Below are 57273 nucleotides of genomic sequence, written 5' to 3'. Positions count from 1 at the left end.
ACGATGTCGGCATGCTCAAGACGGGGCTCGACGGGCACGGGCCCGGCGGACTCCGCGGCGGCGGCGCTCGGCAGCGGGGCAGCCGCCGCGATGAGCGAGGCCAGCGCGGAAGCGGCGAACGTACGACGACGCATACGAAACACTCCTGTGTCTGTGGCTGTGGCTGTGGCTGTGTTTGTGAATGGACATGCCAGGCCAGAGCACCATGCCGACCGCACCCCGCCGGGGAGACGCTCCCGGAGAGCCGACCGACATCACCGCACCAGCGTCATTCGATTCGCACGCACGTTCGAACAACGTCTAAAGTGGGAGGACAGGAGAGAGGGGAAACGTCCGGAGGGAGGAGAGGTCGGGATGAAGGTCCTGTACATCCACTTCCACGAGCTACCGGGCGAGCCGCAGCTGTACGAGCACCTGCTCGCCCTGCTGTCCGAGTACACGCCCCTCGTCCAGGCCCTGCCGCCGGACGCCGCGCTGGCCGACCTCTCCGGCAGCCTGCGGTACTTCGGTACGGACGCCCCCGCGCTGGCCGAGCGCATCCGGGCCCGCACGGGCGGGCTGTACGGGCTGCGGTCGACGGTCGGGATCGCGGCGAACCCGTTGCTGGCCCGCATGGTCGCCGCCGACGGCCCGCCCTCGGCGGTGCGCACGCTGCCCGACGACGTCGACGCGGTCGCGGCCTTCCTCGCCCGCAAGCCGGCCGCCGCCCTGCACGGGGTGGGGCCCGCGACCGCCCGCACCCTGTCCTCGTACGGTCTGGACAGCGTGGGCCGGATCGCCGCCGCGCCGCTCGGCACCTTGCAGCGCATCCTCGGGATCACGGCGGGGCGCAAGCTGCACGACGCCGCCCGGGGCCTGGACCCGACGCCGGTGGTACCGGCCGCCGCGCCCCGTTCGATGTCCGTGGAGCAGCGCTTCCCCCGGGACGAGTGCGACCGCGACCGGCAGCGGGCGGCGCTGCTCGCGCTGACCGACCGGCTCGGGCTGCGGCTGCGCACCGAGTCCCAGGCGGCCAAGGCGCTCACCCTCACCGTCCGGTACGCCGACCGCTCGACCACGACCCGCACCCGCACGCTGCGCGAACCGACCGCGCACACCCAGGAGTTGACCTCGCTCGCCTACGAACTCCACGACCGGCTGGCCCTCCAGCGCGCCCGGGTGCGCACGGTTTCCCTGCGGGCGGAGGAGCTGATCGCCGCCGAACTGGCCTCCCGCCAGCTCCTGTTCGACCCGGCCGACGAGAAGGCGCGGCGCATCGAGGACGCGGTGGACCGGGCCCGGGTGCGCTTCGGGGCGGGGGCGGTGCGGCCTGCGGGGGCCACACCGGCCGCGGGAACGTCGCCCGATCACGTGCCGGGGCGGGAGACCGGTCAGGCGTCAGGTCGGGACGCCGCCTGACCGTCCGGTCCGGCGCCGGGCATGACCACCACCCGCTTGCCCCGCACCTCACCCCGCTCCAGCGCCCGCAGCGCGTCCGCCGTCTCGGCCAGGGGGTGGGTGCGGTCGACGGCCGGGGTGAGGCGGCCCGCCTCGGCGAGGCCCTTGAGGACGACGAGGTCGCGGCGGTTCTCGCGGCAGATGTACGTCTTCAGGCGCTGTTTCACGAAACGGTCGACGCAGAGCGCGCGGAGCTGCCGGTCGAAGCCGCTGAGCACCCGGCCGGAGGTCTCGCCGCCGCCGATCACGGCGGTTCCGGTCGGGGTGAGGGCCCTGCGGAGGCGGCCGAGGGAGGGATTTCCGGCCAGGTCGAGGATGACGTCGTACGTGTGCTTGCCGTCCGCGAAGTCCTCGCGGGTGTGGTCGATCACGTGGTCGGCGCCGAGCCTGCGGACCAGGTCGGCCTTGGCGGTGCGGCACACTCCGGTGACCTCGGCACCGTACGACCAGGCCAGCTGGACGGCGAAGCTGCCGACACCGCCGGAGGCCCCGGTGATCAGGACGCGCTGCCCGGCCTCGACCCCGCCGTGGTCGCGGAGGCCCTGGAGGGCGGTGAGCCCGGAGACGGGGAGCGCGGCGGCCTGCGCGAAGGTGAGGCCGGTCGGCCGGGGCACCAGTTTCTCGGCCGGGGCGCAGGCGTACTCGGCGAAGGTCCCCTCACCGATGCCGAACACCTCGTCGCCGCGGCTCAGTCCGGTCACCCCGTCGCCGAGCTCTTCGACGACTCCGGCCAACTCCCGCCCCAGGAAAGGCGACTTGGGGGTGCGTATGCCGGTGCCCGCGAGGCGCAGGGGGTAGGGGTGGCCGGTCAGGAAGTGCAGGACGCCCCGGTCGATCCCGGCCGCGTGCACCCGTACGAGCACCTGACCGGCCTGCGGGTGGGGCCGCTCGACCTCCGCGAGCCGCAGCACGTCCGTCGAGCCGTACGCGTACCGGACGATCGCCTTCATGACAGCCGCACCCTTCGTCGGACCCGGCGGCGGACGGGCTCGCGCCGGTCCGGCCCGCAGTGCCCCAAGTATGCTGCGCGGCGACCGGGTTGGACCCGGCCGCGCCCCCTCGGGACGGGGCGTGTGCGCGGGCCGCTCGGCCGCCGCGGGAACGGGCCGGGTGCGGGCTGCTGACAAGTTCGCTACTCGCGAGTAAGGTCGCGCGGACCGACGAACGGAGTCCCCATGCCCCGCACCTTCACCGTCTCCCGCAGCATCCATGTCGAGGCACCGCCGCAGTCCGTGTACGACCAGGTCAGCCGCCCCGCGCGGATGGGCCGGTGGAGTCCGGAGAACCTGGGGGCGACCGTGCCCGACGGCGAGGAGGACGCACCCGCCCGGGTCGGCCTCGTCTTCGCCGGGCACAACAGGCGCGGCGCGTTCCGCTGGACCACCCGCTGCACGGTCACCGAGGCCGAGCCGGGGCGGAGTTTCGCCTTCCGGGTGCATGCGATCGGGCTCAGGAACCCCCGGCTGAGCACCCCCATCGCGACCTGGCGGTACCGGTTCGAGGAGGCCAAGGGCGGCGGGACGAAGGTGACCGAGACCTGGACGGACGACCGCCGGTCCTGGCCCGCCTTCGTCGCGAACGCCTTCGACGTGATCGCGACCGGCGGTCACACCTTCGCCGTCTTCCAGGTCCGCAACATCGACCGGACGCTGAAGAACCTCAAGCGGGAGCTGGAGGCGGCGTAGGCCCTGCCCATGCGCAGGCAAACCGGTTCACGGAATGGCAAAACCGTGGAGGAATGGTCCAGTCCGCCGGGCGTACGCCTGCCTGCGGGCGGTCCTCGCGGTGGACACCCGGCACCGAAATTGGTCTAGTCCTGCATTGGTCCAGGCCATTGACCGGCCCCTGACGGCGGGGCTATTCCCTACTCACTGCCGCCGCACCACAGGGAGGCCGGCAGCCGTCCCCCACACCTTGGACCGCCATGAGAAGCAGACGCTCCGTCCGCGCCCTGTTCACCTCCGCCGTCGTCGCCCTGGCCGCCGCGGGCCTCACCGCCACGGGCCTCGGTACCGCTCAGGCCGCCGAACCCAGCACCGCCGCCCCGCTCCCCGCCCGCGTCTTCGCCCCGTACTTCGAGTCCTGGACCGGCGAGAGCCCCGCCGCGCTGGCCGCCCAGTCCGGGGCCAAGCACCTGACCATGGCGTTCCTCCAGACCGCCACCGCCGGGTCCTGCACCGCCCTCTGGAACGGCAATCCCGCCACCCCGATCGCCGCGTCCTCCTTCGGCAGCGACATCAAGGCCATCCAGGCGGCGGGCGGCGACGTCATCCCCTCCTTCGGCGGCTACACGGCCGACACCACCGGCACCGAAATCGCCGACAGCTGCACCGACGTCAACCAGATCGCGGCGGTCTACGAAAAAGTCATCACCACGTACGACGTCTCCCGCCTCGACATGGACATCGAGGTCGACTCGCTGGACAACGCGGCGGGCGTGGACCGCAGGAACAAGGCCATCAAGATCGTCCAGGACTGGGCGGCGGCGAACGGCCGCCAGGTCCAGTTCTCGTACACGCTCCCCACGACCACCAAGGGCCTCGCCGCGAGCGGCCTCGCCGTCCTGAAGAACGCCGTGACCAACGGCGCGCGGGTCGACGTCGCCAACATCATGACGTTCGACTACTACGACAACGCCACGCACAACATGGCCAACGACACCGAGACCGCCGCCCAGGGCCTGTACAACCAGCTCGCCAAGCTCTACCCGGCCAAGACGCCCGCCCAGCTCTGGGGAATGATCGGCGTCACCGAGATGCCGGGCGTCGACGACTTCGGCCCGGCCGAGACCTTCACCCTGGCCAACGCCACCCAGGTCTACAACTGGGCGGTGGCCAAGGGCATCAACACCCTCTCCTTCTGGGCCCTCCAGCGGGACAACGGCAGTTGCCCCGGCGCGCCCGCCGGTGACAGCTGCTCCTCGATCCCCCAGAACACCTGGGACTTCACGCACATCTTCGCGCCGTTCACCAGCGGTACGACGACCCCCGCCGACGACTTCTCGCTGACCGCGACACCCGCCAACGGGTCGGTGACGGCGGGGAGTTCGACCACGTCGACGGTGAAGACCGCCGTGACGAAGGGGCAGGCCAAGACGGTCGCGCTGAGCGTCAGCGGCGCACCCGCGGGCGTCACCGCCACCCTCAGCCCCGCCTCGGTGACCGCGGGCGGCTCCTCGACGCTGACCGTGAACACCACGGCGGCCACCGTCTCGGGCACGTACACCCTCAACATCACCGGCACCAGCCCGTCGGCCCTGCACTCCACGCCGTACGTCCTGACCGTCACCGGCGGCACTCCCCAGTGCACGGCCGCCCCGTGGGCGAAGGCGACGGTCTACACCGGCGGCCAGCAGGTCTCCCACAAGGGCCACACCTGGAAGGCCAAGTGGTGGACGACCGGCGAGGAGCCGGGGACGACCGGGGAGTGGGGGGTGTGGCAGGACCTCGGGGCGTGCTGAACACGCTGACCCCGTAGGTGAGTTGTCCATCTTGAGCGGCACCCGGCGGGCTCCCACCCCGCCGGGTGCCTTCGGCTGCGGTCAGGCGCCCCAGCGCAGGGCGACCGTGTCACCCACCTGGAGCGGGGTGGCGCGGTCGGCGGCGGTGAAGGCGGAGCCGTCGGTGCTGACCTTCCAGGTCTGGGAGCCGCTGTTGGCCTTGCCGTTGAGGGCGGTGACCGGGCCGGACGCGCCGGTGGCCGGGGTCACGGAGGTCACGCAGCCGGCCGGGGCTGCGGCGGTTCCGGCCGCCGTCAGGAGGTCGCCGAGCGTGGCCGTCGTACCGGACGGGGTGAAGGCGACGGAGCAGACCTTGAGGTTGCCCGTACCGTCGTCGACGCTCAGGGCGAGCTTCGTCGGCGTACCGGCGGTGAAGCCGGAGGCGGCCACCCACTGCGGTGCGCCCGCCGTGACCGGGGTCGGCGGGGCGGCGGTGAAGCCGCCGCCCGCGACGGCGCGCAGGCCGTCGATGGAGGCGTACGCCTGCGGGGCGGTGTCGGTCGGGAGGTACTTGAAGCCGCCGCCCGGGTTGAACTGCTGGGAGATCAGGAAGTCGACCGGGGTCTTGCCGAGCGGGGTGCGGAAGTCGCCGGTCTGCGGGTTGATGCCGCAGGCGTTGAGGCCGGAGACGGCCCAGCCGTTGGAGTCGGTGTTGATGCCGTACAGGGAGTTGAAGGCGCCGCTGTTGTTGACCAGTTTCGCCTTGAGGAAGGCCTTGGCCTGGAGGATGTCCGGGTCGGTGTTCGGTACGCCGGACACGCACAGGGCGGCCATCGAGGCGCCGGTCATGTCGATGTCGCCCGGGGAGTTGAGGGCGGTCGGGTCGCCCTCGGCCTTGCTGAAGGTCCAGCCGCCGTCGTTGTGCTGGTTGGCGCGGATACGGGTGACCAGCGCGTCCGTGAGCGCCTGGGGTATGCGCGCACCGCCCGCCTGGGTCTTCGCGCCGCCGAGGGCGAGGGCGGCGAAGACGGTGCCGTTGTAGAGGCTCGGGGTGCCGAAGTAGCCGGGCTGGGCGGTCTGCCAGTGGGCGTAGACGTCGGCGATCAGGTTGCGGGAGGCGGAGACGCGGGCCGGGTCGATGCCCGCCGCGTACGCGTTGAGGGTGCCGCGCTCGTAGTCGGTGACGACGGGGGTCGCGGACGGCCAGCCGGGGGTGGCGAGGAGGTTGCGGTACACGGTGCGGGCGTTCTTGGTGGCGTCACCGCCGGGGGTGACGTCGACGGCAGCCGTACCGGCGGCGGCGAAGGCGCTGAACGCCCACTCGTTGGAGAGCCCCGATCCCGCGTACGAACCGTCCGCCGCCTGAAGGGACTTGAGGTACCCGACACCGTTGGTCTTGGAGGTCCCGATCTGCGCGGGCGTCGCGGTGGCGGACGCCGACCCCACGGTGAGCACGAACGCGCCGAGGGCGGCGAGGGGGACGACGAGGGCGGTACGTCTGCGGGGCGAAGGCGTACGGGAGGTGCCGGATGCGGTGGCGCGCGGGGCGGTGGAGTGTGACGTACGGGACATGGCCGGGCTCCTGGGGTGGGGGACGCCGGTCGGGCACAGCCTCGTAACGGCGCGCGGAACGGCGCCTCGGGGGCTTCGACCGCCGTCCGGATCGCGTGGTACGGCTTCGGGAAATAGGGCCTGCCGCCTGGGCATTCGGGCTCGGGGCAGGCCTTCCGCCGCCCCACACCGCTGCGCGTCAGCCCCGGATTCGCACCGGGTTCCCCCACGTGGCGGGGCAGGACGTTACACGAACTCCACACGTTTCAAGGAACCTTGACGTGCGCACGGCGGCCGTGCTTCACTCCGGCTGCTATTCGCTCAGCCCAGCAGGGGAAGCCGGTCGAATTCCGGCGCTGACCCGCAACCGTAGATCCGTCGCCCTCGCGCGGCGGATGAGCCGGAATGCCTGCCGCTGAGTCATGAACGAGACGCCGTCGCGGACTACGGCGTGGTTCGACCGGCTTCCCCCTGGCGATTCCGTGCCCGGTGCGGCCGCTTTCGCCACGCATGCACCCGCTCGGCCGACACGAGGGGCCGCAGTGGGGACCGCAGAGCAGCAGAGACGTGAACTCGGGTACAGGCATGCCCTGTTGGGGCATCGGCCCGTGACGGGCTTCCTGTCCGCCGTGCTCGCGGCGCTCGTGTTCGTCGTCGGCGGTGCAGCCTTCGTGACCGGCACGTCGTCACCCGCCGCCGCCGACCCGGTCGAGAAGTGCACGGCCACGACCGGCGCGGTCGTCGTGGTCGACTTCCGGCCCTGGAAGGGCAAGGTCGTCCGGGGCTGCGGGGTGGAACTGACGACGGGTTACGACCTGTTGCACGCGGCCGGGTTCAGCACGGCGGGCACCAAGAAGGACGGGCCCGCCTTCGTCTGCCGCCTCGGCCACGGCACCAACGACGCCGGGAAGCAGTACCCGACCCCCGAGCAGGAGCCGTGCGTCGTCACCCCGCAGGCCACCGGCTACTGGTCGTACTGGCACGCCTCCCAGGGGCAGCAGAAGTGGACGTACAGCCAGTGGGGGGCGATGGCCCGCAAGCCGCAGCCCGGTGACGTCGAGGCGTGGGTGTTCGGCGGCACCGACATCGGCGGCACGAAGGGGCAGCCCTCCTTCACCCCCGACGAGGTCCGGGCGAAGGGCGGCGGGACCACTCCCCCGGACCCCGCCGACCCGCCCGCGCCGACCGTTCCGCCCGGCGCGGTGGACCCGGCGAAGGCCGTGACGTGGCTGAAGAGCAGGCTCACCGACGGCGAACGGGTCGTCGAGGAGGGGGCGACGGACCCGAACCCGTGGTTCACGACCGAGATCGCCCTCGCGCTGGCCGCGGTCGACGCCAAGTCGGCGGACCTCGCCAAGGTCACCGCGTTCCTGGTCAAGAACGCCGACGGGTACGCGTATCCGGCGGGCAAGGACCAGGCCCCCGAGACGAACGCCGCCGCCCGCCTCGCGCTCCTCGCGACCGCCACCGGCGGCGACCCGCGCGCCTTCGCCGGGCACGACCTCGCCGGTGACCTGGTGAAACATCTCTGCACAGCGGGTCCGGACTCCGGCACCCCGACGCCCGGCTGCTCCGCCAGGGGCGACTTCCCGAACGCCGGGTACAGCGACGGGCAGGCGCTCGGCGTGCTCGCCGTGCGGCGTGCCGGGCTCACCCCGCCCGCCGACGCGGTGAAGCGGCTCCTGGACGTCCAGTGCGACAACGGCGGCTTCACCAGCGTCCTGATCCTCCCCGGCCAGAACTGCGAGCCGGAGCCGTGGACCACCGGGCAGGTGGTGCTGGCGCTGCACGCGGTCGGCGGCCAGGACCAGGCGCTGGCCAAGGCCCGGTCGTACCTGAAGAAGACCCAGCTGCGCGACGGCGGCTTCCCGGCCGGTACCGGCATGACCGAGGGCAGCCCGTTCTCGACGGTGGTCGCGGCGCAGGCGCTGCGCGCGCTCGGCGACACGGCGTACGCGGACGCGGCGCTGGCCTGGGTGTCGCGGCAGCAACTCACCGACGGGGGGCTGGGGTTCGACGGCGGCACCACCTCCGAGATCTACCCGACCGTGCACGCGGTGTTCGCGGCGCGGGGCACGAGCCTGGAGACGCTGCCCGAGAAGGCCGCCCCGCCGGTGGTCGTACCGCCGGTCGACCCGCCGGCGGGCGAGGGCCCGGACCTGAAGAAGGGCGTGGGCTATCTGACCGCTCCGGCGAACCTGGTGCGCGGCGCGTACTACGCCGCGGACCCGGTCAGCGGGCGGGCCGACTTCGGGCTGACCATCGACGGCGCGTACGCACTCGCCGCGACCGGCCTGGACAACGCGAAGCTGCGCGGGATCGTGGACTTCCTGGACCGGGGCGGCAAGGACGCGGCGGGCCGAACGGTCCACGACTGGACGGCTGTTGGTACGAAGTACGCGGGCGGCGGTTCGATCGGCAAGACGGCGCTGCTCGCCCAGTCGGTGGGCCGCGACCCGCGGGCCTTCGGCGGGCAGGACCTGATCGCGGCGCTGGGCAAGGCGGTGTGCGCGGGGCCGAGCAAGGCACCGGACGCCGGTTGCGCGGCCAAGGGGGCCTACTCGTACGCCCCCTCCGTCTTCTCGCAGTCGCTGGGCATCATGGCGCAGCTGCGGGCGGGCGAGAAGGCGGCGGCACGGGAGCCGATCGCGTACCTGGCGAGCCTCCAGCACGCGTCGGGGGCGTGGCCGAGCCTGGTTCCGGCGACGGGCGACTCGGACGTGGACTCGACGGCGATGGCCGCGATGGCACTGGACCTGGTGGGTGACGCACCGTCAAAGTCCGCTGTCAACAAGGCACTTGGGTGGATCGCCGGGCAGCAGCTCGCAGACGGTGGCTTCCCGGGCGCGGCGGGCAACTCGGTGAACTCGGCGGCACTGGCGGTGCAGGGGCTGTCCCTGGACGCGCCGAAGTACGCGGCGCAGATCGCGAAGGCGCGGAAGTTCCTGGCGGGGCAGCAGAACGCGGACGGCGGGTTCAACGTGGCGAAGGAGGGCCAGAAGGGTTCGGACCTGAGGGCATCCACGCAGGCGGTGGGCGGCACGACCGGCATCTCCTTCGCCCGGCTGGAGCGGGACCTGACGGGCACGAAGCCGCAGCCGCCGGGGCAGACGAACGGCGGGACGTCCACGGGAACGTCGGCGGGCCCGACGGGCGGAGTCACGACCGGTGGTACGGCCTCCACCGGCGGCACCGGCGGCACCGACTCCACCGGCGGCGACTCCGCAGGCACCGCCACGGGCGGCATCGTCACCCCCGGCGAGGCATCCGGCGAGACCGGCGGCATCGTGGACACCAGCGCCGGTACGGACACGGGCTCGCCCGGCGCGGCGGACGCGGGGACCGGCACCACGACCGGCACGACCACCACCGGCACGACCGCCGCCACCACGACCGGCGGCATCGTGACCGCGGGCGCCCTGGCCGGAACCGGAACCACCGGCGGCCCCCTCGCCTCCACCGGCGCGCAGATCACCGGCGTCGCGGCCGCAGCGGCCCTCCTGGTCGCGGTCGGCTGGGCCGTCACCGCCACCGCCCGCAGACGCCGTACGGCAGCGATCGGCGCACCCTCGGCCGACCCGGCCCCGGCCGCATCGACCCTGACCGGAGGCGACCAGTGAGTACCGCCCGAACCGCCCGAAGGACGACCCGCGTGCTCACGCGCCTCACCGGCATCCTGGCGAACGTGAGGCGCTCCCGCCGCACACCCGGCACCACCACACGCACCGTGCCCCCCACCCGCACCTCCCGCGCGCCCGGCACCACCACACGCACCGCGACATCCACCCGCACCTCCCGCGCGCCCGGCACCACCACACGCACCGTGACACCCACCCGCACCCCCAGCACGCCCGGCACCACCACACGCCCCGCGACACCCACCCGCTCCCCCCGCATGCCCGGCACCACCGATGGAGTCCACACCACCCCTCACACCTCCCGCACCACAACCACCACCCGCACCCCCCTCGCCGTGACCACCACCCGCACCCTCTCCGCCCTCGCCCTCACCCTCGCCGCCCTCCTCTCCACCGCCGCCCCCGCGCACGCCCTCCCCCAGCCCATGAGCCAGTGCACCACCTCCTCCGGAGCCGTCCTCGCCGTGGACTTCAGCCGGTGGGGCGGGCCGATCTACCGGTCCTGCGGCACCACCCCGACCACCGGCTACGAACTGCTCAACCAGGGCGGCTGGGCCACCACCGGCACCGGGCACGACGGCCCCGCGTTCATCTGCCGCATCGGCTACAGCGGGTACCGGGGCGGCAAGCAGTTCCCGCCCCCGGAGCAGGACGACTGCGTGCTGACACCGCCCGCCTCCGCCTACTGGTCGTACTGGCACGCCAACCCGGGCCAGAACACCTGGGAGTACAGCCAGCTCGGCGCCATGCTCTACAAGCCGCGCCCCGGCAGCGTCGACCTGTGGATCTTCGGCGGCACCAACATCGAGGGCACCCAGGGCCGCCCCAAGGTCACCCCCGACCAGCTCCGCGCCAAGAACACCCGCCCCACCAGCAACAGGCCCGTCCCGAAGGACACCCGCACCGCCAAACCCCTGCCGCCGAACGTGAACACCGGCCCGGCCCCGGTGAATCCCCCGGCCGACTACACCCCGCCGCCCGCCGCCGCTCCCCCGGTACGCCGTGCGGCCCCGAATCCCGTACAGGAACAGCCCAACCAGCCGTCCCCATCGCCGAGTTCGCCGCCCGCGACCTCGGCGGTACCCACCCCCTCCACCCCGTCAGCCACCGTCGCACCCACCCCGACCCCCTCCGCAGCGGGCCTCGTCAAGGCCTCCGGGCCGAAGATCGCCGACGCGCCTCCGGCCGCCGAGGCCGCGTACGACGTGGGCTCCTACCTGCCCGCCGTCGGCACCGGCGCGCTGGTGCTGCTGATCGCGGGCGGCGCGGTGTTCACCGCCAAGCGCCGCCGCCGTACGTCCGAGTCGGGGTAGCACGGTGTCACGCACCCTCCCCGACGTGCGGGTCCAGGCCCCGGCCCCGCGCGACACCGGCGGCCGCCGCCTCCCCCGCACGCTGCACCCCGTCGCCTGGTGGATCTGGGCGCTCGCCCTGGCCACCGCGGTGAGCCGCACCAACAACCCGCTGCTGCTCTTCCTCGTCCTCGCGGTCCTCGGGTACGTCGTCACCGCGCGCCGCACCGAGGCCCCCTGGGCGCGCGGCTTCACGTACTACCTCTACCTCGCGCTCACGGTCGTGGCGATCCGGGTCGTCTTCCGGGCGGTCTTCGCGACCGGCATCACCCCGCGCGACCACTTCCTCTTCTCGCTGCCCCGCATCCCGACCCCCGACTGGTACGCGGGCATCAAGCTGGGCGGCCCGGTCTCGTTGGAGGCGCTCCTCTCGGCCGCCACGGACGGGCTGCGGCTGGCCTGCATGCTGTGCTGCATCGGCGCGGCGAACACCCTCGCCAACCCGAAGCGGGCGCTGCGCATCCTGCCGGGCGCGTTGTACGAGCTGGGGGCGGCGGTGACGGTGTCGCTGAGCGTGGCGCCCCAACTGGTGCAGAGCGTCCAGCGGGTGCACCGGGCGCGGCGGCTGCGGGCCGGCCGCACCAAGGGGCTGCGGGCATTGCGCGGCATCGTCGTGCCGGTCCTGGAGGACGCCCTCGAACGCTCTCTGCGGCTCGCCTCCGCCATGGACTCGCGCGGCTACGGCCGCGCGGGCACCGCGACCCGCCGCTCGCGCCGCCTGACCGGCGCGCTGATGCTGCTGGGCATGTGCGGCCTGTGCGCCGGGGCGTACGGACTCCTCGACGCGACCGCGCCGAAGCTGCTGGGTCTCCCGGCCATGGGCGCGGGCGCACTGCTGTGCTTCGCCGGGCTGCGCCTCGGCGGCCGCCGGGTCACCCGGACGACGTACCGCCCCGACCCCTGGCGCTTCCCGGAGTGGGCGGTGGCGGGCTGCGGAGTCCTCTCGGCCCTGCTCCTGTTCGGCAAGGCCGGATTCAATGCGGCCGAGCTCAACCCCTCTATCTATCCGCTGAGTTGGCCGACGCTTCCGCTCGTCCCCACCCTTGCCGTTCTGCTCGCGGGAGCCGCGGGCTTCCTGTCACCGCCGCCGTACCCCCGGGAGACCCCGTGATCACCTTCGACGAGGTCACCGTCCAGTACGACGACGCGGCCGCACCCACCCTGCGTGACGTGGACCTGCACATCGAGGAGGGTGAGTTGTGCCTGGTCGTCGGGCACACCGGCGTCGGCAAGTCCACTCTGCTCGGCGCCGTCAACGGTCTTGTCCCGCACTTCACCGGCGGCACCCTCTTCGGCCGTGTCGTCGTCGACGGCCGCGACACCGCCGACCATCCGCCCCGTGAGCTGGCCGACGTGGTGGGGGTGGTCGGCCAGGACCCGGTCGACGGCTTCGTCACGGACACGGTAGAGGAGGAACTCGCTTATGCAATGGAGCAGTTGGCGGTGCCTCCGGCCACCATGCGCAAGCGCGTCGAGGAGACCCTCGACCTCCTGGGTCTGGCCGACCTCCGCCACCGCGCGCTGCACGAACTCTCGGGCGGTCAGCAGCAGCGGGTGGCGATCGGTTCCGTACTCACCGCACATCCGCGCGTCCTGGTCCTCGACGAGCCGACCTCCGCGCTCGATCCCACGGCGGCCGAGGAGGTGCTCGCCGCGGTGACCCGCCTGGTCCACGACCTCGGCGTCACGGTCCTGCTCGCCGAACACCGCCTGGAGCGCGTCGTCCAGTACGCGGACCGGGTGCTGCACCTGCCCGGCGACGGCCGCGTCGTGTCCGGCTCCCCCGCCGAGATCTTCCGTACGTCGTCCATCGCGCCCCCGATCGTGGAGCTGGGCCGGGCCGCGGGCTGGTCCCCGCTGCCCCTGTCCGTACGGGACGCCCGCCGGGCGGCGGCCCCCCTGCGCGAGCGGCTCGCGCGCACGACGCCTCCGCCGGTGCGCAGCACGCCGTGGTCCGAAGGGACCGAACTCCTCAACGCCCGTTCCGTGACGGTCACTTACTCCGGTGTGCCCGCCGTCCGCGAGGTCGACCTGACCCTGCGCGGTGGCGAGGTCACCGCACTCATGGGCCGCAACGGCTCCGGCAAGTCCTCCCTGCTGTGGGCCTTGCAGGGGTCCGGGCCCCGCGCGTCGGGGTCGGTCCGGGTGAACGCGCCGCACCTCGACAAGCCGCGCGATCCGGGGGACCTCAAGGCGGCGGAGGCCCGCAGGCTGGTCGGCCTGGTCCCGCAGACCCCCGCCGACCTCCTCTACCTGGAGACGGTGAAGCAGGAACTCGCCCAGGCCGACCTGGAGTCGCACGGCTCCGGCCCCCGGGGCCCTGCCGCCCGCACCCTCCTGGACCGCCTCGCCCCCGGCATCCCGGACGGCATCCACCCGCGCGACCTCTCCGAGGGCCAGAAACTGGCCCTCGTCCTGGCGATCCAGCTCTCGGCGGCTCCCATGGTCCTCCTGCTGGACGAGCCGACCCGGGGCCTGGACTACCGCGCCAAGTCCGAACTCGTCCGCATCGTCGACGACTTGGCGGCCGAGGGCCGGTCCGTGGTGATCTCGACGCACGACGTGGAGTTCGTGGCACGGGCGGCGGACCGGGTGGTGGTGATGGCGCAGGGCGACGTGGTGGCGGACGGCCCGACGACCGAAGTGATCGTGTCCTCGCCGGTGTTCGCCCCGCAGACGGCGAAGATCCTCGCCCCGCTGCCCTTTCTGACGGTCAATCAGGTCACGACGGCGCTGCTCGCAGAGGAGGCCACCCCATGACCCACCCCACACCCCTCCCCGCGCTCCGTGCCACCGCCATCCGCATCTCCCCCCGCGCCGGGGTCGTCATCGCGATGGCCGCGTTCCTCGGCGTCGTGGCGTTCTTCTGGCCCTTCCTGGTGGCGCCGGGGAAGTTCGGCTCCAACTACGCGCCGCCGCTGATCTTCGGCGTACTGCTGGTGATCGTGCTGTGCGTGGTGCTGTCCGAGATCGCCGAGGGCGGCATCAACTCCAAGGCCCTCGCCATGCTGGGCGTCCTCTCCGCGGTCAACGCCGCGTTGCGCCCGCTGGGTGCGGGCACGGCGGGCATCGAGACCGTCTTCTTCCTCCTCGTCCTGGCGGGCCGGGTGTACGGTCCGGGGTTCGGCTTCACCCTGGGCTGCACCTCGCTGTTCGCGTCCGCGCTGATCACGGGCGGAGTGGGCCCATGGATGCCGTACCAGATGTTCGGCTGCGCCTTCGTCGGGATGCTGGCCGGGCTGCTGCCGAGGGCGACCGGCCGCCGCGAGGTGGTGATGCTGGCGGTGTACGGCTCCCTCTCCGGCTACCTCTTCGGCTTCCTGCTCAACCTCTCCTTCTGGCCGTTCTCGCTCGACCCGAACAGCTCGATCGCGTACCTCCCCGGACTGCCCTTCACCGAGCAGTTCCAGCGCTATCTGGCCTTCGACCTGGCCACCTCGCTCGGCTGGGACACCGGCCGGGCCGTCACCAACCTGGTCTGCGTCCTGCTCGCGGGCCCGGCGATCCTCACCACCTTCCGCCGGGCCGCCCGCAAGGCCCGTTTCCAGGCCCCGGTCCGCTTCCGCACGCCGATCCCGCCTACGGATGCGGCAGTTCCAGCACCGAACCCGCGTGAAGCGTGAGCCGTACGGGACGGAAGTCGACGGCGTCGACAGGCAGCGCCCCCGTGCCGGACGACCGGGCGTAGCGCGGGTGCGCGCCGCCGCTGACCTGGAGCCGTATCCGGTGCCCGGCGCCGAAGCGGTACGCCGTCGAGCTCATGGCCACCTCCACGGACGCCGGAGCGTCCCCTTCCGTACGTACGGCCGCGATCCCGTCGCACACGTTCACGGAACGCCCCGTCGCGTCGACGTCGCACAGCCGCGCGAAGAGGTCGGCGAACCCGGTGTCGGTGGAGACGCGGACCCGCACGGAGACCGCGCCGAGCACGTCGACGGCCTCGGTCAGCACCGGCCCGTCGAAGGTGAGGACGTCGTCGCGGGCTTCGAGGGCCTTCTGGTCCCGGGCTCCCCCGGCGGGCGAGAGCAGGGCCCCGCCCACGGACGGGGTCGGGTCACTGGGGTCGTAGCGGAAGGAGGCCAGGGGTTCGTCGGCCGTGGGGGCCTCCCCCAGCAGCCGCCCGCGCGCAGCGGGGAACCACGAGCCGATCCGCGCTCCCTCCCCCGTCCACTCGTCCAGGTCCAGCCACTCCCCGTCACCTCCACGGTGTACACGCACCGCGCTGGGGCGCAGAGTTGACGGATCGTCACAGAGGTGGGCGCGCAGCCAGGCGAGCGTTTCGGTGAAGACGTCCGTCCACCCCTGCTGGAGCGCGGAGGTGTGGGTCCACGGACCGACGAGCAGCGCGGCGTCGCAGCCCGCCTTCCGCAGCCGGGCGTACTGCGCGATGGTCTGGTCGGCGAAGACGTCGTGCCAGCCCGCGACGAGGCTGGTCGGTACGGTGGTCCGCTCGGCGACCTCGGCGAGGTCGGCCCCGCTCCAGTACGGGTCGGCGGGGTCGGGGTGGGTCATCGCGTCGTCCAGCCAGGGGATCGGGCCGAGGGTGGGTTCGTAGGACCGCCGGAGAGGGCGGGCGGAGACGATGCGGCGGATGTGGCGCTGAAGGCGCAGGGTGGCCCGCAGGAAGGGCACGACTCCCCGGTGCTGGTTCTCCACGCCCATGCTCGACGCCAAGGGGCTCTCCAGGTGGAGGATGCCGTCGGTGTGGAAGAAGGCGTTGGGGTCGTGGAGGCCCACCTGGATGGCCATGGCCTTGAGCTCGGGCGGCGGGTCGAGGGCCAGGGCCCACTGGACGTACCCGAGGTAGCTGGTGCCGAGGGTGCCCAACACACCGTTGAACCACGGCTGTTGACGGAGCCAGCCGACGGTGGCCTGCGCGTCCCCCGGCTCGTTGTGCCAGTAGTGGAAGGTGCCGCCGGACCCGCCCGTCCCCCGGCAGCTCTGGATGACGACGTGGAAGCCCTGCTCGGCGAAGAGCACGCCGAACAGCGGCGACCAGGGAATTCCCCGCCCGTACGGCGAGCGCACGAGCAGGGTCGGGAACTCGCCGTCGCCCCGGGGGAAGTAGTGGTCCGTCACCAGGGACACGCCGTCGCCGACCGGGACGGCGAGCCCCGCCTCGAACCCGACCTCGTACCTGGCCTCAGGCAGGTCGCGCCAGGTGGCACGCATCAGCCGCGAGGCCAAAGGCACCTTCCCACCCGTGGCGCTCTCCCTCTTCTCACGCGTCAAACCCATGGAACATCCCCTCCAACTATTTTCCGTACGTTGTACGAGAATAGCGGATGCTTGGATGGACCCCACCGCGCACCCCACCGCCCGCACCCCAGGAACCGAGGACCCATGCCCCGCGCCGACAAGCCGACCCCGCCCCCGGTGGACCCGGAACAGCTCTGGCTGGGCACCGGTGCGAACCGCTCCGGCAGGGGCCGCAAACCCGCCTTCACCAGGGAGGCCATCACCGCCGCCGCCGTGTCGCTCGCGGACGCCGAGGGCCTGGAGGCGGTCACCATGCGCCGGGTCGCGGCCGAGGTCGGCGCGGGCGTGATGTCGCTCTACAGCTACGCGCCGGACAAGGAGACCCTGGTCGAGCTGATGGTCGACCACGTCACCGCCGAACTGGTCCCGCCCCCGGCCCCGACCGGCGCGTGGCGCGCGGACCTCAAGGCCGTCGCCCGCCTCCAGCGCGCCCACATGCTCCGCCACCGCTGGCTCCCGGCGGCCCTGACCTCCCGCCGCTCGCTCGGCCCGAACGCCCTCGCCTTCCTGGAGCACGTCCTGGCGGCGCTGCGCCCGACGGGCCTGGACGGCGGGGCCAGGCTGGAGGTCTTCAGCCAGCTCACGGGCTTCGTCTCGACGTACGTCGCCAGCGAGGTGACCCGGATGAACGCCGCCGACGACCCGGCGCGCGCGGCGGCGGAGATCCGCTACCTGACGGCGGTGGCGTCCGACGGCGCACACCCGGAACTGGCGGAGGCACTGGCCGCCCCGGCGCGTTCGCTGTCGCCGGACGCGATGTTCGTACGGTTCCTGGACCGGCTGGTGGACGGGCTGGACACGCACTGACCGATGAGTTCCCGGGGTGCGGGGGGTCCTACTGCCCAGAGACAGTGATGACAGCGACGCCGACGGCCCGTGGAGGAACCGTGAGCGACAACGACGTATGGCCCCTGGTGCACGCCGAGCGCGCGGCGCTCGTCCTGGACCTCGACCGGCTCGACGACGCACAGTGGCAGCAGCCGTCGCTCTGCGCGGACTGGACCGTGCACGACGTGGCCGCCCACCTGGTGGACACCTGGCAGACGACCCGGCTCGGCTTCGTCGCCGCCATGGTGCGCGCCCGCTTCGACTTCGACCGGCAGAACGCGGCGGGCGTCGCCCGCGAGCGCGGGGCCACCCCCCGGCAGACCCTGGAGCGGCTGCGGCAGGCGGCGGGGCGGCGCTCGACGCCCCCGGCGCCGCTCGACACGCGGCTCGTCGAGGAGGTCGTCCACGGCGAGGACATCCGGCGCCCCCTGGGCCTCACACACCTCTACGCGCCGGAAGCGGTCGTACGGGCGCTGCGCCTCCAGACCCGTACGTCCGCGTCCATGGGCGGGGCCAAGGAGCGGGTGGCGGGGGTCCGGCTCGCCGCGACCGACTCCGACGTGATCATCGGGGACGGCCCCGAGGTGAGCGGTACGGCCCTCGCGCTCCTCCTCGCGGTGTCCGGCCGGAAGTCCGCGCTGGACGAACTGGACGGGCCGGGGGTGGCGGTGCTGACGAAGGAGACGTGAGGCGAGGAAGTCGTGGGGCGGAGGAGTCGTGGGGCGGAGGAGTCGTGGGGCAGAGGAATCGCGAGGCGGAGGAATCGCGAGGCGCGGGAGTCACGAGGCGCGGCGCGGGCTTCATTCGGGAAGCCAGTCCCTCTCAGTCCCTTTCGGACCCTCGCACAGCGGCTGACCTGCGACGATGCCCGAGGGACCGAGCGAGGGACCGAAGCCCGCCAACTCGCGCACAGTTCATGCGACTTCGGATTGTCGGCCCGGCTTCCCTCGGCCCCTCCCCGCCCCACGGTCAGTCCCTCGGCTTCTCCCACACCGATACGTGCTTCTCGCTCTCGTTGGTGAAGGGCTCCCCCTTCCACCCCTCCCAGCGGTCCCGCAGCCGCAGGCCCGCCAGCTGTGCCATCAGGTCGAGTTCGGCGGGCCACACGTACCGGAACGGGATCGAGCGGTACGAACCACGGCCCCCTTCGACCTCGATGTAGTTCGAGCTCATCGACTGGGTGGCCACCTCGTAGTGGTCGAACGCCCAGCGGGTGGGGGTGACCTGCCACGGAACCGCCTCCTGCCCCGGGGCCAGCAGTCGCAGGTCCGGCACCCCGACCTCGACGACGAAGGTGCCGCCGGGGGCGAGGTGGGCGGCCGCGTTGCGGAAGCACGCGACCTGGGCCTCCTGGGTGGTGACGTTCATGATGGTGTTGAAGACCAGGTAGACCAGGGTGAAGTCGCCCGGCTTGTACGGCCCGTCGGCCCTGGTGGTGGCGAAGTCCCCGATGGTGACGGGCAGTTCAGCTCCGCCCTCCTTCTCCCGCATCCGCTCGACCATGGCGCGGGACAGGTCGATGCCGTGCACCGGGACGCCCCGGTGGGCCAGCGGGAGGGCGATCCGTCCGGTGCCGATCGCGAACTCCAACGCCGGTCCCCCGGCGGCGAGTTCCGCCAGGAGATCGACGGCGGGGTCCACGGCGGCCGGGCTGAACATCCGCCCCTCGGGGTCGTCGTACGTGGCTGCGACGGAGGCGCCGAAGTATCCGTCCTCCGGCGCGTCGGGAGTATCAGGGGTGGTGGGGGTGGTGGAGTCGGAGGCTTCTGTCACGTCGTGCGCTTCTGCTGATTCGTCCACCGCGGAACCGTACTGCGCGGTGGACGCACGACGCACGCCCATTTCCTGGCCCGGCCGCCGAACCCGGACTCGGGCCCGGACCACCCCCGACCGTCACCACTGCCGGTGCACGGTGGCCTTGCTCCCGGTGACCAGGCTCGCCGCCGGGACGTCGTCGGCGACGACCGCACCCGCCGCGATGACGGCGTCGCGGCCGATGCTGACGCCGGGCAGGATCGTGGCCCCGGCGCCGATCCACACGTTCTCGGCCACGTCGATGGGCGCACCGGTGAGGTACAGCCGCCGCTCCTCGGGGTCGACGGGGTGGCCGCCGGTGATGAAGGTGACCTTCGGGCCGATCATCACGCGCTCGGCGATCCGGATTCCGGCGTAGTCCAGGAACGTGCAGTTCTGGTTGATGAACACACGCTCGGCGAGGTCGAGACGGAGCCCGTGGTCGGTGTAGAAGGGCGGATAGATGGTGACTCTCGACGGCAGCGGCTTGCCGAGGATCTGCTCGAAGAGCTCGGCCTTCCCCTCCTCGTCCTCGAAGGGCAGGACGTTCAGGCGGGAGGTGAGCTCGGTGACCCTCAGCACCCGCTCGGCCATGGCACGGAACTCGTCACTCTGGATGCGCATGAGGCGTTCGCTGGACATGCCGCGATCCTTCTCCCTGTCCGTGCCCCGGGCAAGGCCCCCCGCCGGTCGTCCCGCCGGGGGCCTTGCCCGGGCGTCCGGAGAACTACGGGCGCGGCTGGAACGTACCGCCGTACATCGGGAGCTTGATGCGCTCGCCGTACCGGGCGAGCTGGTCCCACGGCCGGTTGAGCCCCGCCGAGCCGAACTTCCGTACCCGGGTGACGGCGTCCAGGTCGAGGACGTCGACCAGGATCTCCTCGCCGGGTCCCGCCTGCTGGCGGACGATGCCCTCCGGGTCGACGATGACGCTCGCGCCGACCGCCGCCGGGTCGGCGGCGTTGAGGTTGACCACGTACACCTGGTTGGTCCAGGCGTTGGCGCGGGCGCAGACGAGTTCCATCTCGCGGTCGCGAGTGGTGGTCAGGGTGGGCTGGATGACCAACTCCGCGCCCATCCATGCCAGTTGGCGGACGGTCTCCGGGAAGGAGCCGTCGTAGCAGATGGCGAGACCCGCGCGGCCGATGCCGGGGAGGTCGAAGACGACGAACTCGGTGCCGGGTTCGGTCTGTTCGTACGGCTGCCAGGGGAAGACCTTGCGGTACGTGGCGACGATCTCGCCCTGGGGGGAGACCGCGAGGGCGGTGTTGTACACGCGGCCGTCGGCGGCCTTCTCGTACAGCGAACCGGGGACCAGCCACAGCCCGGTCTCGCGGGCGAGGTCGCAGATCCGGCCGGTGAGCGGGCCGGGGACGGTGACGGCCGCCTCCCGCATCCACTCGGAGCGCGCTTCGAGGAGGGGCGCCTCGGCGGCGAGCAACAGCTCGGGGGCGACGGCGAGTTGGACGTGCGGGAAGGTCTCGTGCAGTGCCCGCACCTGACTGGCGTAACGCTGCCAGGTCGCTTCGAGGTCGTACGGTACGGGCGTGGTCTGCACGGCGGCGATGGCCAGGGTGCGCATGGGGTGTTTCCGTTCGCTGAGGTACAAGTCGCTGAGGTACAAGTCGCTGAGGTACGGGCAGGCGTGGTTCGGGTCAGTCGTCCAGGGTGACGACCTGGTCCGTGACCGCCGTACGGCCGTCGCGGAAGAAGGCGGCGAAGCGTTTGCGCGCGGCGAGCAGGACCAGTGCACCCAGCACGATCGAGCCGATGCCGAGCAGGAAGACCCCGCCGACGCCGCCGATGGAGGTGGCGCCGTACTCCGGGTCGTACATGTCGTACGCGCTGCGGCCGACGGCGGCGACCATCATCAGCGAGCCGAGCAGCGGGAACAGCCCCTTGAGGAGGAAGCCCCGTGCGGAGTCGCGGAGTTGGTGGCGGAAGTGCCAGACACAGGCGAGTCCGGTGATGCCGTAGTAGAAGGCGATGAGCAGGCCGACACAGAGGACGACGTCGCCGAGGAAGTCGGTGGAGACGATCGTCAGGAGGGTGAGGGTGGCGGCAGCCGCGACGCCGAAGAAGACGGTGCCGAAGGCGGGGGTGCCGAAACGGGGGTGGATGCGGGCGAAGCGCTGGGGCAGCGCGCCGTGGGCCGCCATGGACAGGGTCGCCCTGGACGTACCGACCAGGGCGGTGAGGAGCGCGGAGACGGCGGAGACGCAGACCGCGAGCTGGATCACCTTGGCGAGGGCGTCGCCGACGACGGGCGGGGCGAGGGTGGCCAGGACGTCGGCGGCGTTCTCCGGGCTACCGAGGCCGAGCCCCTCCGTGCCGGTGCCCGCGAAGGAGATCGCGGCGAAGGCGGTGAAGAGATACGTGGCCAGCAGGACGAACGTCGAGATGACGGCGGCCTTGCCGGGGGTGCGGCCCGCGTCGGTGGTCTCCTCGTTGACGGTGAGCAGCGCGTCCCAGCCCCAGTAGATGAACAGGCACAGCAGCACCGCCTGCACGAAGGAGTCCAGGCCGTCGAAGCCGAAGGGGTTCAGCCAGCTCAGCGAGGGGGTCTCGGCCCCGGCCCCGCCGTCGCCCGCGAAGGCGGCGATGCCGAAGGCGAGGAGGGCGAGGAGCTGGAGGCCCAGCAGGACGTACTGGACGGAGGCCGCGAAGTGGATGCCCCGGTACGCGACGGCCGTCGCGGCGGCGAGCAGCAGCACGGCGACACCGGCGACCGCATACCCGTTCGCGGCGAGCGAGTGCAGCCCCAACAGGTCAAGGAGGTAGCTCGCGCCGACCCTGCCCAGGGCGGTCATCGCGATGACGGTGGCGCACTGGACGACCCAGCCCCCGGACAGCCAGCCCAGGTACGGGCCGAAGGCACGGGTCGACCAGACGAAGGTGGTGCCGCAGTCCGGCATCTCCCGGTTCAGCTCGCGGAACGCGAAGGCGGTCAGCAGAATCGGTACGAAGCCCAGGAGCAGGGCGGCCGGGGCGAAGTGCCCCGCGACGAGCGTCACGAAGCCGAGGGTGACGGCGATGCTGTAGGCGGGGGCCACGGAGGACAGCCCCAGCGCGACGGAGCCGAGCAGCCCCACGGACCCGCTGCGGAGCCCCTTGGCGGTGCGGCCTGGCACGCCGGGGGTGGCGAGGGCGGGTGGTCGTTCCGGGGTGGATTCGGCAGTCATGGCGCCTCCCAGTGATCCGGTGGACGGTCCGGATTCTTTGAATGCCCATTTAAAGAATGCGTCGAATCTTCGTCAAGGGCCAGAGATAGGGTGTCGGAAATCGCTGTGCGTTTACTGCACGGCCATTCAGTGATGGGGAGGCGACCGATGGCCCGCCGCAAGGACCAGGAGGCCCGCCGGGCGCAGTTGAGCACGGCGGCCCAGCGGGCGCTGATCGACCGGGGCCTCGAAGGGCTGCGCCTGCGCGACGTCGCGAAGGAGGCAGGCCTGACCCCGGCAGCGGTCCTGTACTACTACGAGGATCTCGACACGCTCATGTACGAGACCTTCCAGGAGGCGATCGACCGCTTCTGCCTCCAGCGGGAGGCGGCGGTGGAACCCCTGACGGACGCGGCGGACCGGCTGCGCACATGCATCGACTCGGGGGTCGCGTCGGGCCGCGACGACGTACTGCCCCGCCTGCTCTTCGAATTCTGGCCGCGCAGTCTGCGGGACCCTCGGGCGGCGGCCATGGACAGCTCCCTGGCGGAGCGTCAGGTCACGGTCTACTACGCGACGTTGGTGCTGGGCCAGGCCCAGGGTGTCTTCACGCTCACGGACCCGCCGCGGATGCTGGCGACGAGCTTCGTGGCGCTGGAGGACGGCTACCAGATGGAGATCCTGGCGGGCCGGCGGACCCGGGACGAGGTGGTGGCGGCCCTGCACGCGTTCGCGGCGGCGGTGACGGGCCACCGGCTGACCTGATCCCTACTCCACGGACTCCCTCGGCGGCTTCCGGGCGACGGTGACGATCTCCGCACTCCCCGCCGTGAGCGGCCCGCGCTCCCAGTCCCCGTACTGGGCCTCGATCACGAAGCCCGCAGCGGTGACGAAGTCGTGCAGAGCCTGCGGCGCAAGGAAACGGAGCCGGGACCGGTCGACGCGCAGGACCGTCCCGTCGGGCGCGGCAGCGGTGCTGTGAAAATCCACGACGGTCGTCGTCGCGGACTCGACCACGGCATCCACTTCATGCCAGAACCGGAGGGCACGGGCCGGGGCCCCACCGACCCCCGGCAGCTCGGCACGGACCTCCGACGCCGCCGGATTCCAGCCCTCCCAGGCGCGGGCCCGCGGATGACGGGTGTCGAAGGCAAACCTCCCACCGGGCCCCAGAGCCCCGTACACCCCACGCAACGATTCCCGTACCTCCTCATCGCTCACCAGGCACTGAAAGGCATGCCCGGTCATCGTCGCGAGACCGAACCCGGTGCCGCAGAGCCTGCGCGCATCCGCCGCGACGCCCTCCACCCACGCGATCCGCTCCGCCCCCTTGCCGCGCGCCCGCTCCAGGGACGCCCGGTCCGGATCGAGCCCGGCGAACCGCCCCCGGTGACCGCGCTCGCGGGCGGCGCACAGCATGGCCCCGGTGCCGCAGCCGACGTCCAGGACGGAGTCGGCACCCATGACGAGGGGCTGGTAGAAGTCGTCGTCGGACCGCCGGTCCGGGTCCCAGGGATGGAGTACGTCGTAGAGAAGGGCGTCGTCGGCGGCCGTGAGGGCGCGGTCCGTAGGTGCCATGTGCTCAGCCCCCTTGCCGGACGAGCCCGAGGAGGGCGGGGAGGCCACGCATGTCGTCGAAGAGAACGGTGTCCGGCCCCGCCAGCCGTTCCGGCCCGGTCAGGCCCCCGTGGAACCCGAAGGACCGCATTCCTGCGGCGCGGGCGGCCTGGACGCCGTACGGACTGTCCTCGACCACCGCACACCGCTCGGGCGCCACTCCGAGGGAGCGGGCCGCGTGCAGGAAGAGGTCGGGGGCGGGCTTGCCGAGGGCGACGTCGGTGGCGCTGAAGATGCGCGAGTCGTCGAAGTGCGGGGTGAGGGAGGTGAGGTGCAGGCTGCGGCGGATGTCCTGGTGGCGGCCGTTGGAGGCGACGCAGAAGGGGGTGGGGCCGAGGCGGGCGAGGGTGTCGGCGATGCCGTCGACGGCGGTGAGCCCGGCCTCGAAGGCCTCCAGGTAGAGGTGCTCGTACGCGTCGAGCCAGTCGGGGGCGAGGGGGCGGCCGAGGCGCTGTTCGACGGCGGCGGTGTAGACCTCGTAGGAGGAGCCGACGAAGGTCTCGATGATCTCGGCCTCGGTGAAGGGGCAGCCGAGCTCGGCGGTGATGCGGGCGTCGACCTGTACGCAGAGCCGCTCGCTGTCGACGAGCACGCCGTCGCAGTCGAAGATGACGAGCTCGACGGGGTGGGGGGCCGGGGCGGGTGCTGGACGGGTGCGGTCCGGGTGCGCGTCGCTCGTACGTGCGGTCATGGGGCGAAGGGTAGGGCAGGGGGAGGCGGGGGCGGCAAGGGGATTTCGGGCGGGGCGGGGCCGCGCTCCGGGCGGGCGGGGCTGGGGGCACTCCGGGCGGGGCGGGGGCTGTCGGGCGGGGCCGGGAGCGGGAGGGGCCGCCCCCTTGCCCGCCCGTCCCGCCCCCGGAGGGCGGCCCCCGCCGCCCAAGGGGGCGGGGGCGGTGGAAGGGGGCGGGACGGCTTCGCCGCAGGGGGATGGCTGCCCGGAGGGCATGCCATCAGGGGCGCGGGGAACTGCGCGAGCAACCACACTCAAGCCGCGCGGCCAAGCGCTTCAGGTGAAGGGGCGGGACTGGGGCAGCGCCGCAGGCAACCGAGGTGCCGGGGCACATCCGACACCGGACACGACCGACACCGCCCGGTGGGGGATACGTAGGCTACGCAGCATGGTCCAGGCCGAAGTGCGATACCCAGGAACATGCCCCGAGTGCGGCGCCACCGGCGAGTGGAGCGGCGCACAGATTCTGCCCGACGGCGCCCAACAACTCGGCTGGGACGCGGAGTTCACCTGCCCCACCTGCGGCACCGGCCTCGCCGCCTGCGGCGGACAACCCCCCGAGGGCGCCAGGGAACTCCTGCTCGCGACCGGCGGCGCCGCAACCCTCCTCCTGGCTCCGGACACCAAACCCCCGGCCGCCATGCGCGTCCTGCGCGCCTCGCTCGGGCTCGACCTGACGTCCGTACGACACGTACTGGAGCAGATCCAGCACGGGGAGTACGTATGCACCCTCCCCGAAGCCGAGTTGCTGGCGCGCCGCATGCGGGAGGCGGGCCTGGAGGCGGTTGCCCAGCAAGTCGGGCACGGGGCGTGACGTGGGGGCGGAGAACGCCGGACACGTCTGGTACGTGTCGTACGGGTCCAATACGCACGCGGCACGCCTCAACCGCTACCTCGCCGCGTGCCGGGACACCCGCCCGCCCCTCGCCTCCGCACCCGTCGAGCTGAGCGGAGTGCTGTACTTCGCCACGGAGTCCCTGCTGTGGACCGGCGGTCGCGCCTTCTACGATCCCGGCGCGCCGGGCCAGGTCCGGGCGCGGGCCTACTTGCTGAGCCCCCAGCAGTTCTGCGACGTCGCCGCCCAGGAGATGTACCGGCGGCCGGGGCCCGGCACGGACCTGGACCTGAAGCGGGTCGTGCGCGAGGAACGGGTGGAGCTGGGTCCGGGACGGTACGAGACCCTCGTGTGCGCGGGGATGCGGGAAGGACGCCCGCTGCTCACCTTCACCGCCCCCTGGGGCGTTCACGACGTGCCGTGGAACAGGCCCGCGGCCGCCTACCTCGCCCACCTGTACGCGGGACTCACCGAGACCGGCGCCTGGCCCCCGGCCGACCTCGCCGCCTACCTCGCCGGAGCGCCCGGTGCCGCCGGGCACTGGAGTGCGCGCGAGATCGCGGCGCTTCCGGCGGCCCCGCCCGGTCCGGCCGATCCGCCTCGTCCGGCCGATCCGCCCGGCCCGGCCGATCCGGCAGGATGGACGGCATGATCACTTCCCCCGGACAGGGACCCGCCCCCGACCCCGTTCAGGCCCTGATCGTCGTCGACGTGCAGTCCGCCTTCGTCACCGGCGAGCACGCCGTCCCCCACGCCGGGCGCGTGCTGGACAGTACCGCCGCACTCCTGAAGGCAGCGCGGGACGCGGGCGCACTCGTCGTACACCTGCAGAACGACGGTCCCCCCGGGGCCGACGACGCACCGCACACACCGGGCTGGCAGCTCCATTTCCCTCCCCTGGACGGGGAGTTGGTGCTCCACAAGACGGTCGACGACGGATTCGAGGAGAACCCACTCGCGGAACGGCTGCGGGAGGCGGGCGCCGGGGCCCTGGCCATCTGCGGCGTGCAGTCGGAGATGTGCGTGGGCGCGACCGCACGGGCCGCGCTGGAGAGGGGCTTCCGGGTGGTGATGCCGCACGACGCTCACGCGACGTACGACATTCCGGCCGCGGAGGGCATCAGCGGACCCGTCCCGGCGGCGATGGTGTCCCGGGTGGCGGAGTGGGCGCTGGGCGACGAGGTCGAGGTGGTGGCGGGGGCGGCGGACGTCCGGTTCTCCTCAGACACCGCAGACACTAAAAGCTCCGCAGCCACCGCGAACCCCCCGGACACCGCCCCCAACCCCACCACCCCCAGCCGACCCCCCGTCACTTCACCGGCGGCGGAATGAGGTTGGTGTCGAAGGTCTGGTCGATGATCTGGCGGCTGCATTCCGTGAGCCTCAACTGCCGGTTGCGGGCGTACGACCGGAGCGCCTGGAAGGCGACCTCGGGGGTGGTCTGCCAGCGTTCGGCGAGGATGCCCTTGGCCTGCTCGATGACGATGCGGCTGATCAACGCCCGTTGCAGTTGGGCCTTTTCGGTCTGCTCGTCGTCGAGGTCACGCTGCTGGAGCAGGGCGATGGTGGCGATGTCTGCGAGTGCCTGGGCCAGGGACACGTCCGCCGGGGTGAGCGGCTGGGTGCCCGTGTGGAAGAAGCTGAGCGCGCCGACGGCGCGGTCCCGCCGCCGCAGCGGCACGACGTGGCTGGTGCGGAAGCCGCTCTTGCGGGCGTGGGCGGCGAACGCGGGCCATGCGGTGATGGCCGTGGGGTCGTAGAGGTCGATGTTGATGCGGGGTTGCGTGGTGCGGAAGCACTCCAGGCAGGGGCCCTCGTTCACCTCCAGGACAAAGAGCTCCAGCAGGTGGGTGTTCTCGTCGGAGGCGGCGACCGTCTTCAGGACCTGATCGTGCCCGGCGAGGAGGATGCCCGCCGCGCTGACGTCGAGGAGGTCCACGCAGTGGGTGCACACCTGCTGGAGGAACTCGACCAGGTCGAAGTCGTCGATCAGTGAGTCCGCCACTTCCACGAAGACGGCTGACAGTTGTTGTTCGCGTGACATGCGGATCATTCCCTCGGTGTTTCGGGCGGGTCGTCGGGGTGCGCCCGGGAGGTGGGCGGGTCGTCCGGGTGTGCCCGGGGTGCGGACGGATCGTCGGTGCGCGGGCCGGGCAGGCCGCGGCCCGGCGGCAGGCCCCGGCCCGGCGGCGGGTCGTGAGACAGCCGGATGCGCCGTTTGACGATGTCGTCCGCGACACGGGTGACGGGCTCCCCCAGCCGGTAGGCGTGGGCCCGTACGCGGGCCAGCGCGTCGTCCAGGCACAGACCGAGCTGCACACTGACCATGCCGGTCGCCTGATGGACGACGGCCCGGTGCAGTTCGCCGCTGCACTGGGGGCCGATCCACGCCTCCAGCGGGTCGGCCCCGCCGGTGAGGAGGTGGAAGGTGATGGCGTCCGCCAGGGCGAGCGCGTCCTCCATCTGCTGGCCGCTCATGGGCCCCGGGTTCTCCCGCAGCGCGGTCAGGACGCCGGGTGTGATGCCGCCCAGGCACAGCGGGAGGCAGAACACGGCCCGCACCGGCAGCTCCGCGAGGGCGGGCAGGAGGGTGGGCCAGCGGTCGGGGTCGACGGTGCGGAGGTCGTGCTCCAGGACGGCGCGCCTGGTGCGCAGCGTGTCGTGCTCGGGGCCCTCGCCGAGGGTGAACTGAAGGTCGTCGACGGCCGAACCGGTCCTGCTGGAGGACCAGAGCTGTTCACTGGCGGCCGCGCGCCGGCCAGGAGCGGGGCGCTCCGCCGCCGGGCCGAGCGCCGCGAGGCCGGCGCTGCCGGGCTCGTCCAGGGCGAGCGAGACCGCCAGGTGGTCGACGCCCAGTGCCTCGGTGCAACGGGGTCCCAGGACGTCGGCGGGCCGGTCGTGCAGATCCAGGCGGGCCAGGACCTCTCCCATCCTGTCGCTGATCATGTGCTCCCTCTCTGACGGGGCCTCGGCACGGGGTACGCGCACGTGTTGGGGTACGCCCACGTGTTGGGGTACGCGCACGCGTCGGGGTACGCCCACGCGTCGGGCTGCATCCCTGCTCACGCGGCATCCCGGCACGGCGGCGTCACCCGGCTCCTCGGACGGCGGCGCGGGCAAAGTTCCGGGTACGGAAGCCGGGCCTGCGGAAGGGGGGCCTACGGCTCCCGGACGTACCGAAGGAGGGCCCACGACACTTGTACGTACCGGATGAAGCGGACATCGGACCTCGCCTCCCGGACACTGCGACGCCGCCGCGCGAAGAGCGCGAGGTGGAGGCGTGCGGGTACCCCGGATCGGTGGAACCGTGCACGCGACGCGGTTGCGTCACGTGTCCAACGGACCCGAACCAGGGTCTGGGGACCGGGCGAGGCCGGGGGCTGGGGCATCTGCTCCCAGCATAGGCCCGGGGCCCGGCGCGGACGCCCGGTCACCGGCCGCGCTACCCAACTCGGGCCGAACATCGACGGTTTGACGGCTCGTACGGCCGGTTCCCGCACGGCGGGCGGAGGTTCGGCACGCAGAAGAGCCGCCGCACGGCACCCAGAGGGCACCGCGCGGCGGCTCCGCACACGAGTTCAGACGGGAAACAGACCCCGGCGACCTCCCCTACAGCTTGATCCACTCGCTGGAGGTGGTCACCTCGTCCAGGATGTCGGCGACCGGGTCGACGCCCAGGCCCGGCCCCGTGGGCACGTCCAGGTGGCCGTCCGCCAGCTCGAAGGGGGCGGTGATGTCGGTGGCGAAGTAGCGGCGGGAGCCGGAGGTGTCGCCGGGGAGGGTGAAGCCGGGGAGGGCCGCGAGGGCGACGTTGGCGGCGCGGCCGATGCCGGTCTCCAGCATGCCGCCGCACCAGACGGGGACGCCGTGCGCGACGCACAGGTCGTGGATGGCCTTGGCCTCCAGGTAGCCGCCGACCCGGCCGGGCTTGATGTTGATGATGGAGGCGGCGCCCAGGGTGATCGCGGCCGCCGCGTCCTCGGCGGACTCGATGGACTCGTCGAGGCAGACGGGCGTGGCGAGTTGGCGGGCGAGGGCCGCGTGCTGGACGAGGTCGTCGTCGGCCAGCGGCTGCTCGATCAGGAGCAGGTCGAAGGCGTCCAGCTTGGCGAGGTGGCGGGCGTCGGCGAGGGTGTAGGCGGCGTTCGCGTCGACCTGGAGCAGGAGGTCGTCGCCGAAGCGCTCGCGGACGGCGCGCACCGGGGCCACGTCCCAGCCCGGCTCGATCTTCAGCTTGATGCGGACGTACCCCTCGGCGATGAACCCCTCGACGGCCTCCAGGAGTTCGGGGATCGAGTCCATGATGCCGACGGACACACCGCAGGGCACGCGCTCGCGGTCCGCACCCAGGTAGGAACCGAACGACTGTCCGGTGGCGCGGAGTTGGGCGTCCAGGACGGCCGTCTCCAGCGCCGCCTTGGCCATCTTGTGGCCCTTGAAGGGCTTCAGCGCACGCTTGACCGTGTACGCGTCGGCGGCTTCCGGCAGCGCCGGGATCAGGAAGCGGCGCAGCACGTCCTGTGCCCCGTCGACGTACTCGGAGCAGTAGCGGGGTTCCGACATCGCGACGCACTCGCCCCAGCCCTCGCCCTCCGGCGTGACCACGCGCACGAGCAGGACGTCGCGGTCGTGCTCCACGCCGAAGGAGGTGCGGAAGGGGGCGCGCAGCGGCATGGCGATGCGGCGGAGTTCGATTCCGGTGATGTTCAAGGCAGTTGACTCCGTTTGTCCGTTGATCCGTCAGTCCATCAGTCCGTCGGTCCGTCAGCCCGTTGACGAGAGGGAGGTGGTGCGTTCGACGACGTAACGCGTACGGTCGTGGAGACCCGTGACGCGGGCGCCCTCGGCGAGCAGGCCGCCGAGCACCTCGCGCAGGGCGAGCCGCCAGTCCTTGGCGGCCCCCGGGTCGGTGCGGCGCATGCCTTCGATGTCGGCCGGGACCTCGACCAGGAGGACGGGCGCGTCGAGGTCCCGGCCGACGACGGGACGGCCGTCGCGGTCCGCGAGGGCGGTCACCGCTCCGGCGGGTGCGGTCGCCGCCGGGGCGGGGTGGGCGGCCAGGTCCCAGGAGATCAGGGCGCGGTCCGACTCGTCGCCGTCGTTGATGGCGTCGGCCATCTCCCCGTAGAAGCGGGGCAGGTACTCGACGGGGCGCGCGCCCAGCTTGGTGAGGTTGAAGTAGGCGTTGCGGCGGATCAGCGGATCGTACGTCCAGGTGATGCGGGTCAGTCCGCGGGCCAGGGCCCAGTCCCGCTGGTGGAGCTTGAGGGCGAGGCCCGCGGCGCGGCCGGGCAGGGCGCCGGTGACGTGCGAGTGCAGGACGTCGCCCGCGGGGGCGGCGAAGAAGCCGACGGACGCGCCGATCAGGCGGCCGTTCTCGTAGGCGCCCGCGACGTAGTTCCCGGAGTGGGAGAAGGCGCGCATCAGCTCGGGGTTGACCGGGGAGCCGCCGGGGGGCGAGCCCCAGATCTCCTCGAAGAGGGCTGCCACGGCTTCGAGTTCGTCTATCGCGTGCAGTTCGCGGAGGGTCAGGGGGGTGTTCACCGGGAGGTCTCCGCGTTCTGAACGTGCTGGACGAGGGCCGCCAACAGGCGGGTACGGGGGACGAGTTCGGCGGCGACGACGTGCTCGTGGTCGGCGTGCGCACCGCCGCCGACCGCGCCGAGCCCGTCCAGGGTCGGGCAGCCCACTCCGGCGGTGAAGTTCCCGTCGGACGCCCCGCCGACGGCGGTCGAGGCCAGGTCACCGAGGCCGAGCGCGTGCCCCAACTCCCTTGCCGCTGCGAAGAGTTCGGCGGAGGAGGTCTCCTCCAGCGGGGGCCGGTTGGGGCCGCCGCGCACCTCCACCCCGGCGCCCGGCACGGTCGCCTTCAGGGCCCGCAGGGCGGTGTCCGTCTTCTCCTGCGCGGCGAGCGTCGGGACCCGTACGTCCACGCTGACGGTCGCCGTCGCGGGCACGGTGTTGGTGGTCGAACCGGCGGCGACGACCGTGGGCGTCACGGTGGTGCGCCAGCCGTCGGACTCCCCCGCGTTGATCCCGGCGGCGACCGCGTCCAGCGCGAGGATCAGATGGGCGGCCTCGACGGCCGCGTTGACGCCCTTCTCGGGTTCGAGCCCGGAGTGGGCGGCCCTGCCGTGCGCCACCAGGTCGTACTGCGAGGTGCCCTTGCGGCCGGTCTTCAGTGCTCCGCCGTCGGCCGACGCCTCCAGCACGAAGGTCGCCGCGCACTGGCGCGCGACCTCCTCGATCAGGTCGCGCGAGGCGTCCGAGCCGACTTCCTCGTCGCCGGTGATCAGCACGCAGACGCCGCCCAGGGAAGGCAGCGAGGCCAGTGCGTGGAAGGTCATGACCAGGCCCGCCTTCATGTCGAAGACGCCGGGGCCGCGGACGATGCCGTCGGTGACGGACCAGGGGTGGGTCGTCAGCGAGCCCATCGGCCACACGGTGTCGTGGTGCCCGAGCAGCAGCACGCGCGGGGTGCCGAACGTCCACTTCAGGTGTGTCACACCGTCCACGACGATCCGCTCGGGCTCGGCGCCGAGGTACCGGGCCCCCTGCGCGGCGACGACGTCGGCGCTGCGGGCGACGGCGTCGAGGTCGGTCGAGAAGGACTCGCAGACGACCAGCTCTTCCAGGTCGGCCAGCATGTGCGCGAGTTGACCGCCGTCGGGGGTCGGGGGCAGGTCGTTCGTCGGGTCCGCGTTCACCGTCGGCTCCTCAGGGGCGGCAGGGCATTGCTCATGAGGGTCACGCTAAGCGAGCCGAAGGACGGGGGCTTTGTACGGGACGACCAAGGAATGGCCCCCGCTTGGTCCTCCTGCACAACCCCGGGACGGCCCGCCTCCCCTCTCCCCGACCGGGACGGGCCCCCTCACCCGCACACGGCTACCCCCGCACCGCCCCCGTCGACGCCCGGATCACCAGCTCCGGGTCGAAGAGCAGCTCGCCCGTCGGCACCTCGCGGTTGCTGACCAGGGCCAGGACGCTGCGGCTGACCTCCAGGGCCAGGCGGTCGGCGGGCTGGCGGACCGTGGTGAGTGCCGGGTCGGTGAACTCGGTGATCGAGGTCCCGTCGTACCCGACCACCGAGACGTCGTCGGGTACGGACAGGCCCTGCCGGCGCACCCCCCGGATCGCGCCCAGCGCCATGTAGTCGCTGGCCGCGACGATCGCCGTGGCCCCGGCCGCCACCAGCGAGGCGGCCGCCGCCTGGCCGCCTTCGACGGTGTACGACTGCCGGACCACCCACGCCGAGCCGTCGTCCGCGCCCCGCCGGGCCAGCGCCTCCACGAAGCCCCGCACCCGGCGGTCGGCCGGACGGTTGCCGGAGGGGCCCGACGCCATGCCGATCCGGCGGTGGCCCAGCCGGTACAGGTGGTCGACGGCCAGCTCGGCGGCGAGGGCGTCGTCGGTGGAGAAGACCGGCACCGCGATCCCGTCGGCGAACTCCCCGTTGACGCCCACGTACGGCACCCGGCGCTGGCGCAGCAGCTCGTAGCTGTCGGTGTCGGCGCCCTCCACGGTGTTGGACGCGGACAGGAAGACGACCGCCGCGACCCCCTTGTCGACGAGCGCGGTGAGGAAGTCCAGCTCCTGCACACCGCCGGGGAAGACGGGGCACAGCACGGTCTTCAGCCCTTGCGGGGCGAGCGCCGACTCGATGCGCTCGGCGACGTCCGCGAAGAACGGGTTGGACACGAACTCCGTGACGACGGCGACGAGTTGGCCCTGCGTGGGCCGCTCGTAGCCGAGCTGTGCCATCGCCTGCTCGACGGCTTCGCGCGTCTTGCGGGACACCCCCTGCCGCCGGTTGATGACCCGGCTGACGGTGGCCTCGCTGACCCGTGCGTGGGCTGCGACGTCGGTGATCCCGACCTTCATCACGGTCCTTCCGTAGAGCCCGTACCCCTACAGGAGTGGGTGAGCGTCACCAGACCACCGCGCGGTACGGCCAGCAGGCTCGGCCCCTCCGGCAGGTACGTCAGAGGATCATTCATCATACGACCGTCGGGTCCGTGCACCCGCGCCCGCACCGGCCCGCCCCCGCCGACGACCTCCACCGCGATCCGGTCCCGGTCCGAGCCGTTGACCAGGTGGAAGGTGCGGTGCGCGGCGAGGTCGAGGGTGACCACACGGTCCGCGTGCACGCTCACCAGGCACGCGTCGCCCCGCGCCGCCGTCACCACCGGGTACAGCTCGTCGGGCCGCCCGGGCTCGACCCGCCCGTCCAGCAGCAGGGCCCGGTGCTCGTGCCACCGGGCGAGCCAGAACCGTACGACCGCCATCTGCTCCGGCGGGATCTCGTCCAGCCGCACCGAGATCTGCGGTACGCAGTGCAGTGCGCCGATGAGCTGGCGGGCGACCGCCGCCGGGCTCGCCCCGTGCGACCACATGACCATGTCGGAGTGGACGACCGCGCCGACCGCGAGCAGTGAGGTGTCCAGGGTGCGGACTCGGTTGGCGACCGCGTCGGCGGGACAGTCGAAGGAGCGGAGCATGTTCCCGTACGGCGTCATGCCCGGCCCCGCGTAGGGCTGGCGGAGCTCGATCAGCACGTCGGGGCGGACCTCCTCCAGCTCGCGCCGCAGGTCGGCGAGGAGCGACGCCATGGCGGGGCCGACGTCGCCCGTGCCGTCGGCGGCGTACACGAGGGCCTGGTCCAGGAAGTCGATCTTGAGGCCGTCGAGGTGGTTGTCGCGTACGAGGCGGACGCACGTGTCGATGATGTGCCGCCGCACCTCGGGCAGCCGGGGGTCGAGGACGTACGCGCCCGGGACGGTGGCCGGGGCGGGGGCGCAGGCCGACCAGGCGTCGAAGCAGTCGGCCTCGGGGCCGAGCAGCAGGGGCGCGACCCAGACCAGGTGGGCGAGGCCGTGCGCGTGGACCTTCGCCACGTGGGCGGGCAGGTCGGGGAACTTGGCGGGGTCGGGCTGCCAGTCGCCGCAGCCCGCGTAGCCGCGCCCGTTGCCGTACTGCTGCCAGCCGTCGTCCAGGATGAGCGCGCCGCAGCCGAGTCCGGCGGCCCGTTCCGCCTGGGTCTCCACGGCGGTGTCGGTGACGTCCTGGTTGAAGGCGTACCAGGTGGAGTAGACGGGTCGGCGGGCCGCTTCGGGCACCGGCATGGGCGGGTGGGTGGCGGCGAACCAGCCGCGCAAAGGGCGCAGGGCGGCGGCGACGGAGGGGGCGCGGGGGACGAGGAGGATGCGGTGCGGGTCGGGGGAGGCGGGCATCCGGAGGTGGACGACGTGGGTGTCGTTCTCCTCGGAGACGCCGAAGCGGACGGAGGTCTCGGCGGTCGGCTCGGCGACGGCGAAGGTGAGGAGGGTGGCCCCGGAGTGCTCGTACAGGCACCCGGCGGCGGGCCCGTTGACGAGGCTGACGCGCGAACGGCCCTCCCAGTCGGCGACCAGGGTGCGCCGCCAGGCGGCCTGGGGGTGCCAGTGACCGACGGCGTCGCCGAGGGGCACGGAGAGCCGGACCTCGACGGGCTCGCCGGGCGATCGGATTTCCAACAGGCGCAGTCCGCTGGGGAGTTGGGTGAGGGACCAGCGGGGGTCGGGCGCGAGGACGGCGATCGACACGTCGTCGAGGAGCGGCACGAGGGTGGCGGGGGCCTCGTGCGCGGTGGTGACGGCGACGTCGGAGAGCGCGGGGGTGGAGGGGGTGGTGGCGGAGGGGGTGGGTGCGAGGTCGGAGGGCATGTTCATTCCTTGACGGCCCCTGCGAGGAGGCCGGAGACGAAGTGGCGCTGGAGGGCGAGGAAGACCACGGCCATGGGCACGGCGGCGATCGCGGTACCGGCGAGGATGGCCCCGTAGTCGGTCTCGTCCAGCCCCTGGAGGGAGGCGAGCGCCACCGGGATGGTGAACGCGGTGTCCGAGCGCAGGACGATCAGCGGCCAGACGAAGTCGTTCCACTGGTAGAGGAAGAGGAAGATCGCGAGGGCGGCGAGCGCCGGGCGCATCGGCGGGAGCGCGACGCGCAGGAAGAGGCGGAGTTCGCCGCAGCCGTCGATCCGCCCGGAGTCCAGGAGTTCCTTGGGCAGTCCCGCCATGGACTGGCGCATCAGGAAGATGCCGAAGGGCAGCGCCAGGTTGGGCAGGACGACGGCCTGGTACGTGTTGAGCCAGTGTAGCTCGGCCATCGTGCGGAACAGGGGTACGAGGGTGATCTGGGCCGGGACGATCAGCCCGAGCATCAGCGCCCCGAACAGGATCTCGCGGCCGCGGAAGCGGTAGGTGGCGAAGCCGTATCCGGCGAGGGTGCAGACGGTTCCGGCGAGGAGCGTGTACACGCCGGCGATGCCGAGGGAGTTGAGGACGACGCGCCCGAAGTGGGCTTCGTTCTGGAGGGTGTTGAGGTTGGTGAGGAGGTCGCCGCCGGGGAGCAGGGGCGGCGGGCTGTCGAAGATCTCCTGGGAGCTGTGGGTGGCGGCGACCAGCACCCAGTACAGGGGGATCGCGACGACGGCGAGGCCGATGGCGAGGCCGGAGGTCAGCAGGATGCTGCGGCCGGCCCGACGGTTGTTCACGCTCCGGACGCTCTGACGGTTCGTCACGACTTGTCTCCCAGCAGGCGGAACTGGAGCAGGCCCAGCAGCCCGATCAGTACGGTCAGGGCGTACGCGAGGGCCGAGGCGTAGCCGAAGTCGAAGTAGGAGAAGGCGTTGCGGTAGAGGTAGACGCCGATGGTGAGGGTGGCGTTGTCGGGGCCGCCGCCGGTGAGGACGAACGGCTCGTCGAAGAGCTGGAGGGTGCCGATGGTGGAGAGCACGGTGGTGAGGAGGAGTGCCGGGCGCAGCCCGGGGAGGGTGACGTGGCGGAAGGCGGCCAGGGCGCCCGCTCCGTCGACGGCGGCCGCGTCGTACAGCTCGCCCGGCACGGTCTGGAGCCTGGCCAGCAGGATGACCGCGTTGTAGCCGGTGTAGTGCCAGGTCAGGGCGAGGCCGAGGGAGATCTGCGCCCAGAGGCCGTCGGTGAGCCAGGGCACGGGGTCGAGGCCGAGGCCGCCGAGGAGCCAGTTGACGAGGCCGTACTCCTTGTTGAGGAGGACGGAGAAGGCGATGCCGTACGCGACGAGTCCGGTGACCATCGGCAGGAAGAAGCCGAGCCGGAAGACCGAACGCCCCTTCAGGAGGGAGGAGTTGAGGGCGACGGCGAGGCCGGTGGCGAGGGCGAGCATCAGCGGGACCTGGACGGCGAGGATGACGCCGGTGTTGCCCAGCGCGGTCCAGAAGAGGGGGTCGTCGAGGAGGCGGGCGTAGTTGTCCGCGCCGACGAAGGTGTCCACCCCGGCGACGGTGCGGTGCAGGCTCATCACGAAGGACCAGCCGATGGGGTAGAGCTTGAAGGCCGCGAAGAGCAGGAGCGCGGGCAGGACGAAGAGGTACGGGGCGGCTCGGCCGTACCGCCGGGGGCGGGCCGGGGCCGGTCCCCGGCGCTCGCCCGTCGTCTGCGCCGGTGGGGCGAGGGTGGTCACTTGGCGGCCTTCCGGCCCGTCTGGCGGGCGAGTTCGGCGGCGGCCTCGGCGAGCACCTTGGCGGGTTCGGCGCCCTTGAGGAGCACCTTGGACTGGGCGTCGGTGACCAGCTTGAGGGCGCGGGCGTAGTCGGAGGTGTAATTGACCGCCGGGGAGGGGGCCTTGAGGGCGTTCAGGAAGATCTCGCCCTTGCGCTGGCCGCCGAAGTAGGCCGAGGGCTCGTGGAAGACGTTGTCCTCGTAGGCCTTCATCAGGGCCGGGGCGATGCCCTTGCCCCGGTAGATCTTCACCTGGGAGGCGGGCCGGGTGAGGGCGAACTCGATGAACGCCCAGGCGGCGGCCTGGTGCTGGCTGCTTCCGGCGACGGCGAGGTGGGTGGAGTTGACGGTGGCGGCGGTGGTGCCGCCCCGGCGGACGGCCGGGGGCAGCCGCACCCGCCACTTGCCGGACTCGGCGGGGACCTGCTCCTCGATGATGCCGCCGAACCAGGTGGGGTACGGGACGACCGCGTTGGTGCCCTTCTTCAGGCTGCTCATCAGGGCGTTCCAGCCCCCGGCGAGGTCGCTGACCAGGCCCGCGTCGTTCATGGTCTTGATCAGGGTGAGGGCGCGGACCGCCTCGGGGGAGTCCAGGGTGATGCGGCCTTCGAGGTCGAAGTAGAAGACGCCCTGGAGCTGGAGGAGGGTCTGGAAGAGGTTGGCGGCGTCGGGCTGGGAGGCGGGCTTGTCGATGCCGAGGAGGTGGACGCCGGTCTTGGCCTTGATCTTCTTTCCGGCCTCGATGGTGTCGTCCCAGGTCTGGAGGGCTTCGGCGTCGACGCCCGCCTTCTCGAAGATGTCGGCGCGGTAGTAGAAGCCCGCCGAATTCGCCTCCCAGGGGAGGGCGTTGACCTTCTTGCCGTCGGGGCAGACGGTCTCCCAGAGACCGGCGGCGAAGGCGCCCTTGTGGGCGGTTGCGCCGAGCGGGGCGAGGTCGGCGAGGCCGCCGGGGAAGCGCTCGACGTAACCGGGCAGGTAGTCGACGCCGATGTGCAGGACGTCGGCGAGGCCCTGGCCCCCGGCGGCCATTCCGGCGGTGATCTTGTCCCAGATGGCGGGGTTGCCGATGTCCTGGACAGTGACCTTGACGCCGGGGTGGGTCTTGTTGAACTCCGGTACGAGTTCCTTGAGTTCGGCGGCGGGACCCTGCCAGGACCAGACGGTTATCTCGGCCTTCTCCGGGTCGCCCTTCGAGCCCGAGCCGCTCCCTCCACCGAGGCCGCCCGCCCCGCCCGCCCCGTCGCCGGAGCAGGCGGTCAGGCCGAGGGAGCCGAGGCCGGTGAGCCCGGCGGCCATGGCTCCGCCGCCCAGGCGCAGGACGCGCCGACGTCCCACGTGGCCCTGCTGTGCGGTGCTGTCGTGCGTGTGGCCGTCGGCCATCGTGGCCCTCCCCTGGTTCGCCCGCCGCATGCGGTCGCGCATGCCGTGACGGGTTGCCGTCGTGTGGTGACGGAGCGGGACACTACAAGCGCGCACCGCCGACTTGCAATGCATCACTGAAAACTTTCAGCCTGACCGACGTTCAATCACCGAGAGATCCATTGCAATCCGTCGGGAACGGTTGCTAGCGTGCGGCTGCCCCGGGCCGTCCGCGCCCGGCAGTTCCGGGCCTCCGCCGCCCGGACCCCACCCCGATTCCGGGAGAGAACCCGATGACGCGTTCCCGCATGACGCTGCTGTCCGCCGTCGCGCTGCTCGCCTCGCTCGCCCCGCTCGTCCCCCTCGGCGGCACGCCCGCCACGGCCGCCGAGGGCCGCGCCCCGCAGCCCTCCACCGCCGCCGAGGCAGCTCGCGCGCACCCCCTCACCGTCCAGGACCCCGGGTTCGAACTCGGCACCGGCGGCTGGCAGTTCACCTCCGGAACCGGCACCGCCACCAACAACCCGCACAGCGGGAACCGGCTCGCCTACCTCGACGCGGGCAGCGGCATGCGGGTCTCCCAGACGGTCACGGCGACCGGCCGGGGCGCGTACCTGGTCACCGCGTGGATCGCCACCGGCGGCCCCGGCGGGACGTACACCCTCAAGGTCAACGGCGCGACCGCCGCCGCCCAGCCGCTGCCCGCCGCCGCCAACTACCGCCGCCACACGCTCGGCAGCGTGCGCCTGGCGCCCGGCGACACGCTGGAGATAGCCTTCGGGTCCGGCCAGGGCTGGGTGAACGTCGACGACGTGACGGTCTCCCCCGCCGCGCCCGCCAGGCCCACGGTCACCTCCAGCGACCCCCAGGTCGCCGAGATGTTCGCGTGGGCGACGAAGAAGGCCAACAGCTGGGTCCACCTGCCCGGCACCGAGGGCCCGATCAACGCCGACGAACGCCAGACCGGCGGCACCGGAACGGGCGTCTACGGCCCCTCGTACTGGGCGGGTTACGCCAACCGCAGCGGCTACTACTCCCGCGACATGGCCCACCAGCTCGCGGGCGCCGGCGCGCTGGGCCTGCACGCCGAGAACAAGGCGATGCTGCGCGCCTTCGCCGCCACCGCCACCCCCGAACACCGCTACTACCCGGTGTGGGCCCTCAACTTCGACAACCGCACACCCCTGTCCATCGACTACCGCAACCCGGACCTCTTCGTCCGCGAGGTCCCCGCCGTCTTCGAACTCGTCCAGAAGGCCGAGGAGGCGTACCGCTGGAGCGGCGACCGCTCCTACCTCGACGACCCGGCCCTGTGGGACTTCTACCGGCACGCCACCGAGGAGTTCGTCACCCTGCACGACGGCCAGAAGGACAACGGCCCGCGCGCCAAGGTCGCCGAGGGCACCGGCAAGGGCATCTTCCAGGGCGTCGCCAGCTACAACGAGCAGAGCGACGAACCCCTGGCCGAGTCCGGCGACGCCATCGGCTCGCAGTACCAGGCCTACCTGGCGATGGCGTCCCTGGCCCGCGCGAAGGGCGACCGGAAGACCGCCGCCACCTTCGACCGCAGGGCCCGCGACCTGAAGACGTACTTCAACTCCACCTGGAGCGGCGGGGGTTCGGGCGCGGACATGGTGCGCGGCTACACCACCGACGGGCGTGCGCTGACGGGCTGGGGCAAGGAGAACAGCTGGTTCATGCCGATGAAGCGGATCGTCGCGCCGGGTACGCGCCGCGAGGCGTACCTCGACTACATCGACGCCCAGTCCGAGGGCCCCGACCGCCCCACCAACATCGAGGCGCTCAGCTACCTCCCCGACACCTTCTTCACCAACAACCGCCCCGACACCGCCTGGAAGTGGATGCGGCACGTCTACTCCCAGAAGGACGTCCAGCACGTCAACACCCGCCAGGGCACCAACGGCGACTACCCCGAGGTCTCCTTCTCCCTGATCGGCCAGACGGTGGAGGGCCTGCTGGGCGTCACCCCCGACGCCCCCGCCCGCACCCTCACCACCCAGTCCCGCCTCCCCTCCCAGATGGCCTGGCTGAAGATCGACGCCCTGAGCATCGGTGACTCCTCCTTCACCCTCCGCCACGACACCGCGCGCCGCTCCACCCTCACCCACACCACGGGCACCAGGGCCTACACCTGGGAGGCCCGCTTCCCCGGCAGGCACCGCACGCTTAGGGTCGACGGCATGGTCAAGCCCGCCCGTACCGAAGTGATCGACGGCGTGACGTACAGCAGCGTCCGCACCCGGGTCGCCCCCGGCCGCACGGTGAGCGTCGAGGTCGTCCGGTGACCTCCCCTCCGATATTCCCCGGAGGCGCCGAGCTGTTCCGGCTGGGCACCTCCGTGGCACACCTCAACCACGGTTCCTTCGGCGTGGTGCCGATCCCGGTCGCGGAGGCCCAGCGCCGACTGCTGGACGAGTCCGCCGCCGACCCGGACGCCTTCTTCCTGGGCGCACCGGACCGCATCGCCGAAGCCCGAACCCGTATCGCAACGCACCTCGGAGCCGACCCGACCGGCTCGGCGCTCGTCGCCAACGCCACCGAGGCGGCGAACCTGGCGCTGGACGCGATCGGTCTCGGTTCGGACGACGAGGTGCTGGTCACCGACCACGGCTACGGAACGGTCGTCGCGGCGGCCGCCCGCCGGGCCCGTGTGGTGACCGTGCCCCTGGACCCGCTGCTCCCGGACGAGGACGCGGTGCGCAAGGCCGTCCTGGCCGGGGTCACCCCCCGCACCCGCGTCGCCCTCCTCGACCACATCAGCTCCCCCACCGCACGCATCGTCGCGACCCCCACACTCCTCGCCGACCTGCGGGAACGCGGAATCATCACGGTCGTGGACGGGGCACACGCACCGGGCGCACTGGCCGAACCCCTCGCCGGGGAGCCCGACTTCTGGTTCGGGAACCTGCACAAGTGGGGGTACGCGCCGCCGGGCACCGCCCTGCTGACGGTGGCTCCGCGCTTCCGGGACCGGGTGCCCGCGCCGGTCCCGTCCTGGGAGGACGAGCGGGGCTTCCCGCGCTCGGTGGAGTACCGGGCGACGGTCGACTACACGGGCTGGCTGGCCGCGCCGGAGGGCCTGGACCTGCTCGACCGACTCGGCGCCGCTGCCGTACGCCGCCACAACAGCGCACTGGCCGCGTACGGGGCGGAGCTGCTGGCCCGCCTCCCGGGCCTGACGCCCCTGCCGTACGACGACCGCCTCCCGATGCGTGCGCTGCGGCTGCCGCCGGGCCTGGCCAGGACGCCGGAGGAGTCGGTCGCGCTGCGCGAGGAGATCGCGGGACGGCTGGGCTTCCGGGTGCTGATCTGGCCCTGGCCGGGCGGGGGCGGCATCCGGGTCAGCGGGCAGATCTACAACACGCCCGAGGAGTACGAACGACTGGCGACGGCACTGGCAGTCCTGCTGGACGGCCGCTGACCCGGCTCCCCCCCCCCGGCCCCCTCAGAACCAGTGCAGGCAGTGCGGGGCGCGCTCGGTGCGGAAGAGGGCGTCGGCGCGGTCGGCCGCGTCCGGGCGGTGGGCCTGGACGCGGCCGGCGCGTACGAGCGTGCTCGGAGTGGTGCCGCCGAGGTAGACCGACCCGAGATCGCTCACGTCCAGCGACAGATCGGGCGCACGGTCGGTCGCCTCGCACACGGCCTTGCCGTCCCGGACGGTCAGCAGCCACCGGCCGCGCTCGCCGAGGAACGGGTCGTCGACGTCGAGCACCAGCTCACCGTCCGCGAACCACCCGCGCGCGGTCAGCGCGCGCGGAACGTCCAGCACCCGCACCCACAGCCAGTCGGAGTCCTTGCTGACCTCGCTCGCGCGGTAGTCCGTGAGCTGCCAGCGCAGCGGGTGCTCGGGCGGGAAGTGCTTGAACACGACGTCGCCGACCAGGTCGTGGCCGAGCAGGAACCGGGCGAGGTCGGTGACGACGCCGTCCTCGACGGCAACGACCTCGTCGACCGTCAGCGTGTCCCGGTCGGTCATCGCATAACTGGCGTACCCGTCCGGCGTGCCGTCGGCGTCGCGGTGGACGGCGAGGTAGCGCGGCGTCTCGGCGACCGGGGGCTGCCCCGCGCCCTTCGCCCACCAGTGGTGGGGTCGGGAAACGGCACCGGGCGTCGCCCGGCGGCACCGGTCGTACACCTCTTCCAGAATCTCGACGCAGTCGGCCCGCCGCAGCACGTCGACCGAGCCGGTCACGGGTGTGTCCTGACTCCCCCGGGGCGGGGTGAAGGCCGCCTTCTGCCGCGTCACCGTCAGCCACCGCGAGTGGGTCGCGGGGCCGTAGCCGAACCTGCGGTAGATCACGGCTTCGCTGGCCAGCAGTACGGAGAGGTACTCGCCACGGTCGCGCACCGCTTCGAGCTGATGCCGCATCAGGGCGGTGAGCACGCCCTGGCGCCGGTGCGAGGGGAGGACGCCGACGCCGCTCACCCCGGCGACCGGGACGATGACGTCGCCGGGCAGGGTCAGCTCGAAGGAGTACGCGCCGGCGGTGCCGACGGGCCGCCCGTCCTCCGCCTCGGCAAACAGACACCGGTCCATCTCAAACGCCGCCCAGAGTGGGCGCCCCCCGCCCCAGGTCTCCGGAAACCGCCCGAACGCGGTGAGGAACGTGTCGACGAAGAGGTCGTGGTCCTGGGCGGTGGCGGAACGGATCTTCATCGGTACGGGGCCTCCGGGGCGGAAGGTGGGCGGGGGTGACGCGGTGCACAGTGCAGCGCCCAACAGGGCTGGGGGTCAACCGTATTAGGGTGCGGGGGAGGCCGGGGGCCCGCGAGGGGGATGGTGCCCGGAGGGCATCCATCAGGGGCGCGGGGAACTGCGCGACCAGCCACAACACACCCGCACACGACCGGCCACCCGCAGCCCCCAACCCCCCACCCACCCGCACACAACCGTGCAACTGCCCCGCGGGTTTAGGTGAAGGGGCGGGGCTGGGGACCCCTTGCCCCGGCGGGGCGAGCCCGAACCCCCCTCCACCGCCCCGGGCCGGACCCCGGAAACCCCCCTACCCCACGACCACCCCCGGCGGCCACGCCGCAAACCTCTTCGCCCGCGGCGCCGCAAACGTCCGCACCTTCGACGTCCGCAACCCCAACCTCACCAACGCCTCCGCAATCGTGACCGCCGCCGCGACCCCGTCCACCACCGGCACCCCCGTCCGCGCCACCACCCGCTCCGTGAGCCCCGCCATCCCCCCGCACCCCAGGCAGATGACCTCCGCCCGGTCCACCTCCACCGCCGCGACGGCCTCCGCCACGATGGCCTCGACAGCCGCGTCCGCATCGCTCTCCAGGTCCAGCACGGCCACCCCGCTCGCCCGCACCGACGCACACCGTGCCGAAAGCCCCGCCAGCGCCAGCCGGTCCTCGATCAGCGGGACCGCCCGGTCCAGGGTCGTCACCACCGAGTAACTCCGGCCCAGGAACTGGGCGGTCGAGGCCGCCGCCTCGGTGATGTCGACGACCGGAACATCCAAGAGCTCCTGAAGCCCCTCCCTCCCGTGCTCCCCGTACCCCGCCTGGATCACCGCGTCGTACGGGCCGGAGTAGGCCCGTACCGCCTCCATCACGGCAATCGCCGCCAGGTGGCTCTCGTAGTTGCCCTCCACCGACTCCGCCCCGAATGCGGGCGTGAGCGGCACGATCTCGGTGCCCGGCGCGGCGGCGGCCATGGCCTGCGCTCCGATGCTCCGGGTCATGGACTCGGTGGTGTTGACGTTGACGACCAGCAACCGCATGGAAGTTTCCACTTCTTCAAAAGGAGAGCCGAAAGGAGATCCGAAAGGAAAGAAAGAGGGATTCACGCGCTCGGCACCGCGATGGCCTCCCCGTCCGCATCGACCAACTCCGCGGACCGCCCACCCCGCCGCCCCGGCTGGACGACGTACAGCACCCCCGCCAGCACCGTCCCGATAAACCAGGAGAAGCCCGAGATCCCCGAGAAGTACGGGACAAAGGCGACGACCACGGCGATCGCGGCCGTCGGAACGAGGGCGATCACCGCGCGCGGGTTGACGCCGCCCCGGTAGGCGTACGTGCCCGCCGGGTCCTCCGTGTACAGGTCCGGCACGTTGATCCGGGTCCGGCGGACCAGCCAGTAGTCGGCCATGACGATGCCGAACACCGGCCCGAGCAGCGCCCCGAGCCCGCCGAGGAAGTACTCCACGACGACCGGGCTGTTGTAGAGGTTCCACGGCAGGATGACCAGCCCCAGCACGGCGCTCACGATCCCCGCCCGCCGGAAGTTCAGCTTCTGCGGGAAGAGGTTGACCAGGGTGTAGACGGGGGCGACGAAGTTCGCCATCAGATTCACCGCGACCGTCAGCAGAATCAGCGCCAACGACGCCAGTACCAGCAGAAGGGTGCTGGGAATGGCCTGGACGATGTCCGCCGGGCTGGCGATGACCTTCCCGTTGAGCTCGAACTGCGCACCGCTCAGCACCACCACGATCCCGGCGAAGAAGAGCATGTTGACCGGGATGCCGATGAGGTTCCCGGCCAGCACCGAGCGGTTGCTCTTCGCGGAGCGCGTGAAGTCGCAGAAGTTGAGGACGAAGGTGCCGTAGATGACGACCCAGAGGGCGGCCGCCTCCAGGATGTGCACCAAGCGGTCGGCGCCCGTGTACGGGTTCCCGGCGTGCACGGCGATCGTCCAGTCCGCCTTGGCGAACATCCACACCGCGAGCGCCAGCATCGTGATGAGCACGGCGGGCGCGGCCACCGCGATGTACTTCCGGATGACGTCCATCCCGTAACTGACGATCAGTACCTGGACGACCCACAGGATCAGGAACGACAGCCAGCCCAGCGCCGACAGCCCGAGGAAGGCGCTGCCCTCCCACCCCTTCAGCCCCGGTATCAACGTCACCAGCAACGCGGAGAGCACCGACGACGCGAGGTACGTCTGGATGCCGAACCAGGCGATCGCGACCCCGCCCCGGATGACGGCGGGCAGCTGTGCACCCCTGATCCCGAACGAGATGCGGCTCATCACCGGGAACGGCACCCCGGTCTTGGACCCCATGTAGCCGGACAGGCTGAGCAGGACGAAGAGGAAGACCGAGGCCAGGACGAAGGCCACCAGGATGTCCCACACGCTCATCCCGAGGGCGAACAGACCGATCGCGAAGGCGTAGTTGCCGAGGCTGTGCACGTCGTTGGCCCACAGGGTGAAGACGTTGTAGCCGCCCCAGCTGCGGCCCGCCTTCTTCGTCGGGGCGAGGTCGGGACTGTAGAGGCGGGGGCTGGTGCCCGGGGGCGCGTCACTCGGTCCCTGACCACCGGAGCGCACCGCTCCGTCTGCCGTGTGCAATGCGTCCTGAGCTGTGGTCACACCAGCCACCCTTCTCAGCGATTTCGGTATACGAAACCGAGGTACCGAAGCAAGTGACGGGGACGCTACGGCCGTCTTCCTGGGCCAGTCAAGAGATTCACGCGAAGAAATGGGATACCAAATCAAACACCGACTCCCACCCGAGGGCAGGAAATAGGGCGAGCCGCCACCCGCCGACCCGCCCTGACCGAGACCTCCGCCTGTGACGCCCTACTCCTCCTTCGCCCCCCGCAGGTGCGCCGCCGCCGAATTCCGCCCGGACTCCAGGTGCTTGGCGATGAGCTCCTCCACGCGCGGCACGTCCCGCGCCGCGATCGCGTCGTACAGCCCCTCGTGCTCGCGCGCCACGTCCAGCAGGTCGTCGTGCCGCACCTGGAGCCAGCGCAGGCGGCTGCGCAAGGTGCCCTCCAACTCGCTGAGCAGGTCGTTCGCGGCGAGGGAGGTCGCCGTCTGGTGGAAGTCGGCCGCCGCCCGCCGGGCCTGGACCGCGTCCCCGCGCCGTGCCGCCTCGAACTCCGCGTCCAGGTCGGCACGCAGCTTCGCGAGTCCTTCGCGGGTACGTCGCTGCGCCGCCAGCCGGAAGGTCAACGTGTCCAGCGCGGACCGTACTTCGTCGATGTCGGCGATGTCGGTCGGGGTGAACTCCCGCACCACCGCCCAGGTGCGCGGCCTGGGCGTCACCAGCCCCTCGTTGACCAGCGCCTTGAGCGCGTCCCTGATCGGCAGTCGGCTCACCCCGAGTTCGGCGGCGAGCTCGCGCTCGACGAGCTTGCTGCCGGGCGGGCGCACACCGTCGAGGATGTCGTCGCGCAACTGCCGGGTGACCCGATCCGACTCGGGCTCAAAGCCTTCTGAACCTGCCATGCGGCACATCTTCTCATCAGGCGGTTGTCGCTTCGTACGAACGCTCGACCCCACCCTGCCCCCGACAGGGAGCGCGCTCACACGTCCCGACGCCGTACGACGACCACCGCGAGGGCGACGGCGACCAGCGGCCAGAGCACGTACGCGATCCAGGAACCCGGCACGGACCCCAGGGGCACGAGGCTGTCCGGCGACGGCCCCCACGTCTGCACCAGGCGCTTCCACGACGCGAACAGCGTCGCCTGGTGCAGGGGCGCGGACCAGGACGCACCCGGCGAGATGAGCAGCGGCACCAGCATCAGCAGGAAGGCCCCGGCGAGCACGGTCGCCGCCGTGTGCCGGATCAGCACCCCGAGCCCCAGCCCGACCAGCGCGCACGCGGGTGCCAGCAGCGCGGACGCCACCAGCCCCCGCAACACCCCCGGCTCCGTGATCCCGACCCCCACGCCCCGCGTGTCGAGCACCGCCTGCGACGCCAGGAAGCAGCCCAGCGAGATCACGGCGCCGACCGCCGTCCACAGCGCGGCGGTGACGACCGCCTTGGCCAGCACCACGGAACCGCGCGCGGGGACGACCACGGTCAGGGTGCGGACGAGCCCGCTGCCGTACTCACTGACGACGGTGAGGGCCCCGAGGGTGGCCGCGACCAGCATCAGCGTCATGTGGCCAGGTGGCGGAAAAGCCGTGAAGGGCAGGTACTCGAAGGGTTCGCGCGCGTCCAGATAGCCGGCGGGCACGTCGGAGAGGCTGCGTACGTAGACGAGCGCCGACAGGGCGGCCGACCCGACGACGAACAGGGCGACGCAGCCGATCGTCCAGGGGGTGGACCGCAGGGACCGCATCCGGATCCACTCGGCGGCGAGCAGGTCGCCGAAGCGGACGGGCGGCTCCGGCCCCCGGTCCGCACAGTCAACGGTGGTGGTCGCAAGAGGGGTGGGAGTGTTCATCGGGCACGTCCTGCCAGGTATTCCACGCTGTCGGCGGTCAGTTCCATGAAGGCCTCCTCCAACGAGGCGGTACGGGTGGTCAGTTCGGTCAGGGCGATGCGTCGGTCCAGGGCCAGTGCTCCGATACGGTCCGCGGGCAGACCGGTGACGACCAGGCGCCCCGCGCCCGCCGAACCCTCCGGGCTCCCCGCCCCGGCCGCACCCTCCTGCGCCACCGACGCCCCGGCGGCGGTCAGCACCGCCGCCAGTTCGGCGGCCCGCGAGGTCCCGACCACCACCCCGAGCCCGGCGCCCCGGGCGGCGAACTCCCGGAGCGGTTCGGCGGCGATGAGCCTGCCCCGGCCGATGACGACGAGGTCGTCGGCGGTGTTCTCCATCTCCGACATCAGGTGGCTGGAGAGGAAGACGGTGCGGCCCTCGGCGGCCAGCCGCCGGAAGAGGTGCCGCATCCAGAGCACGCCCTCGGGGTCCATGCCGTTGACCGGCTCGTCGAACATGAGCACCGGCGGATCACCGAGCAGCGCGGTCGCCACCCCCAGCCGCTGCTTCATGCCGAGGGAGAACCCGCCGATGCGGCGGCCCGCCGCGTCCGCGAGCCCCACCTCGTCCAGCACCTCCGCCACCCGGCGGGCCGGGAGCCCGTTGCTGCGGGCGATGGCGGCGAGGTGGGTGCGGGCGCTGCGGCCGCCGTGCACCTGGTGGGCGTCCAGCAGCGCCCCGACGTGCCGCAGGCCGCGTGCGTGGCTGCGGAAGGGGACACCGCCGACGGCGGTGCTGCCACCGGTGGGGGTCTCCAGGCCGAGGATCATGCGCAGGGTGGTGGTCTTGCCCGCTCCGTTGGGGCCGAGGAATCCGGTGACCCGGCCGGGCCTGACGGTGAAGGACAGGTGGTCGACGGCGGTGGTGTCGCCGTAGCGCTTGGTGAGTTCGTTGACTTCGATCACGTGACCCACGGTGCCGGGACACGGCGTCCGGTTCATGGTGCCGGGGACGGACATGTGCGCGGCCCGTTCGTCCCCCGGATGTACATCCCCGGGCCGACGCCCGGCGGGGACGGTCCGGCTACTCTCCCCGCATGACCGTCATACCGCCGCCCACCTGCGCATCTTCGCCCTCCGCCCGCCGTCCGGCAGGCCTCCGTTGAGGGGCGCCGAACAGCCCTCGCGCGCCACCGCACGCAGCGCACCCCTGACCGCCACGCGCCCCGTCGCCTGGATCGGGTTCGCCCTGTACGTCCTCGCGATCGGCCTCCTGGTCGGCGGCGGCGCAGGCGCTTCCCGTACGGTGCAGGGCCTCGCGGCGCTGGGAGCGGCGCCCCTGCTCGTCGGGGTGGTGCGTCGGTCGCCGCCGTGGGCCCTGGCCCTGACGCTCCTCGGGGCGAGCGTCGTCGTCGCCGGGGCCCCGCGCCCGGTCGGCACCGGCCCGGCCGTCCCGTACAACGGCGCACTCCTGTCGTACCTGGCGGCCGACGTCGTCCTGGGCCTCCTCGTGGCGACCTGCGCCCGCCGCCGGACCGCGCCGGTGGCCGTGGCCTCGGCCCTGGTCGTACAGCTCCTCGTGGTCGGCGGCTTCGTCGGCGGGTCGGGCCTGGTCGTGCACGCCGTGATCGCCTTCCTGGCGCTGTCCGCGTGCTGCACGGCCGGTCTGCTGGTCCGGGAGCGTCGCGAGCACGCGGTGGCGCTGCGCACCCAGGAGGTCGCCGAGGCCGTGACGGCCGAACGGCTGCGCATCGCACGGGAGTTGCACGACATGGTCGCGCACAGCATCGGCATCATCGCCATCCAGGCGGGTGCGGGCAGCCAGGTCGTCCGGTCGCGCCCCGAGGCCGCCGAGGAGGCCCTGCGGACCATCGAGACGACCAGCCGGGACACGCTCGCCGGGTTGCGCCGCACCCTGCTGGCGCTCCGCCGGGCCGATCCGACGGCCCCTTCGTCGCGGCATGCGACCCCGGGGCTCGCGGACCTCGCACAGTTGGTGACGGCGACCGCAGACGCAGGGGTACGGGTCGACCTGCACCGCACCGGGGAACCCCGGCCGCTCCCCGCCGACCTGGACCTTTCCGCCTACCGTATCGTTCAGGAGGCGTTGACCAACGTGGTCCGCCATGCGGGCACCGGGGACTGCCGGGTGACCGTGGACCACGGGGACGGGGAGCTGACGGTGGAGGTCGTCGACGACGGGCGCGGCGGCACGGGCGGCCCCGGTGCGCCGCACGGCTTCGGGCTCGTCGGGATGCGCGAGCGGGTCGCCCTGCTGAACGGGCGACTGGAGGCCGGGCCGCGACCCGAGGGCGGATTCCGGGTAACTGCCGTGCTCCCGCTGCCTGTTGGGGCGGACGCCCGATGACCGTACACACCGCCGAGTCCGCCGGGCCCACTCCCGCCTCCGTACGCATCGTCCTCGCCGACGACCAGCCCCTGGTGCGGTCCGGTCTGCGTCTGGTGATGGCCGAGCACGTCGGCCTTGAGGTGGTCGGCGAGGCCGCGACCGGGGCCGAAGCGGTGCGCCTGACCAGCGAGTTGAGCCCGGACGTTGTCGTGATGGACATCCGGATGCCCGGCATGGACGGCATCGAGGCCACCCGTCTGATCACCGCCGGTCCGACGACCGCCCGGGTGCTCGTCCTGACCACCTTCGACGAGGACGAGCACGTGTACGGGGCCCTGCGGGCCGGTGCGAGCGGCTTCGTGGTCAAGGACATGGCGCTGAACGACATCCTCGCGGCGATCCGCGTCGTCGCCGCCGGTGACGCACTGATCGCGCCGGGCGTGACCCGCCGCCTGATCGCGGACTTCGCCGCCCGGACAGAACCCGCTCGGCGCGCCCCGCGCCCGCCGGACGGCCTCACCGGGCGCGAACGCGAGGTGCTCACCCTGGTCGGGCTCGGCCGGTCGAACACGGAGATCGCGGAGGAGCTCTTCATCTCGGTCACCACCGCCAAGACGCACGTCTCCCGCCTCTTCACCAAGCTGGACGCCCGCGACCGGGTCCAACTGGTGATCACCGCATACGAGTTGGGGCTCGTCACCGCACCCGACTGAGCACACCCGACGGGGCGCGCACAACTCTTCATGACCACCTCTTGACCCTGCATGGTCCAGACCAATAGCGTCCGCACATGCGACGAAGACTCCTGAAAGGGTCGGCTCTCACAGCCGCCGCCTGCGTCACTTCGCTCCTCGCCACACTGGCCCCCTCCGCCTCCGCGGCCCCGGCGGTCCCGGCCGCCAAGCCGACGGCCCAGCAGGCCGGACAGCAGGCCGGACACGGTGACACGCCGTCCCTGCGTCGGGTCGGCTACTTCACCCAATGGGGCGTCTACGGCCGCGACTACCAGATCCAGGACCTGGACACCAGCGGCACCGCGGCCCGCCTCACCCACCTCAACTACGCCTTCGGCAACGTCGACAAGAGCGGCAAGTGCTTCCTGACGCCCCTCCCGGGCGAGAGTGACCCGTGGGCCGACTACCAGCGCCCGCTGGACGCCGCCAACTCCGTCGACGGCGTGGCCGACACCGACACCCAGGCCCTCGCCGGGAACTTCAACCAGATCAAGGAGCTGAAGGCCAAGCACAAGGGCCTCAAGGCCCTGATCTCGCTGGGTGGTTGGAGCTGGTCGACCAACTTCTCCGACGCCGCCCTCACCGCCGCCTCCCGCAAGGCCCTCGTCACCTCCTGCATCGACCTCTACCTCAAGGGCAACCTGCCCAAGGACGGCGTGCGCGGCGGCGAAGGAGCCGCCGAAGGCGTCTTCGACGGCATCGACATCGACTGGGAGTGGCCCGGCTCCGAGGGCGACGTCGACACCGTCCACCGCCCCGAGGACAAGCAGAACTTCACCGCCCTGGTGAAGGAGTTCCGCACCCAGCTCGACGCGCTCGGCAAGCAGAAGCGCAAGCACTACGAGCTGTCGGCCTTCGTTCCCACCGCCGACGCGAAGATCGACGCGGGCTTCGAAGTCGCCAAGATCATGAGGGACTTCGACTTCGTCAACCTCCAGGGGTACGACTTCCACGTCAGCGGCGAGAAGAAGACCGCCCAGCAGTCCGCGCTCTTCGCCCGGGGCGACTTCAGCGTGCACGGCACGGTCGAGTCCTGGCTGAAGCGCGGCGCACCCGCCCGCAAGCTGGTCGTCGGCATGCCGTTCTACGGTCAGGGCTGGACCGGCGTCACCGGCGGCGGCAACGGCCTCGGCAAGCCCGCAGCCGGACCCGCCCCCGCCAAGTGGGCGGCCGGTTACGCGGACTACAAGGAGCTCAAGCCCCTGGTGCAGTCGGGGAAGTTCAAGGTGCACCGCGACCTCCTCGCCGGTCACGCCTGGATCTTCGACGGCACCACCCTGTGGACGTACGACGACCCGCTGGTCCTCACCACCAAGGCCGCGTACGTACGGGCCCGGGGCCTGGGCGGCGCGATGGTCTGGTCGCTGGACGCGGACACCGCGGACGGCGAGCTGTACCGGGCGCTGGACCGGGGTCTCGGCCGCCGCTGACCGCTCCGGCACGGGGGTGCACCCGCGCGACGGGCACACCCCCGTGTCTCATGTCACGGTCCGGAATGTGAACTCCGGTCACCGGGCGCCGCCCCCGCCCCCTATGGTGGCCGGTGCAACTGGTTCGCCCTGCCCGCCAGGCAGCGGCGTCGCAAGAGGGAACCTGGTGGGAATCCGGGACTGCCCCGCAGCGGTGAGTGGGAACGACCGCCGTCATACGCACTGGGTCCGTACGGACCTGGGAAGCGACGGCCAGTAGGAGATCTGCCCCGGCAGAAGTGCTCGCGAGTCCGAAGACCTGCCCGTTGCCCGCACCCGACCGTTCGGGTGCGGACATTCCGGTGACCTCGTGGGCGGGTCGGCGTACACATCTGGCGGAACGACCTCTCCCCGTGGCGGAGTTGTCGGGTTCACCGGATGTCGTCATCCCTTCGCGTCCGCGTCCCGTTGCCGGGGTGCTCAGGAGTCATCTCGCGAAGGAGATTTCCGTGACATCGAAGTCCGCAGCCGCGGCAGCACGCGCCACCGTGTACGGCTACCCCCGCCAGGGCAGGAACCGAGAGCTCAAGAAGGCGATCGAGGGCTACTGGAGGGGCCGGGTCACCGCCGACGCCCTGAAGGAGACCGCGGCGGGTCTGCGCCGTACGAACTGGGAGCAGTTGGCCGGGGCCGGCCTCCACGAGGTGCCCACCGGCGACTTCTCGTACTACGACCACGTGCTCGACACCAGCGTGATGGTCGGCGCGGTCCCCGACCGTCACCGCGCGGCCGTCGCCGCCGACGCCCTCGACGGGTACTTCGCGATGGCGCGCGGCAACCAGGACGTGGCACCCCTGGAAATGACCAAGTGGTTCGACACCAACTACCACTACCTCGTGCCGGAGTTGGGCCCCGACACCGTCTTCGCGGCCGACTCCACCAAGCAGGTCGCCGAGCTGACGGAGGCCCTCGCGCTCGGCCTCGCCGCACGTCCCGTGCTGGTCGGCCCGGTCACGTACCTCCTCCTCGCGAAGCCCGCCCCGGGTGTCGCCGCCGACTTCGAGCCGCTGACCCTCCTCGACCGGCTGCTGCCGGTGTACGCCGAGGTGCTGGCCGATCTGCGGGCCGCCGGGGCGGAGTGGGTGCAGCTCGACGAGCCCGCGCTGGTCCAGGACCGCACCCCGGCCGAGCTGAACGCCGCCGCCCGCGCCTACCGCGACCTGGGCGGGCTCACCGACCGGCCGCAGCTCCTGGTGGCCTCCTACTTCGACCGCCTCGGCGACGCCCTGTCGGTGCTCGCCAAGGCCCCGGTCGAGGGTCTGGCACTGGACTTCACCGGCCCCGCCGCCGCCCACCTCGACGCGCTCGCCTCGGTCGGCGGGCTGCCCGGAAAGCGCCTGGTCGCGGGCGTCGTCGACGGCCGCAACATCTGGATCAACGACTACGAGAAGTCCCTCGCCACCCTCGGCACCCTCCTGGGCCTCGCCGACCGCGTCGACGTGGCGGCCTCCTGCTCGCTGTTGCACGTCCCCGTCGACGCGACCGCCGAACGCGACGTCGACCCGCAGGTGCTGCGCTGGCTCGCCTTCGCCAAGCAGAAGACCGCCGAGATCGTCACCCTGGCGAAGGGCCTCACCCAGGGCACCGGCAGCATCACCGCCGAACTCGCCCGCAACCGGGCCGACTTGGCTTCCCGGGCCAACTCCCCCATCACCCGCGACCCTGCCGTACGGGCCCGGGTCGACGCCGTGACGGACGCGGACGGCCGCCGCTCGGCACCGTACGCACAGCGCACCGAGGCCCAGCGCGCCGCGCTCGGCCTGCCCCTCCTCCCGACGACCACGATCGGCTCCTTCCCGCAGACCACCGAACTGCGCACCGCCCGGGCCGACTTGAGGGCGGGACGGATCGACACGGCGGGCTACGAGGAGCGCATCAAGACGGAGATCCGCGACGTCCTCGCCTTCCAGGAGAAGGCGGGCATCGACGTCCTGGTGCACGGCGAGCCCGAACGCAACGACATGGTCCAGCACTTCGCCGAACAGCTCACCGGCTACCTGGCCACCCAGCACGGCTGGGTCCAGTCGTACGGCACCCGCTACGTCCGCCCGCCGGTCCTGGCCGGTGACATCTCGCGCCCCGAGCCGATGACGGTGCGCTGGACCGCGTACGCCAACTCTCTCACCGACCGCCCGGTCAAGGGCATGCTGACCGGCCCGGTGACGATGCTCGCCTGGTCGTTCGTACGGGACGACCAGCCGCTCGGCGACACCGCCCGGCAGGTGGCGCTCGCCCTGCGCGACGAGGTCAACGACCTTGAGGCGGCGGGTACTTCGGTGATCCAGGTGGACGAGCCCGCCCTGCGCGAGACGCTCCCGCTGCGCGCCGCCGACCACGCGGCGTACCTCGCCTGGGCGACGGAGTCCTTCCGCCTCACCACCAGCGGGGTGCGCCCGGACACCCAGATCCACACCCACATGTGCTACGCCGAGTTCGGTGACATCGTGCAGGCCATCGACGACCTCGACGCGGACGTGATCAGCCTGGAGGCGGCCCGTTCGCACATGCAAGTGGCCCGCGAGCTGGCCTCGCACGGCTATCCGCGCGAGGCCGGACCGGGCGTGTACGACATCCACTCGCCCCGCATCCCGTCCGCCGAGGAGGCAGCGTCCCTGCTCCGCAAGGGACTTGAGGCGATCCCGCCCGAGCGGCTGTGGGTCAACCCGGACTGCGGCCTGAAGACCCGGGGCTGGCCGGAGACGCGTGCCTCCCTGGAGAACCTGGTGGCGGCGGCCCGTACCGTACGCGCCGAACTGGCCCAGTAGCGGGCCCAGTAGCAGGCCCGGTCGGGAGGGGAGGCCTCACGCCTCCCCTCCCCCGCCGTCCGGGAGGTCTCCCCCGTAGTCCGGGAGGTCGATGGCGTCGGCGGGCGGGTTCGTGAACCGTCCGGCGAGGCCGCCGACCCTCGGGCTCGCGGCGATCCCGGCGAGCGTCCTGAACACCTCCACGCCCGCCCGGGTCTTCGGGTGCGCGACGAAGGGCGCGGCCTTCGGGACGCGCTGGGCCTGGGCGACGTACGGCCGCATGATCGTCTCGTACGAGCGGAACGCGACGCGGTGGTCGGCGTGCCGGGCGAGTTCGCCCGCCAGGACGTACGCGCCGACCAGCGCCAGGCTGGTGCCCATGCCGCTGAGCGGCGAGGCGCAGTGGGCGGCGTCGCCGAGGACGCCGATCCGGCCGTGCGACCAGCGGGGCAGGTGGAGTTGTCCGACGGCCTCGAAGTGGAAGTCCTCGGAGGCTGCCATGCCGTCGAGGACGCGCGGGGTCTCCCATCCGGCGTCGGCGTAGTGGCGGCGCAGGAACTCCTGCTGGGCGGCGGCCGGGAGGCGGCGCAGGGCGGGGGTCCTGTGGTCGGGTCCGGCGCCCGGGCCGGGGCGGGAGAGGAAGGAGAGGGAGGCGCGGGTGGTGCCCTGGTTGTCGGGGCGCAGGAGCACCACGCGGCGGCCGGGCGCGTTGTACCAGCGGGCCCAGCGCCCGTCGGAGGCGGCGCGCGGGATGGTGAAGTAGGCGGTGCACAGGCCGAACGAGCTGATGCGGGCCCGGTCGCCGAAGACGAGGTCGCGGGTGCGGGAGCGGAAGCCGTCGGCGAGGACGACGAGGTCGAAGTGCCGGTCGGGGCCCTGCCGGAAGGAGACGTCCACGCCGTCGCCCGTCTCCGTCTGGTGGAGAGCAGTGATCTCGTTGTCGAAGACGTACTCGGTGTCGGCGCGGGTCTCCTGGTGGAGGAGGTCGGCCAGTTCGCCGCGGAGGATCTCCAGCTCGATGACGAAGCCCTCACCGCCGAGGGAGTCGGCGCCGAAGGTGGCGCGGGTGCGGTCGGCGGAGTCGACGAAGCGCAGGCCCTCCTCGTGGGTGAGCCGCTTGCGGGCGGCGTCCTCCAGCCCCATGCGCCGGACGACGGTCCGCCCCGCGCCGCGCAGGTCGACGGTCTGGCCGCCGCCGCGCAGCGCGGGGGCGCGCTCGACGACGGTCGGGGTCATGCCGTGGCGGCGGAGCCAGAAGGCGAGGGCGGGACCGGCGATGCTGGCGCCGGAGATGAGGACGGTGCGGGGGGTGGGGGGCATGGAGGTCAGGCTACCCGTGTTTAGGTAATCAAATTGCCAATATTATTGATGACCTGGGGTGCTCGCGGAACCCAGGACCATGACGCAGTCGCTGCGGGCGGCAGGGCTGAGCAGGGGGCCGAACCGGTCGAAGAGGTCGAGTAGTTGGGCCCCGTGACGGGCCCTGAAGGTGGCGTCGACGCAGGCGATGTCCAGCTCGTTGGCGGCGGTCAGCTCGGCGAAGTCCCGCTTGTCCTGGAGGCCGGGGACGCGGGCACGCCCGGTGAAGCGGTCCGTGAAGGGCGCGTCGGGACCGGCGAACCCGGGGTAGGTGGCCCGGCGGTCGCAGCTCGCGTAGAGGTGGACGAGGGCCTCGGCCTCGGGGCCGATCGCGGCGCGCAGGCGGTCGCGCTGGTCCTGCCTGTCGGGCGGCAGGAGGCTCGGGCCGAAGCCGTCAGTGCCGTAGAAGGCGTGGCAGAGGCCTGCGAGTCGCAGTACGGGCCGGGCTCCCCAGTCGGCGAGCCGCTGGTGTACGCGGTCGAGGTGGGCGAGGAGGGTGCCGCCGGGGTGTTCGAGGGAGTCGGCGCCGAGACCACGGAGAAGCTGCCGGGCGGCGCGCTCGGGGGGCGACTCAGGGGGCAGGGGAGGCACGGGGGTCACAGGAGGCACGGGCAAACCCCTTTCCGTACGTCGACACGCTTGCGGGCGGTCGGCACCCGGCAAGCCCCGCCCACCGCCTAGAACAGTGCGCGGGACCGGCCGGGTTGCCGCCTCGGGCCCTGGAAAGGATCGTCCCGCGCCCACAACTCCCAGTCAATCCTAGGGTTTTCTTGCCCGCCCCCAAGCTGTAACTTGACCACCCATGACCCTCGACGACCTCCGTGTCTTCGTCGCCGTGTGCCGCACCGGCAGCCTCAGCGAGGTCGCCCGCGAGCTGTCCTGCACCCAGTCCGCGGTGAGCCAGCACGTCAAACGCCTGGAGCGGGAGACCGGCCTCGCCCTCCTGGAACGCCTGCCGCGC

49 protein-coding genes and 3 riboswitches (2 of these 52 only partly in view) are annotated in these 57273 nt (G+C 72.3%); of the genes, 21 read left to right on the top strand and 28 right to left on the bottom strand.

Features of this window, described 5'->3' with window-relative positions:
- Positions 1-134 carry the 5' portion of an oxygenase MpaB family protein gene (locus tag ACIO3O_RS04495; protein ID WP_401741734.1) on the bottom strand. Its footprint begins 1123 nt before the window's first position, so the window shows 134 of its 1257 coding nt (coding positions 1-134); its start codon is at positions 132-134; the stop codon falls past the left edge of the window.
- 220 nt (positions 135-354) lie between these two features.
- Here ACIO3O_RS04495 and ACIO3O_RS04490 point away from each other — a divergent pair, with 220 nt between their 5' ends.
- Positions 355-1398, top strand: coding sequence for a DNA polymerase thumb domain-containing protein (locus ACIO3O_RS04490; RefSeq protein WP_401741731.1), 1044 nt, complete (start codon positions 355-357; stop codon positions 1396-1398).
- Here the strand turns inward: ACIO3O_RS04490 and ACIO3O_RS04485 are convergent.
- Complete coding sequence (locus ACIO3O_RS04485; RefSeq protein WP_401741729.1) at positions 1371-2387, bottom strand: NAD(P)-dependent alcohol dehydrogenase; 1017 nt, start codon at positions 2385-2387, stop codon at positions 1371-1373. The genes ACIO3O_RS04490 and ACIO3O_RS04485 overlap by 28 nt on opposite strands.
- 225 nt (positions 2388-2612) lie before the next feature.
- Here ACIO3O_RS04485 and ACIO3O_RS04480 point away from each other — a divergent pair, with 225 nt between their 5' ends.
- Positions 2613-3122 (top strand): SRPBCC family protein, encoded by a 510-nt coding sequence (locus tag ACIO3O_RS04480; RefSeq protein WP_401741726.1) that lies wholly within the window; start codon positions 2613-2615, stop codon positions 3120-3122.
- A gap of 239 nt (positions 3123-3361) precedes the next feature.
- Positions 3362-4897: a glycosyl hydrolase family 18 protein gene (locus ACIO3O_RS04475; RefSeq protein WP_401741723.1), complete on the top strand. Its 1536-nt coding sequence runs from the start codon at positions 3362-3364 to the stop codon at positions 4895-4897.
- Positions 4898-4978: 81 nt separating this feature from the next.
- Here ACIO3O_RS04475 and ACIO3O_RS04470 read toward each other — a convergent pair whose 3' ends face one another.
- Positions 4979-6448, bottom strand: coding sequence for a hypothetical protein (locus ACIO3O_RS04470; RefSeq protein WP_401741721.1), 1470 nt, complete (start codon positions 6446-6448; stop codon positions 4979-4981).
- 108 nt (positions 6449-6556) lie between these two features.
- Positions 6557-6684: riboswitch (cobalamin riboswitch) on the bottom strand.
- A 33-nt stretch (positions 6685-6717) separates the two neighbouring features.
- Positions 6718-6859, top strand: a riboswitch (cobalamin riboswitch).
- Between the two features lie 176 nt (positions 6860-7035).
- Between ACIO3O_RS04470 and ACIO3O_RS04465 the strand changes: the two genes are divergently transcribed.
- The 5 genes from ACIO3O_RS04465 (at position 7036) to ACIO3O_RS04445 (ending at position 15040) form a co-directional block, all read left to right on the top strand.
- Positions 7036-10047 (top strand): prenyltransferase/squalene oxidase repeat-containing protein, encoded by a 3012-nt coding sequence (locus tag ACIO3O_RS04465; protein WP_401741719.1) that lies wholly within the window; start codon positions 7036-7038, stop codon positions 10045-10047.
- Positions 10048-10322: 275 nt separating this feature from the next.
- The gene (locus tag ACIO3O_RS04460) at positions 10323-11378 is read left to right on the top strand and encodes a hypothetical protein (protein ID WP_401741904.1); all 1056 of its coding nucleotides are present in this window, start codon (positions 10323-10325) and stop codon (positions 11376-11378) included.
- Positions 11379-11382: 4 nt separating this feature from the next.
- Positions 11383-12528 carry an energy-coupling factor transporter transmembrane component T gene (locus ACIO3O_RS04455; protein WP_401741717.1) on the top strand — a complete coding sequence of 382 codons (1146 nt, stop codon included), beginning with the start codon at positions 11383-11385 and terminating at the stop codon, positions 12526-12528.
- The gene (locus ACIO3O_RS04450) at positions 12525-14177 is read left to right on the top strand and encodes an ABC transporter ATP-binding protein (protein ID WP_401741714.1); all 1653 of its coding nucleotides are present in this window, start codon (positions 12525-12527) and stop codon (positions 14175-14177) included. Before ACIO3O_RS04455 ends, ACIO3O_RS04450 begins: the two co-directional genes overlap by 4 nt.
- A complete protein-coding gene (locus ACIO3O_RS04445) occupies positions 14174-15040 on the top strand; it encodes an ECF transporter S component (RefSeq protein ID WP_401741711.1) in 867 nt (288 codons plus the stop codon). The genes ACIO3O_RS04450 and ACIO3O_RS04445 overlap by 4 nt, the downstream gene beginning before the upstream one ends.
- On the opposite strand, the gene ACIO3O_RS04440 is transcribed toward ACIO3O_RS04445, so the two are convergent.
- Positions 14997-16589 carry a CocE/NonD family hydrolase gene (locus ACIO3O_RS04440; RefSeq protein ID WP_401741901.1) on the bottom strand — a complete coding sequence of 531 codons (1593 nt, stop codon included), beginning with the start codon at positions 16587-16589 and terminating at the stop codon, positions 14997-14999. The genes ACIO3O_RS04445 and ACIO3O_RS04440 overlap by 44 nt on opposite strands.
- Positions 16590-16760: 171 nt before the next feature.
- Here ACIO3O_RS04440 and ACIO3O_RS04435 point away from each other — a divergent pair, with 171 nt between their 5' ends.
- Positions 16761-17483 carry a TetR/AcrR family transcriptional regulator gene (locus ACIO3O_RS04435; RefSeq protein WP_401741709.1) on the top strand — a complete coding sequence of 241 codons (723 nt, stop codon included), beginning with the start codon at positions 16761-16763 and terminating at the stop codon, positions 17481-17483.
- 80 nt (positions 17484-17563) lie between these two features.
- Positions 17564-18193 carry a maleylpyruvate isomerase family mycothiol-dependent enzyme gene (locus tag ACIO3O_RS04430; RefSeq protein ID WP_401741707.1) on the top strand — a complete coding sequence of 210 codons (630 nt, stop codon included), beginning with the start codon at positions 17564-17566 and terminating at the stop codon, positions 18191-18193.
- A gap of 280 nt (positions 18194-18473) precedes the next feature.
- Here ACIO3O_RS04430 and ACIO3O_RS04425 read toward each other — a convergent pair whose 3' ends face one another.
- The 4 genes from ACIO3O_RS04425 to ACIO3O_RS04410 all read right to left on the bottom strand — a co-directional run bounded on the left by ACIO3O_RS04425 (position 18474) and on the right by ACIO3O_RS04410 (position 22480).
- Positions 18474-19277, bottom strand: a complete 804-nt coding sequence (locus ACIO3O_RS04425) for a class I SAM-dependent DNA methyltransferase (protein ID WP_401741899.1) — start codon at positions 19275-19277, stop codon at positions 18474-18476.
- 120 nt (positions 19278-19397) lie between these two features.
- Positions 19398-19940 carry a DapH/DapD/GlmU-related protein gene (locus tag ACIO3O_RS04420; protein ID WP_401741705.1) on the bottom strand — a complete coding sequence of 181 codons (543 nt, stop codon included), beginning with the start codon at positions 19938-19940 and terminating at the stop codon, positions 19398-19400.
- Positions 19941-20025: 85 nt separating this feature from the next.
- Positions 20026-20880: a carbon-nitrogen hydrolase family protein gene (locus tag ACIO3O_RS04415; RefSeq protein WP_401741702.1), complete on the bottom strand. Its 855-nt coding sequence runs from the start codon at positions 20878-20880 to the stop codon at positions 20026-20028.
- Between the two features lie 73 nt (positions 20881-20953).
- Positions 20954-22480, bottom strand: coding sequence for an APC family permease (locus ACIO3O_RS04410; protein ID WP_401741699.1), 1527 nt, complete (start codon positions 22478-22480; stop codon positions 20954-20956).
- A gap of 147 nt (positions 22481-22627) precedes the next feature.
- Between ACIO3O_RS04410 and ACIO3O_RS04405 the strand changes: the two genes are divergently transcribed.
- Positions 22628-23224: a TetR/AcrR family transcriptional regulator gene (locus ACIO3O_RS04405; protein WP_401741697.1), complete on the top strand. Its 597-nt coding sequence runs from the start codon at positions 22628-22630 to the stop codon at positions 23222-23224.
- Between the two features lie 3 nt (positions 23225-23227).
- Here the strand turns inward: ACIO3O_RS04405 and ACIO3O_RS04400 are convergent, their stop codons facing one another.
- Both ACIO3O_RS04400 and ACIO3O_RS04395 read right to left on the bottom strand, forming a co-directional pair.
- Entirely contained in the window at positions 23228-24037 is an 810-nt protein-coding gene (locus ACIO3O_RS04400; protein ID WP_401741695.1) for a class I SAM-dependent methyltransferase, read from the bottom strand.
- Between the two features lie 4 nt (positions 24038-24041).
- On the bottom strand, positions 24042-24767 hold the full coding sequence (locus tag ACIO3O_RS04395) for an HAD family hydrolase (RefSeq protein WP_401741693.1): 726 nt from the start codon (positions 24765-24767) through the stop codon (positions 24042-24044).
- 427 nt (positions 24768-25194) lie between these two features.
- Here ACIO3O_RS04395 and ACIO3O_RS04390 point away from each other — a divergent pair, with 427 nt between their 5' ends.
- Genes ACIO3O_RS04390 through ACIO3O_RS04380 form a run of 3 tightly spaced genes read left to right on the top strand, consistent with a single transcriptional unit; the run spans position 25195 to position 26973 of the window.
- The gene (locus tag ACIO3O_RS04390) at positions 25195-25620 is read left to right on the top strand and encodes a hypothetical protein (protein WP_401741691.1); all 426 of its coding nucleotides are present in this window, start codon (positions 25195-25197) and stop codon (positions 25618-25620) included.
- A complete protein-coding gene (locus ACIO3O_RS04385) occupies positions 25592-26293 on the top strand; it encodes a histone deacetylase (RefSeq protein WP_401741689.1) in 702 nt (233 codons plus the stop codon). Before ACIO3O_RS04390 ends, ACIO3O_RS04385 begins: the two co-directional genes overlap by 29 nt.
- A complete protein-coding gene (locus ACIO3O_RS04380) occupies positions 26290-26973 on the top strand; it encodes an isochorismatase family protein (protein WP_401741687.1) in 684 nt (227 codons plus the stop codon). The genes ACIO3O_RS04385 and ACIO3O_RS04380 overlap by 4 nt, the downstream gene beginning before the upstream one ends.
- On the opposite strand, the gene ACIO3O_RS04375 is transcribed toward ACIO3O_RS04380, so the two are convergent.
- From ACIO3O_RS04375 to ACIO3O_RS04330, 10 genes are all read right to left on the bottom strand, one after another.
- On the bottom strand, positions 26951-27685 hold the full coding sequence (locus ACIO3O_RS04375) for a GAF domain-containing protein (RefSeq protein ID WP_401741685.1): 735 nt from the start codon (positions 27683-27685) through the stop codon (positions 26951-26953). The two genes, ACIO3O_RS04380 and ACIO3O_RS04375, sit on opposite strands and share 23 nt — an antisense overlap.
- 5 nt (positions 27686-27690) lie before the next feature.
- Complete coding sequence (locus ACIO3O_RS04370; protein ID WP_401741684.1) at positions 27691-28587, bottom strand: GAF and ANTAR domain-containing protein; 897 nt, start codon at positions 28585-28587, stop codon at positions 27691-27693.
- 663 nt (positions 28588-29250) lie between these two features.
- On the bottom strand, positions 29251-30351 hold the full coding sequence (menC, locus tag ACIO3O_RS04365) for an o-succinylbenzoate synthase (protein ID WP_401741682.1): 1101 nt from the start codon (positions 30349-30351) through the stop codon (positions 29251-29253).
- Between the two features lie 54 nt (positions 30352-30405).
- Positions 30406-31185: a GNAT family N-acetyltransferase gene (locus ACIO3O_RS04360; RefSeq protein ID WP_401741680.1), complete on the bottom strand. Its 780-nt coding sequence runs from the start codon at positions 31183-31185 to the stop codon at positions 30406-30408.
- The gene (locus tag ACIO3O_RS04355; protein ID WP_401741898.1) at positions 31182-32288 is read right to left on the bottom strand and encodes a M20 family metallopeptidase; all 1107 of its coding nucleotides are present in this window, start codon (positions 32286-32288) and stop codon (positions 31182-31184) included. The genes ACIO3O_RS04360 and ACIO3O_RS04355 overlap by 4 nt, the downstream gene beginning before the upstream one ends.
- 238 nt (positions 32289-32526) lie before the next feature.
- Positions 32527-33522, bottom strand: coding sequence for a LacI family DNA-binding transcriptional regulator (locus tag ACIO3O_RS04350; RefSeq protein ID WP_401741677.1), 996 nt, complete (start codon positions 33520-33522; stop codon positions 32527-32529).
- Positions 33522-35342 carry a glycoside hydrolase family 36 protein gene (locus tag ACIO3O_RS04345; protein WP_401741675.1) on the bottom strand — a complete coding sequence of 607 codons (1821 nt, stop codon included), beginning with the start codon at positions 35340-35342 and terminating at the stop codon, positions 33522-33524. The genes ACIO3O_RS04350 and ACIO3O_RS04345 overlap by 1 nt, the downstream gene beginning before the upstream one ends.
- A 2-nt stretch (positions 35343-35344) precedes the next feature.
- On the bottom strand, positions 35345-36172 hold the full coding sequence (locus ACIO3O_RS04340) for a carbohydrate ABC transporter permease (RefSeq protein ID WP_401741673.1): 828 nt from the start codon (positions 36170-36172) through the stop codon (positions 35345-35347).
- Between the two features lie 23 nt (positions 36173-36195).
- A complete protein-coding gene (locus ACIO3O_RS04335) occupies positions 36196-37119 on the bottom strand; it encodes a carbohydrate ABC transporter permease (protein WP_401741671.1) in 924 nt (307 codons plus the stop codon).
- The gene (locus tag ACIO3O_RS04330) at positions 37116-38579 is read right to left on the bottom strand and encodes an ABC transporter substrate-binding protein (protein WP_401741669.1); all 1464 of its coding nucleotides are present in this window, start codon (positions 38577-38579) and stop codon (positions 37116-37118) included. The genes ACIO3O_RS04335 and ACIO3O_RS04330 overlap by 4 nt, the downstream gene beginning before the upstream one ends.
- Before the next feature lie 230 nt (positions 38580-38809).
- On the opposite strand from ACIO3O_RS04330, the gene ACIO3O_RS04325 reads away from it, so the two are divergent.
- On the top strand, positions 38810-40822 hold the full coding sequence (locus ACIO3O_RS04325) for a hypothetical protein (RefSeq protein WP_401741667.1): 2013 nt from the start codon (positions 38810-38812) through the stop codon (positions 40820-40822).
- Positions 40819-41958, top strand: a complete 1140-nt coding sequence (locus ACIO3O_RS04320; RefSeq protein WP_401741666.1) for an aminotransferase class V-fold PLP-dependent enzyme — start codon at positions 40819-40821, stop codon at positions 41956-41958. Before ACIO3O_RS04325 ends, ACIO3O_RS04320 begins: the two co-directional genes overlap by 4 nt.
- A gap of 24 nt (positions 41959-41982) precedes the next feature.
- Here the strand turns inward: ACIO3O_RS04320 and ACIO3O_RS04315 are convergent, their stop codons facing one another.
- The 6 genes from ACIO3O_RS04315 to ACIO3O_RS04290 form a co-directional block, all read right to left on the bottom strand.
- On the bottom strand, positions 41983-43194 hold the full coding sequence (locus ACIO3O_RS04315) for a GNAT family N-acetyltransferase (protein WP_401741664.1): 1212 nt from the start codon (positions 43192-43194) through the stop codon (positions 41983-41985).
- A 346-nt stretch (positions 43195-43540) separates the two neighbouring features.
- Positions 43541-44272 carry an aspartate/glutamate racemase family protein gene (locus ACIO3O_RS04310; RefSeq protein ID WP_401741896.1) on the bottom strand — a complete coding sequence of 244 codons (732 nt, stop codon included), beginning with the start codon at positions 44270-44272 and terminating at the stop codon, positions 43541-43543.
- A 62-nt stretch (positions 44273-44334) separates the two neighbouring features.
- Entirely contained in the window at positions 44335-45825 is a 1491-nt protein-coding gene (locus ACIO3O_RS04305; RefSeq protein WP_401741894.1) for an NCS1 family nucleobase:cation symporter-1, read from the bottom strand.
- 252 nt (positions 45826-46077) lie between these two features.
- On the bottom strand, positions 46078-46731 hold the full coding sequence (locus ACIO3O_RS04300) for a GntR family transcriptional regulator (protein ID WP_401741663.1): 654 nt from the start codon (positions 46729-46731) through the stop codon (positions 46078-46080).
- Positions 46732-46808: 77 nt separating this feature from the next.
- Entirely contained in the window at positions 46809-47678 is an 870-nt protein-coding gene (locus tag ACIO3O_RS04295; RefSeq protein WP_401741660.1) for an ABC transporter permease subunit, read from the bottom strand.
- Positions 47675-48622 (bottom strand): ABC transporter ATP-binding protein, encoded by a 948-nt coding sequence (locus tag ACIO3O_RS04290; RefSeq protein WP_401741659.1) that lies wholly within the window; start codon positions 48620-48622, stop codon positions 47675-47677. The genes ACIO3O_RS04295 and ACIO3O_RS04290 overlap by 4 nt, the downstream gene beginning before the upstream one ends.
- 196 nt (positions 48623-48818) lie before the next feature.
- Between ACIO3O_RS04290 and ACIO3O_RS04285 the strand changes: the two genes are divergently transcribed.
- The 4 genes from ACIO3O_RS04285 to metE all read left to right on the top strand — a co-directional run bounded on the left by ACIO3O_RS04285 (position 48819) and on the right by metE (position 54974).
- Complete coding sequence (locus ACIO3O_RS04285; RefSeq protein WP_401741657.1) at positions 48819-50024, top strand: sensor histidine kinase; 1206 nt, start codon at positions 48819-48821, stop codon at positions 50022-50024.
- Positions 50021-50719 (top strand): response regulator, encoded by a 699-nt coding sequence (locus ACIO3O_RS04280; protein ID WP_401741655.1) that lies wholly within the window; start codon positions 50021-50023, stop codon positions 50717-50719. Before ACIO3O_RS04285 ends, ACIO3O_RS04280 begins: the two co-directional genes overlap by 4 nt.
- 77 nt (positions 50720-50796) lie before the next feature.
- Positions 50797-52170 carry a glycoside hydrolase family 18 protein gene (locus ACIO3O_RS04275; RefSeq protein WP_401741652.1) on the top strand — a complete coding sequence of 458 codons (1374 nt, stop codon included), beginning with the start codon at positions 50797-50799 and terminating at the stop codon, positions 52168-52170.
- Between the two features lie 103 nt (positions 52171-52273).
- Positions 52274-52491, top strand: a riboswitch (cobalamin riboswitch).
- 167 nt (positions 52492-52658) lie between these two features.
- Entirely contained in the window at positions 52659-54974 is a 2316-nt protein-coding gene (metE, locus tag ACIO3O_RS04270) for a 5-methyltetrahydropteroyltriglutamate--homocysteine S-methyltransferase (RefSeq protein WP_401741650.1), read from the top strand.
- Positions 54975-55010: 36 nt separating this feature from the next.
- Here the strand turns inward: metE and ACIO3O_RS04265 are convergent, their stop codons facing one another.
- Together ACIO3O_RS04265 and ACIO3O_RS04260 are read right to left on the bottom strand one after the other, a co-directional pair.
- Positions 55011-56273 (bottom strand): FAD-dependent monooxygenase, encoded by a 1263-nt coding sequence (locus tag ACIO3O_RS04265; protein ID WP_401741648.1) that lies wholly within the window; start codon positions 56271-56273, stop codon positions 55011-55013.
- Positions 56274-56315: 42 nt separating this feature from the next.
- On the bottom strand, positions 56316-56912 hold the full coding sequence (locus ACIO3O_RS04260) for a DUF6817 domain-containing protein (protein ID WP_401741893.1): 597 nt from the start codon (positions 56910-56912) through the stop codon (positions 56316-56318).
- Between the two features lie 202 nt (positions 56913-57114).
- On the opposite strand from ACIO3O_RS04260, the gene ACIO3O_RS04255 reads away from it, so the two are divergent.
- A protein-coding gene (locus tag ACIO3O_RS04255) for a LysR family transcriptional regulator (protein ID WP_401741645.1) crosses the window boundary here: on the top strand, positions 57115-57273 show its 5' end (the start). Its footprint extends 762 nt past the window's final position; only the first 159 of its 921 coding nucleotides appear in the window; it begins with the start codon at positions 57115-57117; its stop codon lies beyond the right edge, outside the window.

This window comes from Streptomyces sp. NPDC087440 (assembly GCF_044744005.1).
Lineage (GTDB): Bacteria > Actinomycetota > Actinomycetes > Streptomycetales > Streptomycetaceae > Streptomyces.
Note: the sequence above shows the minus strand (reverse complement) of the source record. Positions and strands in the feature narration are given on the sequence as shown.

Coding starts and splice junctions, on each gene's coding strand:
- ACIO3O_RS04300 (WP_401741663.1), bottom strand. CDS start 46,731: ATGGCAGGTTCAGAAGGCTTTGAGCCCGAGTCGGATCGGGTCACCCGG.
- ACIO3O_RS04310 (WP_401741896.1), bottom strand. CDS start 44,272: ATGCGGTTGCTGGTCGTCAACGTCAACACCACCGAGTCCATGACCCGG.
- ACIO3O_RS04485 (WP_401741729.1), bottom strand. CDS start 2,387: ATGAAGGCGATCGTCCGGTACGCGTACGGCTCGACGGACGTGCTGCGG.
- ACIO3O_RS04470 (WP_401741721.1), bottom strand. CDS start 6,448: ATGTCCCGTACGTCACACTCCACCGCCCCGCGCGCCACCGCATCCGGC.
- ACIO3O_RS04315 (WP_401741664.1), bottom strand. CDS start 43,194: ATGAAGATCCGTTCCGCCACCGCCCAGGACCACGACCTCTTCGTCGAC.
- ACIO3O_RS04275 (WP_401741652.1), top strand. CDS start 50,797: ATGCGACGAAGACTCCTGAAAGGGTCGGCTCTCACAGCCGCCGCCTGC.
- ACIO3O_RS04440 (WP_401741901.1), bottom strand. CDS start 16,589: ATGCGTGCCACCTGGCGCGACCTGCCTGAGGCCAGGTACGAGGTCGGG.
- ACIO3O_RS04395 (WP_401741693.1), bottom strand. CDS start 24,767: ATGACCGCACGTACGAGCGACGCGCACCCGGACCGCACCCGTCCAGCA.
- ACIO3O_RS04350 (WP_401741677.1), bottom strand. CDS start 33,522: ATGAAGGTCGGGATCACCGACGTCGCAGCCCACGCACGGGTCAGCGAG.
- ACIO3O_RS04265 (WP_401741648.1), bottom strand. CDS start 56,273: ATGCCCCCCACCCCCCGCACCGTCCTCATCTCCGGCGCCAGCATCGCC.
- ACIO3O_RS04415 (WP_401741702.1), bottom strand. CDS start 20,880: ATGCGCACCCTGGCCATCGCCGCCGTGCAGACCACGCCCGTACCGTAC.
- ACIO3O_RS04355 (WP_401741898.1), bottom strand. CDS start 32,288: ATGCTGGCCGACCTGGAAGAGCTGGTCGTCTGCGAGTCCTTCTCGACC.
- ACIO3O_RS04375 (WP_401741685.1), bottom strand. CDS start 27,685: ATGTCACGCGAACAACAACTGTCAGCCGTCTTCGTGGAAGTGGCGGAC.
- ACIO3O_RS04475 (WP_401741723.1), top strand. CDS start 3,362: ATGAGAAGCAGACGCTCCGTCCGCGCCCTGTTCACCTCCGCCGTCGTC.
- ACIO3O_RS04330 (WP_401741669.1), bottom strand. CDS start 38,579: ATGCGCGACCGCATGCGGCGGGCGAACCAGGGGAGGGCCACGATGGCC.
- ACIO3O_RS04460 (WP_401741904.1), top strand. CDS start 10,323: ATGCCCGGCACCACCGATGGAGTCCACACCACCCCTCACACCTCCCGC.
- ACIO3O_RS04405 (WP_401741697.1), top strand. CDS start 22,628: ATGGCCCGCCGCAAGGACCAGGAGGCCCGCCGGGCGCAGTTGAGCACG.
- ACIO3O_RS04325 (WP_401741667.1), top strand. CDS start 38,810: ATGACGCGTTCCCGCATGACGCTGCTGTCCGCCGTCGCGCTGCTCGCC.
- ACIO3O_RS04420 (WP_401741705.1), bottom strand. CDS start 19,940: ATGTCCAGCGAACGCCTCATGCGCATCCAGAGTGACGAGTTCCGTGCC.
- ACIO3O_RS04490 (WP_401741731.1), top strand. CDS start 355: ATGAAGGTCCTGTACATCCACTTCCACGAGCTACCGGGCGAGCCGCAG.
- ACIO3O_RS04410 (WP_401741699.1), bottom strand. CDS start 22,480: ATGACTGCCGAATCCACCCCGGAACGACCACCCGCCCTCGCCACCCCC.
- ACIO3O_RS04370 (WP_401741684.1), bottom strand. CDS start 28,587: ATGATCAGCGACAGGATGGGAGAGGTCCTGGCCCGCCTGGATCTGCAC.
- ACIO3O_RS04435 (WP_401741709.1), top strand. CDS start 16,761: ATGCCCCGCGCCGACAAGCCGACCCCGCCCCCGGTGGACCCGGAACAG.
- ACIO3O_RS04280 (WP_401741655.1), top strand. CDS start 50,021: ATGACCGTACACACCGCCGAGTCCGCCGGGCCCACTCCCGCCTCCGTA.
- ACIO3O_RS04445 (WP_401741711.1), top strand. CDS start 14,174: ATGACCCACCCCACACCCCTCCCCGCGCTCCGTGCCACCGCCATCCGC.
- ACIO3O_RS04345 (WP_401741675.1), bottom strand. CDS start 35,342: ATGCCCTCCGACCTCGCACCCACCCCCTCCGCCACCACCCCCTCCACC.
- ACIO3O_RS04400 (WP_401741695.1), bottom strand. CDS start 24,037: ATGGCACCTACGGACCGCGCCCTCACGGCCGCCGACGACGCCCTTCTC.
- ACIO3O_RS04295 (WP_401741660.1), bottom strand. CDS start 47,678: ATGAACACTCCCACCCCTCTTGCGACCACCACCGTTGACTGTGCGGAC.
- ACIO3O_RS04380 (WP_401741687.1), top strand. CDS start 26,290: ATGATCACTTCCCCCGGACAGGGACCCGCCCCCGACCCCGTTCAGGCC.
- ACIO3O_RS04480 (WP_401741726.1), top strand. CDS start 2,613: ATGCCCCGCACCTTCACCGTCTCCCGCAGCATCCATGTCGAGGCACCG.
- ACIO3O_RS04390 (WP_401741691.1), top strand. CDS start 25,195: ATGGTCCAGGCCGAAGTGCGATACCCAGGAACATGCCCCGAGTGCGGC.